The sequence below is a fragment of the Rossellomorea sp. ABR4_004 genome, assembly GCF_056159585.1.
On the sequence record NZ_JBSWVM010000003.1, the window covers coordinates 403,698 to 461,368 of the forward strand.

The 57,671-nt window shown below is 40.6% G+C and carries 53 protein-coding genes (2 of these 53 cut by a window edge); 15 read left to right on the top strand and 38 right to left on the bottom strand.

Features of this window, described 5'->3' with window-relative positions:
- Together ACXAF2_RS19040 and ytvI are read left to right on the top strand one after the other, a co-directional pair.
- A protein-coding gene (locus ACXAF2_RS19040; protein ID WP_148968627.1) for a YugN family protein crosses the window boundary here: on the top strand, window positions 1–35 show its 3' portion. It extends 325 nt beyond the left edge of the window; only the last 35 of its 360 coding nucleotides appear in the window; its start codon lies off the left edge, out of view; its stop codon occupies window positions 33–35.
- A gap of 216 nt (window positions 36–251) precedes the next feature.
- Window positions 252–1,310, top strand: a complete 1,059-nt coding sequence (ytvI, locus tag ACXAF2_RS19045; RefSeq protein ID WP_475141004.1) for a sporulation integral membrane protein YtvI — start codon at window positions 252–254, stop codon at window positions 1,308–1,310.
- Window positions 1,311–1,364: 54 nt separating this feature from the next.
- On the opposite strand, the gene ACXAF2_RS19050 is transcribed toward ytvI, so the two are convergent.
- From ACXAF2_RS19050 to cyoE, 8 genes are all read right to left on the bottom strand, one after another.
- On the bottom strand, window positions 1,365–2,510 hold the full coding sequence (locus ACXAF2_RS19050) for a GNAT family N-acetyltransferase (protein ID WP_475141006.1): 1,146 nt from the start codon (window positions 2,508–2,510) through the stop codon (window positions 1,365–1,367).
- 749 nt (window positions 2,511–3,259) lie between these two features.
- The gene (locus tag ACXAF2_RS19055) at window positions 3,260–3,721 is read right to left on the bottom strand and encodes a DUF420 domain-containing protein (protein WP_475141008.1); all 462 of its coding nucleotides are present in this window, start codon (window positions 3,719–3,721) and stop codon (window positions 3,260–3,262) included.
- A gap of 72 nt (window positions 3,722–3,793) precedes the next feature.
- Window positions 3,794–4,699, bottom strand: coding sequence for a cytochrome c oxidase assembly factor CtaG (ctaG, locus tag ACXAF2_RS19060; RefSeq protein WP_475141009.1), 906 nt, complete (start codon window positions 4,697–4,699; stop codon window positions 3,794–3,796).
- A gap of 550 nt (window positions 4,700–5,249) precedes the next feature.
- On the bottom strand, window positions 5,250–5,582 hold the full coding sequence (gene ctaF, locus ACXAF2_RS19065) for a cytochrome c oxidase subunit IVB (RefSeq protein ID WP_044337517.1): 333 nt from the start codon (window positions 5,580–5,582) through the stop codon (window positions 5,250–5,252).
- Window positions 5,583–5,586: 4 nt separating this feature from the next.
- Window positions 5,587–6,216, bottom strand: coding sequence for a cytochrome (ubi)quinol oxidase subunit III (locus tag ACXAF2_RS19070; protein WP_044337518.1), 630 nt, complete (start codon window positions 6,214–6,216; stop codon window positions 5,587–5,589).
- On the bottom strand, window positions 6,216–8,087 hold the full coding sequence (gene ctaD / locus ACXAF2_RS19075) for a cytochrome c oxidase subunit I (RefSeq protein ID WP_148968622.1): 1,872 nt from the start codon (window positions 8,085–8,087) through the stop codon (window positions 6,216–6,218). The genes ACXAF2_RS19070 and ctaD overlap by 1 nt, the downstream gene beginning before the upstream one ends.
- Window positions 8,088–8,116: 29 nt before the next feature.
- The gene (gene coxB, locus ACXAF2_RS19080) at window positions 8,117–9,193 is read right to left on the bottom strand and encodes a cytochrome c oxidase subunit II (protein WP_148968621.1); all 1,077 of its coding nucleotides are present in this window, start codon (window positions 9,191–9,193) and stop codon (window positions 8,117–8,119) included.
- A 103-nt stretch (window positions 9,194–9,296) separates the two neighbouring features.
- Complete coding sequence (gene cyoE / locus ACXAF2_RS19085) at window positions 9,297–10,208, bottom strand: heme o synthase (protein WP_148993518.1); 912 nt, start codon at window positions 10,206–10,208, stop codon at window positions 9,297–9,299.
- A gap of 482 nt (window positions 10,209–10,690) precedes the next feature.
- Between cyoE and ACXAF2_RS19090 the strand changes: the two genes are divergently transcribed.
- Window positions 10,691–11,611 (top strand): COX15/CtaA family protein, encoded by a 921-nt coding sequence (locus tag ACXAF2_RS19090; protein ID WP_475141012.1) that lies wholly within the window; start codon window positions 10,691–10,693, stop codon window positions 11,609–11,611.
- Between the two features lie 40 nt (window positions 11,612–11,651).
- Here the strand turns inward: ACXAF2_RS19090 and pyc are convergent, their stop codons facing one another.
- The 4 genes from pyc to glsA all read right to left on the bottom strand — a co-directional run bounded on the left by pyc (window position 11,652) and on the right by glsA (window position 17,988).
- Window positions 11,652–15,092, bottom strand: a complete 3,441-nt coding sequence (gene pyc, locus ACXAF2_RS19095) for a pyruvate carboxylase (RefSeq protein WP_475141013.1) — start codon at window positions 15,090–15,092, stop codon at window positions 11,652–11,654.
- Window positions 15,093–15,234: 142 nt separating this feature from the next.
- Window positions 15,235–16,452 carry an FtsW/RodA/SpoVE family cell cycle protein gene (locus tag ACXAF2_RS19100; protein WP_148968618.1) on the bottom strand — a complete coding sequence of 406 codons (1,218 nt, stop codon included), beginning with the start codon at window positions 16,450–16,452 and terminating at the stop codon, window positions 15,235–15,237.
- A gap of 114 nt (window positions 16,453–16,566) precedes the next feature.
- The gene (locus ACXAF2_RS19105; RefSeq protein ID WP_113968349.1) at window positions 16,567–16,848 is read right to left on the bottom strand and encodes an Fpa/YlaN family protein; all 282 of its coding nucleotides are present in this window, start codon (window positions 16,846–16,848) and stop codon (window positions 16,567–16,569) included.
- A 213-nt stretch (window positions 16,849–17,061) separates the two neighbouring features.
- A complete protein-coding gene (glsA, locus tag ACXAF2_RS19110; protein ID WP_475141299.1) occupies window positions 17,062–17,988 on the bottom strand; it encodes a glutaminase A in 927 nt (308 codons plus the stop codon).
- Window positions 17,989–18,123: 135 nt separating this feature from the next.
- On the opposite strand from glsA, the gene ACXAF2_RS19115 reads away from it, so the two are divergent.
- Window positions 18,124–18,621 carry a peptidyl-prolyl cis-trans isomerase gene (locus ACXAF2_RS19115; RefSeq protein WP_475141015.1) on the top strand — a complete coding sequence of 166 codons (498 nt, stop codon included), beginning with the start codon at window positions 18,124–18,126 and terminating at the stop codon, window positions 18,619–18,621.
- Between the two features lie 87 nt (window positions 18,622–18,708).
- Here the strand turns inward: ACXAF2_RS19115 and ACXAF2_RS19120 are convergent, their stop codons facing one another.
- The gene (locus tag ACXAF2_RS19120; protein WP_475141016.1) at window positions 18,709–20,037 is read right to left on the bottom strand and encodes a PhoH family protein; all 1,329 of its coding nucleotides are present in this window, start codon (window positions 20,035–20,037) and stop codon (window positions 18,709–18,711) included.
- 178 nt (window positions 20,038–20,215) lie between these two features.
- Between ACXAF2_RS19120 and ACXAF2_RS19125 the strand changes: the two genes are divergently transcribed.
- Window positions 20,216–20,818: a YhcN/YlaJ family sporulation lipoprotein gene (locus tag ACXAF2_RS19125; RefSeq protein WP_348774867.1), complete on the top strand. Its 603-nt coding sequence runs from the start codon at window positions 20,216–20,218 to the stop codon at window positions 20,816–20,818.
- A gap of 50 nt (window positions 20,819–20,868) precedes the next feature.
- Here the strand turns inward: ACXAF2_RS19125 and ACXAF2_RS19130 are convergent, their stop codons facing one another.
- Window positions 20,869–21,324: a pyridoxamine 5'-phosphate oxidase family protein gene (locus tag ACXAF2_RS19130; protein ID WP_475141018.1), complete on the bottom strand. Its 456-nt coding sequence runs from the start codon at window positions 21,322–21,324 to the stop codon at window positions 20,869–20,871.
- Between the two features lie 189 nt (window positions 21,325–21,513).
- On the opposite strand from ACXAF2_RS19130, the gene ACXAF2_RS19135 reads away from it, so the two are divergent.
- Both ACXAF2_RS19135 and ACXAF2_RS19140 read left to right on the top strand, forming a co-directional pair.
- The gene (locus ACXAF2_RS19135; RefSeq protein WP_475141020.1) at window positions 21,514–21,714 is read left to right on the top strand and encodes a YlaI family protein; all 201 of its coding nucleotides are present in this window, start codon (window positions 21,514–21,516) and stop codon (window positions 21,712–21,714) included.
- Window positions 21,704–22,147 (top strand): hypothetical protein, encoded by a 444-nt coding sequence (locus ACXAF2_RS19140; protein ID WP_475141021.1) that lies wholly within the window; start codon window positions 21,704–21,706, stop codon window positions 22,145–22,147. Before ACXAF2_RS19135 ends, ACXAF2_RS19140 begins: the two co-directional genes overlap by 11 nt.
- Before the next feature lie 57 nt (window positions 22,148–22,204).
- Here the strand turns inward: ACXAF2_RS19140 and ACXAF2_RS19145 are convergent, their stop codons facing one another.
- Window positions 22,205–22,513 (bottom strand): YlaH-like family protein, encoded by a 309-nt coding sequence (locus tag ACXAF2_RS19145; RefSeq protein ID WP_113968356.1) that lies wholly within the window; start codon window positions 22,511–22,513, stop codon window positions 22,205–22,207.
- Between the two features lie 22 nt (window positions 22,514–22,535).
- On the bottom strand, window positions 22,536–24,374 hold the full coding sequence (gene typA, locus ACXAF2_RS19150; protein ID WP_475141023.1) for a translational GTPase TypA: 1,839 nt from the start codon (window positions 24,372–24,374) through the stop codon (window positions 22,536–22,538).
- Window positions 24,375–24,642: 268 nt separating this feature from the next.
- Here typA and ACXAF2_RS19155 point away from each other — a divergent pair, with 268 nt between their 5' ends.
- Entirely contained in the window at window positions 24,643–24,828 is a 186-nt protein-coding gene (locus ACXAF2_RS19155; RefSeq protein WP_475141025.1) for a YlaF family protein, read from the top strand.
- 45 nt (window positions 24,829–24,873) lie between these two features.
- On the opposite strand, the gene ACXAF2_RS19160 is transcribed toward ACXAF2_RS19155, so the two are convergent.
- Together ACXAF2_RS19160 and ACXAF2_RS19165 are read right to left on the bottom strand one after the other, a co-directional pair.
- A complete protein-coding gene (locus tag ACXAF2_RS19160) occupies window positions 24,874–25,671 on the bottom strand; it encodes an inositol monophosphatase family protein (RefSeq protein ID WP_475141026.1) in 798 nt (265 codons plus the stop codon).
- Between the two features lie 310 nt (window positions 25,672–25,981).
- Complete coding sequence (locus ACXAF2_RS19165; RefSeq protein ID WP_113968360.1) at window positions 25,982–26,176, bottom strand: hypothetical protein; 195 nt, start codon at window positions 26,174–26,176, stop codon at window positions 25,982–25,984.
- A 179-nt stretch (window positions 26,177–26,355) separates the two neighbouring features.
- On the opposite strand from ACXAF2_RS19165, the gene ACXAF2_RS19170 reads away from it, so the two are divergent.
- Window positions 26,356–26,976, top strand: a complete 621-nt coding sequence (locus ACXAF2_RS19170) for a YktB family protein (RefSeq protein WP_475141028.1) — start codon at window positions 26,356–26,358, stop codon at window positions 26,974–26,976.
- A 64-nt stretch (window positions 26,977–27,040) separates the two neighbouring features.
- Here the strand turns inward: ACXAF2_RS19170 and ACXAF2_RS19175 are convergent, their stop codons facing one another.
- Together ACXAF2_RS19175 and ACXAF2_RS19180 are read right to left on the bottom strand one after the other, a co-directional pair.
- The gene (locus tag ACXAF2_RS19175; protein ID WP_475141030.1) at window positions 27,041–27,313 is read right to left on the bottom strand and encodes a UPF0223 family protein; all 273 of its coding nucleotides are present in this window, start codon (window positions 27,311–27,313) and stop codon (window positions 27,041–27,043) included.
- Between the two features lie 31 nt (window positions 27,314–27,344).
- On the bottom strand, window positions 27,345–28,301 hold the full coding sequence (locus ACXAF2_RS19180; RefSeq protein ID WP_475141032.1) for an NAD(P)H-dependent flavin oxidoreductase: 957 nt from the start codon (window positions 28,299–28,301) through the stop codon (window positions 27,345–27,347).
- Window positions 28,302–28,596: 295 nt separating this feature from the next.
- Here ACXAF2_RS19180 and ACXAF2_RS19185 point away from each other — a divergent pair, with 295 nt between their 5' ends.
- Window positions 28,597–30,066, top strand: coding sequence for an aminotransferase class I/II-fold pyridoxal phosphate-dependent enzyme (locus ACXAF2_RS19185; RefSeq protein ID WP_475141034.1), 1,470 nt, complete (start codon window positions 28,597–28,599; stop codon window positions 30,064–30,066).
- A gap of 95 nt (window positions 30,067–30,161) precedes the next feature.
- On the opposite strand, the gene ACXAF2_RS19190 is transcribed toward ACXAF2_RS19185, so the two are convergent.
- The 3 genes from ACXAF2_RS19190 to ACXAF2_RS19200 form a co-directional block, all read right to left on the bottom strand.
- On the bottom strand, window positions 30,162–30,281 hold the full coding sequence (locus tag ACXAF2_RS19190; RefSeq protein ID WP_148968604.1) for a GapA-binding peptide SR1P: 120 nt from the start codon (window positions 30,279–30,281) through the stop codon (window positions 30,162–30,164).
- 275 nt (window positions 30,282–30,556) lie between these two features.
- Window positions 30,557–31,396 carry a polysaccharide deacetylase family protein gene (locus tag ACXAF2_RS19195; RefSeq protein WP_475141036.1) on the bottom strand — a complete coding sequence of 280 codons (840 nt, stop codon included), beginning with the start codon at window positions 31,394–31,396 and terminating at the stop codon, window positions 30,557–30,559.
- A 65-nt stretch (window positions 31,397–31,461) separates the two neighbouring features.
- Complete coding sequence (locus tag ACXAF2_RS19200) at window positions 31,462–31,710, bottom strand: hypothetical protein (RefSeq protein WP_149158218.1); 249 nt, start codon at window positions 31,708–31,710, stop codon at window positions 31,462–31,464.
- A gap of 961 nt (window positions 31,711–32,671) precedes the next feature.
- Here ACXAF2_RS19200 and ACXAF2_RS19205 point away from each other — a divergent pair.
- Entirely contained in the window at window positions 32,672–33,067 is a 396-nt protein-coding gene (locus tag ACXAF2_RS19205) for a hypothetical protein (protein WP_475141037.1), read from the top strand.
- A 114-nt stretch (window positions 33,068–33,181) separates the two neighbouring features.
- Here ACXAF2_RS19205 and lpdA read toward each other — a convergent pair whose 3' ends face one another.
- From lpdA to ACXAF2_RS19230, 5 genes are all read right to left on the bottom strand, one after another.
- Window positions 33,182–34,591 carry a dihydrolipoyl dehydrogenase gene (gene lpdA, locus ACXAF2_RS19210; protein ID WP_475141039.1) on the bottom strand — a complete coding sequence of 470 codons (1,410 nt, stop codon included), beginning with the start codon at window positions 34,589–34,591 and terminating at the stop codon, window positions 33,182–33,184.
- A 4-nt stretch (window positions 34,592–34,595) separates the two neighbouring features.
- Window positions 34,596–35,960 (bottom strand): dihydrolipoamide acetyltransferase family protein, encoded by a 1,365-nt coding sequence (locus ACXAF2_RS19215; RefSeq protein ID WP_475141040.1) that lies wholly within the window; start codon window positions 35,958–35,960, stop codon window positions 34,596–34,598.
- A gap of 156 nt (window positions 35,961–36,116) precedes the next feature.
- On the bottom strand, window positions 36,117–37,094 hold the full coding sequence (locus ACXAF2_RS19220) for an alpha-ketoacid dehydrogenase subunit beta (protein ID WP_044337544.1): 978 nt from the start codon (window positions 37,092–37,094) through the stop codon (window positions 36,117–36,119).
- 3 nt (window positions 37,095–37,097) lie between these two features.
- On the bottom strand, window positions 37,098–38,213 hold the full coding sequence (gene pdhA, locus ACXAF2_RS19225; RefSeq protein ID WP_148968598.1) for a pyruvate dehydrogenase (acetyl-transferring) E1 component subunit alpha: 1,116 nt from the start codon (window positions 38,211–38,213) through the stop codon (window positions 37,098–37,100).
- Between the two features lie 519 nt (window positions 38,214–38,732).
- On the bottom strand, window positions 38,733–39,392 hold the full coding sequence (locus ACXAF2_RS19230) for a YkyA family protein (protein WP_475141042.1): 660 nt from the start codon (window positions 39,390–39,392) through the stop codon (window positions 38,733–38,735).
- A 335-nt stretch (window positions 39,393–39,727) separates the two neighbouring features.
- On the opposite strand from ACXAF2_RS19230, the gene def reads away from it, so the two are divergent.
- Complete coding sequence (gene def / locus ACXAF2_RS19235) at window positions 39,728–40,282, top strand: peptide deformylase (RefSeq protein ID WP_475141044.1); 555 nt, start codon at window positions 39,728–39,730, stop codon at window positions 40,280–40,282.
- 49 nt (window positions 40,283–40,331) lie between these two features.
- On the opposite strand, the gene ACXAF2_RS19240 is transcribed toward def, so the two are convergent.
- Window positions 40,332–41,102: a Cof-type HAD-IIB family hydrolase gene (locus tag ACXAF2_RS19240; RefSeq protein WP_475141045.1), complete on the bottom strand. Its 771-nt coding sequence runs from the start codon at window positions 41,100–41,102 to the stop codon at window positions 40,332–40,334.
- Between the two features lie 959 nt (window positions 41,103–42,061).
- On the opposite strand from ACXAF2_RS19240, the gene ACXAF2_RS19245 reads away from it, so the two are divergent.
- Together ACXAF2_RS19245 and rnjA are read left to right on the top strand one after the other, a co-directional pair.
- Window positions 42,062–42,268, top strand: coding sequence for a DNA-dependent RNA polymerase subunit epsilon (locus ACXAF2_RS19245; protein ID WP_475141047.1), 207 nt, complete (start codon window positions 42,062–42,064; stop codon window positions 42,266–42,268).
- 3 nt (window positions 42,269–42,271) lie between these two features.
- Window positions 42,272–43,939, top strand: coding sequence for a ribonuclease J1 (gene rnjA / locus ACXAF2_RS19250; RefSeq protein WP_475141048.1), 1,668 nt, complete (start codon window positions 42,272–42,274; stop codon window positions 43,937–43,939).
- 50 nt (window positions 43,940–43,989) lie between these two features.
- On the opposite strand, the gene ACXAF2_RS19255 is transcribed toward rnjA, so the two are convergent.
- The 7 genes from ACXAF2_RS19255 to ACXAF2_RS19285 all read right to left on the bottom strand — a co-directional run bounded on the left by ACXAF2_RS19255 (window position 43,990) and on the right by ACXAF2_RS19285 (window position 52,340).
- Window positions 43,990–44,646 carry a potassium channel family protein gene (locus ACXAF2_RS19255; protein ID WP_148968818.1) on the bottom strand — a complete coding sequence of 219 codons (657 nt, stop codon included), beginning with the start codon at window positions 44,644–44,646 and terminating at the stop codon, window positions 43,990–43,992.
- Window positions 44,647–44,757: 111 nt separating this feature from the next.
- Entirely contained in the window at window positions 44,758–45,771 is a 1,014-nt protein-coding gene (locus ACXAF2_RS19260) for a cytochrome d ubiquinol oxidase subunit II (RefSeq protein ID WP_475141050.1), read from the bottom strand.
- Between the two features lie 74 nt (window positions 45,772–45,845).
- Window positions 45,846–47,183, bottom strand: coding sequence for a cytochrome ubiquinol oxidase subunit I (locus ACXAF2_RS19265; RefSeq protein WP_475141052.1), 1,338 nt, complete (start codon window positions 47,181–47,183; stop codon window positions 45,846–45,848).
- A gap of 233 nt (window positions 47,184–47,416) precedes the next feature.
- Window positions 47,417–49,246, bottom strand: a complete 1,830-nt coding sequence (locus ACXAF2_RS19270; protein ID WP_475141053.1) for an ABC transporter ATP-binding protein — start codon at window positions 49,244–49,246, stop codon at window positions 47,417–47,419.
- Between the two features lie 4 nt (window positions 49,247–49,250).
- A complete protein-coding gene (locus tag ACXAF2_RS19275) occupies window positions 49,251–51,005 on the bottom strand; it encodes an ABC transporter ATP-binding protein (RefSeq protein WP_475141054.1) in 1,755 nt (584 codons plus the stop codon).
- Between the two features lie 205 nt (window positions 51,006–51,210).
- A complete protein-coding gene (locus tag ACXAF2_RS19280) occupies window positions 51,211–51,666 on the bottom strand; it encodes a TlpA family protein disulfide reductase (RefSeq protein ID WP_475141056.1) in 456 nt (151 codons plus the stop codon).
- Between the two features lie 131 nt (window positions 51,667–51,797).
- Window positions 51,798–52,340, bottom strand: coding sequence for a peroxiredoxin (locus tag ACXAF2_RS19285; RefSeq protein WP_113968382.1), 543 nt, complete (start codon window positions 52,338–52,340; stop codon window positions 51,798–51,800).
- A 359-nt stretch (window positions 52,341–52,699) separates the two neighbouring features.
- Here ACXAF2_RS19285 and ACXAF2_RS19290 point away from each other — a divergent pair, with 359 nt between their 5' ends.
- Entirely contained in the window at window positions 52,700–53,566 is an 867-nt protein-coding gene (locus ACXAF2_RS19290; protein WP_475141058.1) for a mechanosensitive ion channel family protein, read from the top strand.
- 35 nt (window positions 53,567–53,601) lie between these two features.
- On the opposite strand, the gene ACXAF2_RS19295 is transcribed toward ACXAF2_RS19290, so the two are convergent.
- Window positions 53,602–56,373, bottom strand: a complete 2,772-nt coding sequence (locus ACXAF2_RS19295) for a VWA domain-containing protein (protein ID WP_475141059.1) — start codon at window positions 56,371–56,373, stop codon at window positions 53,602–53,604.
- Window positions 56,357–57,671 carry the 3' portion of a vWA domain-containing protein gene (locus ACXAF2_RS19300; RefSeq protein WP_475141060.1) on the bottom strand. It continues 446 nt past the right edge of the window, so the window shows 1,315 of its 1,761 coding nt (coding positions 447–1,761); its start codon lies off the right edge, out of view; its stop codon occupies window positions 56,357–56,359. Before ACXAF2_RS19300 ends, ACXAF2_RS19295 begins: the two co-directional genes overlap by 17 nt.

Below are 57,671 nucleotides of genomic sequence, written 5' to 3' on the forward strand. Positions count from 1 at the left end.
ATGTCAAAAAAGAAGCAACAAACTTTGCCTGGTAATATCAGTTTTGAAAGACTGTCTTTCTTCGGACAGTCTTTTCTGTATTATCCATTCAGGATTAATCCAAACTCCACTATGGGCCCTATTCTATATACGCTTGGACTCTAATATAAATAGATGTAAAACCTTCGAATTTCACTTTCTTCCTACTGTTCATTCTTCTCATTCTCTCATATAATGATAGTATTAGGTTTCTGTTAGAAAGGGGTACACCATTGTCCAAGTTTTTCACGAAAAAAGTTTTAATGATCACACTTATCATCTTAATACTAGCTATAGTTGCTTTTTTTATATTACCTGTTTCAGTCCCCTTGATTACTGCGATTATAACAGCACTTTTCCTGGAGCCTGCCGTTAGCTTTATACAAAATCGTTTCTCTGCAAAACGTCGGATGGCGGTACTTTCTGTTTTCATTCTGTTCCTGCTTCTAATAAGCGTATCTTCGTTCTTCGTTACTACAAAAGTCGTTGGTGAAGGTATCAAACTGATAGAAGATGCCCCGAAGTATGTAAACCAATTAAGCGATATTTGGCTTGATTATGAGGATCGATTGTTGAATGCGACTGAGGATCTTCCTGATGAACTAGTGAGAAGCTTCAGTGAAGATGTACAAAACTTCTTAAATAGCGGAAAGACGAAGATTCTTAACTCTGTCAATATTGAAAAGATAAGTGTGTTTTTATCTTATATTCCCAATTACTTAGTGAGTTTTCTCGTTTACTTAATTGCTCTCTTTCTTTTCATGTTGGACTTACCCCGAATGAAGAGATCCATCTATGGGCACCTGACAGAAAAAACAGCAGAGAAAGTGACGTTTATGACTTCCCGACTCACCTATGTTATATTTGGATTCTTTAAAGCGCAATTCCTGGTGAGTATTATCATCTTTGTCGTTTCCTTAATTGGACTTTTATTCATTGCTCCAGAAGTTGCGATCGTGATGTCGATTATCATATGGGTGATTGATTTTATTCCTTTGATAGGATCCATCGTCGTTTTGGCACCATGGTCTATTTTCCATCTGCTGACAGGAAATATCGCATTAGGAACTCAACTAGCAGTATTGGCAGCCATTCTTCTTATCATACGAAGAACGGTTGAGCCTAAAGTTATGGGAACCCATATTGGTTTATCCCCGCTTGCTACATTAATCGCCATGTACCTAGGCCTAAAACTCTTTGGTGTACTGGGCTTTATTATCGGACCGCTCATCCTTATCGTGTTTAATTCGGCTAAAGAGGCTGGTATTATAAAAACAAATTTCAAGTTATGAAAAAAGACCAATTCCCATACACCTGGGAATTGGTCTTTTATACTTTACTTTCTCTTAAAAGAAATCGTAAAAGAATGGATGATTCCCCTGGGACAAGGATTGGAGCTTATGAAAATCCCCCTTTCCAGCCTGAAGTCTTCCCATTTGGAGCAATTCCTCAGGGGTATGCACTCCAAAGATTAATGCTGTGAAATCTTTGATGTCCAGCGATATCGGTGCCTCAATCTTTTCACCAACCACCACTTCATTTTTATTAAGAACAAAAGTGTTGTTATTCCAAGCCGCTGTCGAATCAGCAATGGAGAATTCAAGTTGATACGGAAAATCGATCTCTTTTACATATCTCTTCAAGAAGGTTTCTACATCGACGATTCTTGCCATGAAGTATGGGTGCTTCTCCACTTTCATTCTTGGGTCCTTCAACATATATGGTAACACTTCACAGGGGTTCAATATTAGTTCAGCTTCCTTCACCATTGAGTCATGCTGACAAATGAAGTTCCATAAACTAATTCTTGCATCACTTGTAAGGGGAACAAACTCTTCAACCTTCATCTTCTCCTTTTTCACTTCATATGTAAGGTAACCGGTTGCATCACCCACATCGTTATAATAAATCGCTATCCACAGATCGGTGATGCTCCTTTCCCTCCACCATTTCTTTGTACGTACCAGCATCCCATTATGCTGCTCCGCATAGCGATCATAAATCGATTCCAATTCATTAGGATATGTATCCTTTTTAAATCTCCTAATTTGTCCATTGTAAGGCTTTAATGGTACAAGATCCTTCTTCTCAAGCTGTACCTTGTGGAAAGATGCGAATACCTCCCATCCAAATTTCCGATAAAAATCAATAGAAAATGGATGGAGCATGGATAGAACTGTGCCATCTTCCTTCATCTTCTGTAATGAATGATTCATTAATTGACGCACATACCCTCTTCTTCTGAACTCCGGATAGGTAGCGACTCCGGCAATACCTCCCATCGGATACACATGTTTACCCAGCTGTACATGGAGCGGGATCAAATGAAGCTTCGCAGCTAAGTTTTCTTCTTCATATATTCCATACACAGTATGTTCTTTAGTCTGTTGAAAGCGTCTCTCTCTGTCTTCACTTGGTACTGAATATTGAAAAGCATATTCGGATAACTGTAAGGATTCTTCAAACTGACCGTGGTTTAATTTTGTAATCATTATATCTGCTCCCTTCTACTATTCCTACATTCGACGGGACTTCTGCCATTCCCTTTAGTTCTCTCAAAGATAGTTGTTTTTAACAACAGGACTGCTTAAGCTCTGTCTATTAGTATGTGCTTGATGGTGAGGGGAACTCCTTCGCTTGCAGCTAGCGTTCGGCCGAGCCTCCTCAGCTTAGCCGAACGGGGTCTCGGCACGACCGTACTTCCGCAGGAGTCTACGCAATTCCCCTCACCATCTTTAAAAGTTTTTTCGTGACAGAGCTAAAGGTATTAAAAAACAAACTAATTAGAAGAAAGAATTCTTCTTTAATAGGACATTAATTCTACTCACCTCAAAAATTGTTTGCTAAAAGCTTTTGATTTTATTTATTTCTTTTAAGAATAAATGCTTAGAAAGTTGATTCTCGCTGCAGGATGATCGACTCCTGCGGGAATAGCTGGACAGTACGAAAAGCGGAGGGGCTTTGCCCAGGGGCGACAAGCATAAGACGAGTCTGCCGGAAAGGCGCTCTTTGCCTTTTTGGCAGACTTGGCTTATGACCTCGAGCCCCTAAGCCCCGTAGCTGGACAGGTGAGACCCCGGAGGCGCAGCCGAGGAGGCTCACCGCCAGCCACGCGGAAAGCGACCATCCTGTAGCGGAAATCAACTACTACTATCTTCTCTGAGATAGTCACAAGCCTTTAGGAAAGAGCCTAATCAAAAGAAAAAACCTATTATGTGATTCTTCACATAATAGGTTTTCTTTAATATCCGAGTATGGCCCGAAAGACCGAGGTTGTTTCTCCGCCTTTATAGAATACATAAAGGAGCAGATACACAGCGACTCCTGTGATAGCCGTAAAGAACCAGATAAAACTCGTAATCGGTCCCAGCTTACGGTGCCTCGCTAAACGATCTTTGTAGCCCGTCCACAAGCTCATCAGGCCAAATACTGCCCCGGTTGTGGCCAAAGTTATATGGAATACAAGAAAAATCGTATAATAAATCTTGATGCTATCGGGACCCCCAAAGGACGTGTTCCCAACAAAGATCGTTCTGCTCATATAAATGATGAAAAAGATAAGCGCAAAAATACCTGCAAGAGTCATGGTTTTCTGATGTTGCTCAATCCTTCTCTGTTTAATCTGCCACCAGCCAATCGCAACTGTGATTGCACTTAACACGATGAAGGTGGTACTAATGGTAGGTAAAATAGGTAAACCCATCTCTGTTCCTCTCTTTTCTAAAGATAATATGCTATGTAATCAGAGGAATGACATTCATCATCCCTTCATACATTACTGTTCTGTCAATTTAGGATCAACGGGATCATAGGAGAGTTTTTCTTGTTTCTCCTGATCTTTGCGATACCATTGAAAAAACAGGTTGAACAGCATAACTCCAAATACAATTTCTTGAACAATCTTCATGATCACTCCGCCGAGCTGTTGATCGTTTTGTGTAGACATATCAGTAAATAACTCCGGCCCAGTCAGCGTCAATCCTTCCAGAGTGTTCACAGGTACGCATAGTGCCAACGCTTTAAGAAACTCCTGTGGATCATAGTAAGGGGCATATAAAGGATTCTCGGCAAAAATGATCAAACCGCATGCAGGAGTCAATAACACTGCACTCCCAAGAATATATCCAATCCGCTTGAGCCCGCTTAAGTCAATATCGTCATCCACTGGATTTAGTAACGGCCACCACATAAATAAAGATAATAAGAATAGGATAACGGTTGCCAAACCGTGAAGAGTGGCATCAGTTCGGACATTATCAAACACTAAAGGGATATGATAAATCGAAAAGATGATATTGAAAGATAATAAAGAGATCAATGGTTTTGTCATAAACTTAAATACTTGCTTAACCACCGGTAAATCAACTGCAGCTTTCCAGACCCATTTAGGAATTCCCAATACGAGTAGTGGAGTGACCACTAAATATAGTAACGCCATTTGTGCCATGTGAGCAGAAAATAAAATTGTGCTCATGATTTCTACCGGCGAACCCTTAATTGCATATAGTAGAACCATCGCTAGAATAAAATAAGAAGCTTCTTTGCTGGTCAATTTTTCACTTTCTTTAAAACTGTCTCTCCATTTGACAGTGATCAAGAAATATACGACCGTTATAAATACTAAAGCCAATATAAAAAACGGGCTCCATAAAGCCATAAAACCAAAAATACCCAAAGGCATTTGCTCACCTCATTTCACGTTTCCTATCCCCATTATACTGACAACCCTCCCCCACTTCAACGGAAGGTAATGACAAGTTCTTGACAATTAGAAAAGCGGAAGCGGCTGGGTAGGCCCGACAAGCATAAGACGATTCTGCCGGAAAGGCGTTTTTTGCCTTTTTGGCAGAATTGGCTTATGACCTCGAGGGCCTAGCCGCTGGAGCTGGACAACGAAAAGCGGAGGGGCTTTGCACAGAGGCGACAAGCATAAGACGGGCATACCGGAAAGGCGCTCTTTGCCTTTTTGGTATGTTTGACTTATGACCTCGAGCCTCTAAGCCCCGTAGCTGGACAGTGAAAAGCGGAAGCGGCTGGGTAGGCCCGACAAGCATAAGACGGGCATACCGGAAAGGCGCTCTTTGCCTTTTTGGTATGCTCGTCTTATGGCCTCGAGCCTCTAAGCCCCTTAGCTGGACAATGAAAAGCGGAAGCGACTGGGTAGGCCCGACAAGCACATAAATAACTCCAACCCAACAAAAAAAGCCAGCCATAAGGCTGACCTTTTTCATTTAGATCCATACAATCGTTACAAATGCTAACACTGTGATAAATGCAACAAGTGCACCAGAATACAGGAATAATGCAGGAGCTTCATGACCTTTATGACTCATATGCATGAAGTAATAAAGTTGAAAAATTAGTTGAACGACTGCAAGTAAGAGGATGAAAGGTACAATAAAGTACTTATCAAAATCTCCAGCCACTGCAATGAACGCCACCAATGTTAAGAAAATCATTAACATGAAGGATGTAACCTGCATTCTCATGTCTTCTGCATTTTTCTTACGACGATATTCGTAATCTACACTTGGGTTACCTGAATTTGATTGTTGATTCGCCATCAGTTTATCCCACCATTCCCATTAAGTATACTACTGTAAAGATAAATACCCATACAACGTCGATAAAGTGCCAGTATAGAGAAGCTAAATAGAACTTTGGAGCATTGTAAAGGTTCAAACCACGTTTAGCATTACGAAGCATTAAACTTACAATCCATAGAAGACCGAAAGCTACGTGTCCTCCGTGGAATCCAACTAGTGTGTAGAAGGCTGACCCAAATGCACTACTAGTAAAAGTATGCCCGTATTCGTGTACGTAATGATTAAACTCATAAATCTCTAATCCAAGGAAAGCAGCACCAAGAAGTACCGTGACTAATAACCAAGCCTGCATGCGTTGGAAGTTATAGTTCTTCATATGATACATTGCATAAACACTTGTAAGAGAACTTGTTAGAAGTAACATAGTTGCAATAAATGCAAGTGGTAAATCAAAGATGTCAGCAGCAAGTGCATGACTGTCACTAGGAACTTTGTCTTTAAGCGCTAAATATGTTGCGAAAAGAGATCCGAAAAGAACCGTTTCTCCACCAAGGAAAAACCAAAAGCCCATAAACTTGTTTTTCCCCTCAAGGGTTGCCTTTTCAGGGGAGGCCGGCCAGGTCTTTGGCGTGAATTTTTCTTCAGCATGCATTATGCCTTACCCCCTTTATCATCATCCATTAAATCTTCTTTATGAACATGATATCCATGGTCATCGATTACAGAACGGAAGAACATTGCACCTAATGTGATAAGCATTCCAATTACCAGAACTGGGATTGCCCATGCTTTATCACCATCCGGATGATACATCGCACCAAATGCTGCTATGAATAACCCGAGTGAAATGATTACCGGTAAAATCGAGTTATTCGGCATATGGATATCACCAATTGGTTCTGCCGGCGTTAGATCTTTTTTACCTTCCATTTTTTCTAACCAATAAGCATCTAAACCACGGATAAGTGGAGTTTGCTTAAAGTTATAGAATGGTGGAGGTGATGGAATCGCCCATTCAATGGTACGTCCGTCTCCCCATGGGTCATTAGAAACTTTAACCCCTTTAACTTGAGTCATGATGACGTTAACAAGAAGTACGATTACCGCAACTCCCATGAAACCTGCTCCAATAGAAGAGATTAAGTTTCCTGTTTCTAATCCTTGACCAGGCAAGAACTTCCAAATACGACGAGGCATACCCATCAAACCAAGGAAATGTTGAATAAAGAATGTTAAGTGGAATCCGATAAAGAATAACCAGAAAGCGATTTTCCCTAAGAAATCGTTTAACATTGTTCCGAACATTTTTGGCCAGTAATAGTGAGTACCTGCCAACAGGGCAAATACTACCCCACCAACAATAACGTAGTGGAAATGGGCAACAACGAAATACGTATCATGGAACTGATAGTCAGCTGTTGCAGCAGCGTTCATGATTCCGGTTACTCCACCTGCTACGAAAGTAGGGATAAACGCTACTGCGTAGAGCATTGGAGTAGTGAAGCTGATACTTCCTCCCCACATCGTAAGGAGCCAGTTAAAGATTTTGATACCCGTCGGAACGGCAATGGCCATTGTCGCAACGGCGAAGATCGCATTTGCGATTGGCCCAAGACCTACTGTAAACATATGGTGAGCCCAAACCATGAATCCTAAGAAACCGATAAGTACGGTTGCAAACACCATGGATGAGTAACCGAATAAACGTTTTCTTGAGAAGTGTGGAATGATCTCAGAGAAAATTCCGAAAGCAGGCAATACAAGGATGTATACTTCAGGGTGACCAAAAATCCAGAAGAAATGCTCCCAAATAATAGTGTTACCGCCATTCGCTACATCAAAGAAATTCGATCCGAACATACGATCAAATAACATTAAGAATAATCCTACCGTTAAAGCAGGGAACGCGAATAATATAAGTGCCGAGGTAACAAATACTGTCCATGTAAATAGAGGCATCCGCATGTATGTCATACCTGGAGCACGCATATTAATGATGGTTACAAGGAAGTTGATCCCACCTATTAATGTACCTGCACCTGAAATCTGTAACCCCAGTACATAGAAATCAATCCCATGTCCTTTAGATGCCATTGAGAGTGAAGCATATGAAGTCCACCCGGCATCCGGTGCCCCGCCTAAGAACCATGAAAGGTTAAGGAATACTCCACCTGCGAAGAATAACCAAAAACCTAATGAATTCAGGAAAGGAAATGCAACGTCACGAGCACCGATTTGTAAAGGTACAACCGCATTCATGAATGCGAATATTAACGGCATGGCCGCTAAGAAAATCATCGTTGTACCGTGCATTGTTAAAACTTCGTTGTATAAGCCAGCACTAACAAAGTCATTGTTAGGAACAGCAAGCTGTATACGAATGATAAGAGCTTCTAATCCTCCGACTAAGAAGAAGAATCCTCCAGCCATAAGGTAAAGGATGGCGATCTTTTTATGGTCTACTGTTGTTAAATAGTCCCAAACAGTCGCGCCGAAGCCTTTTTTCTGTGCATAGCTACTCACGATTAAACCTCCCTTTAACTAATCCCCAATTAATCTTGAACCTTTAATCCCATCAGATATTCTGCAAGGGCATCGAGTTCGTCTTCCTGCAGGTTACCATATGTACCTGTCATTTTGTTACCTGGCTTGTACTGCTCAGGGTCAACCAGCCAATTTTTCAGTTCTTCTTCATTGTGATCCAGAATACCTGCGATTCTTGTACGCTCACCAAAGTTTGCTAAGTTCGGAGCAAGACGAGCTGATTCCGGACGTCCATCCTGAGGTGATACTGCGTGACAACTTAAGCATTTTTGGTTGAAGATTTCTTGTCCTTGTTGAGCTAAATCAGAAGATGGTTTAGGCTCTCCTGCATTTTTCATATCTTCTACCCATGCCGTAAACTCGTCCTTAGGAAGCGCTTTTACTTTAAAGTCCATTAAAGCATGAGAAGGTCCGCATAGCTCAGCACATTTTCCGTAGAATAATCCGCCTGCTTCTTTAGACTTTTCCCCATCAAATTCAAGGAAGAATGTGTTTACGTTGTCAACGTTTGTATCGATCTTTCCTCCAGCAGCTGGAATCCAGAAAGAGTGCTTAACATCAGAAGCTGTGACATTGAAGTAAACCCTTTGATCGGTTGGTACAACTAAATCCTGTGAAGTGATGATTTTTTCATCCTCATACTCAAATTCCCACCAGTAAAGATTAGCGCGAACATTTATGACTAAAGCCTCGCGATTACCATCTGCGTCTTTTTTATCCATAGCTTTTGTATCAGCTAATTCGAAAGTAGACGTTACGGTCGGAACAGCCAGGATAAGAAGAAGGATTATTGGAATTACTGTCCACACGATTTCAAGTGTGTGACTACCTTCAACTTGTTTCGGGATAGTAGTATCTCCCTTTTTTCTACGGAAACGAATAATTGCCACCATGTAGACGATGACTACTACAATGATTACTAATACCATTATTAATGTAGACAGTATCATTAAATCATATTGTGACTGTGCTACTTCACCAGCTGGCTGTAATGTGGAGAGAAATGGCTCTCCACAACCAGAAAGAACTAGCGCTAACATTGCTACAATTGAGAATAAGCGCCACTTAGATAGCCTTGCTTTCATAGCTTAATCAAACCCCTCTTTCATGTAATATACTTTTGAATAAAACAAGGACTCATAAAAAATATCTATTTGGATTTCTTATCAGAAAGAATTCCCACTAATCTTATAGTACGGTAACGATAACCATCGCTACGAACAAGATAGTTAAATAATTTAGTGAATAGACAAACATAAGCTTTGACCACTTAATATCATCTTTCATTTTGTAACCTGCAAGGCCAAGTGCAAGCCAGCCAATATTAAAGGCTGTTGCAAGGATAAAGAAGAACATTCCTAAATCCATCAAGAAGAATGGCAGAGGCAGTAATGCTGCTACCCATGCAACGATATGGTGCTTTGTTGTAGCAAATCCCTTTACTACTGGAAGCATCGGTATATTCGCTGCTCTGTATTCTTCCACTCTCTTCATCGCTAAAGCGTAGAAATGAGGCGGCTGCCAGATAAACATCATTAGGAACAGAACCCATGCGATAATATCCAGATTTGCATCTACAGCTGACCAACCGATTAGTGGCGGAACTGCACCTGAGATACTCCCTACAATTGTGTTGCTTACGTATTTCCTCTTAGACCACATTGTATATAATACAACGTAACTAAATACCCCAATAATTCCTATCACACCTGCAGTGACGGTAGTCATAAATAACATTATGATTCCCACTGCAATCATAATTAATCCCAAAGACAAAGCTTTAGGTGCATTGATCTTACCAGTTACGGTAGGGCGTCCCTTCGTCCTTTCCATCAGAGGATCGATATCTCGATCATACACATTATTTATGGAGCAGGAACCCGCGATGATTAGGGAAGAACCTATCAACGTCAGGAACATCGTATCAAGAGAATTTAGAAAGTGTGTATTAGTAAAGTAAAAAGCTAACCACATACCTGTAAAGGTTGTAATTAAGTTTGAATTAACGATACCAATTTTGATTAGTGCTAAAAAGTCCTTCCAAGCAGTTGAGGTTGTCAAATCTGCTTCTTGAGCGTTAGTCATCATTCGACTAGACATTCTCTTCCTCCTCTCTATAAAAAGCCAGAGGCCACTTACCACCTCTATACTATATAGGAAATGATTCTCTATTTCTATATCCTTCTGTTAATTCATGCACAGATAAGAAATAGTATATATGCTATCAATATTATATTAAACCATATATTTTTTCCTTTTTGGGGGAGAATTAGACAATAATGTGAAGAAATTGTGAAGAAAGAAAAACGCAGACGTTTCTTCATATTTCTACAAACATTTTAAACCCATCATACCATAAAACGAAGCTAAGCGCTTACAGATTTTGTTTTTCTGCAAATTAGTCATTATCTACTAATAGTTATTCTCTTCATATAAATAATTATCATGCTCATAATTCTGTAACATTTTATCGGTTGAGTTTTACTGACCTTTTATGTATTATCGTAGGGGCATATATATTTTTCTACTATATTTATAAATTAGAAAGTGTGTAGAGTCTATTAATTAAGAAGGTGAATAGATTGCATAATAAAGGTGTCCACAAAGGATTAAAGTGGCTTGCCGTTCTCACCACTCTTGGTATGTTATTTGTTCTATTGGGAGGAGCCCTCGTTACAAAGACCGAATCTGGTATGGGCTGCGGACGATCATGGCCATTATGTAACGGACAATTGATTCCAAGCGATATAACATTCGAGCTTGTCATAGAATTGGCACACCGGGTTGTCTCCGGTGGTGTAGGATTATTAGTGTTGGCATTATCGATATGGTCATGGAGAGCGATTGGATATAAGCGTGAAACAAAATTCCTTGCTGCACTCTCTTTCTTTTTCTTAGTATTACAAGGTCTAATCGGAGCTGCCGCTGTACTCTGGGGGCAATCAGACTTCGTCCTTGCACTTCATTTTGGGATTTCCCTAATATCATTTGCTTCAATTCTATTGTTAACACTTTTGATTTTTGAAGTCGATCAGAAATTTGATGCCAACTCATTGGTCATTAATAAACGTATGAGATTCCATACAATAGGAGTCACTTTATATAGTTATATTGTTGTTTATACCGGTGCATTAGTCAGACACACGGATTCGAGCTTGGTGTGTAAAGATTGGCCGTTATGTGTTAACTCGTCTCCGAGTCTCCCATCCAATCTGTATGAGTGGATTCAAATGGGTCATAGAACAGCAGCAGGACTCATTTTCTTATGGATTGCTTATATCACATATATTGCGATCAAAGAGCATAAGCACCAAAAGGTTATCTATTGGGGATGGATCATCGCATTTACGCTGGTATCCCTTCAAGTTATGTCCGGAGCACTTGTAGTGTTCACAAGATTGAACTTAGGTATAGCTCTTTTGCACGCTTTGATCATCTCTTGTCTATTCGGGCTACTCTGTTACTTTATCCTGCTCATCTCTAGAAGTAAGCTGAAAGCATAACAAAAAAAGGATTCCGGTCATAACCGGAATCCTTTTTTGTTTATGCTTTTTGAACTTCTATTAATAGGTCTCCAGGGCTAATGGCATCACCATTTTGCACATAGATGTCTTTCACTACCCCTGCAAACGGAGCTTGAACGGTCGTTTCCATTTTCATGGCTTCGGTGATCATTAAGTGATCCCCCTTCTCTACCGCCTCTCCTTTTTCAGCAATTACCTTAATTACGGTTCCAGGCATGGAAGCACCAATATGAGTCTCATTTTTTGCGTCAGCCTTCATCTTGGCTGCCACTGTTGATTTAATGCTTTCATCTTTTATCACAATTTCACGCGGCTGACCATTCAGTTCAAAGTAGACGATTCGTGTACCATCTGCCTGAGCCTGCCCAATGGAAACAAGCTTGACAATGAGTGTTTTCCCGGTTTCAATTTCAACCTCAATCTCTTCACCAAGTCTCATTCCGAATAAGAAAGTAGGCGTATCGAGAACGGAAATATCACCAAATTGATCCATTGTATGTGCGTATTCCATAAACACTTTAGGATATAGAGCATATCCAAGGGCATCGAAACTCGTGACAGGGCGTTGCAGTTCTTCGAAGAGCTTTTCTTTCAGTGCTGTGAAGTCCACGTCATCAAGGAGCTCCCCAGGTCGAACGGTTAATGGAGTGCGCCCTTTCAGAATCACGCTTTGTAAGTCTTTCGGGAATCCGCCATGAGGCTGCCCCAAATACCCTTCGAATAATTCCACCACTGAATCAGGGAAATCAATCTTTTCCCCTTTTTCGATCACATCTTTCTCAGACAAATCATTCTGCACCATGAACAACGCCATATCCCCGACAACTTTTGATGAAGGAGTAACCTTTACAATATCCCCAAAGAGGTGGTTGACCCTTGCATACATTTCTTTTACTTCTTCCCATCGATGACCGAGTCCTACAGCTTTTGCCTGCTGCTGAAGATTACTATATTGTCCCCCGGGCATTTCGTGCTTGTAAACCTCTGAATGCGGAGACATCATCCCACTTTCAAAGTCTGTATAGTATTTACGAACGTCTTCCCAATAGTGGGAAAGAGTCTCCAATGAGTTAATATCTACATTAGGTTCCCTTTCAGTTCCTTTCAATGCGTAGTAAAGTGTGTTGGCACTTGGTTGAGATGTTAATCCAGACATCGTGCTAAGGGCTGTGTCGACAATATCCACACCTGCTTCAACGGCTCTTGCGTATGTGTAAATACCGTTTCCACTTGTATCATGGGTGTGTAGGTGGATAGGCAGACTTACCGTATCTTTCAGTTCTGAAATAAGCCGGTAGGCTGCTTGTGGTTTTAAGAGCCCCGCCATGTCTTTAATCGCTAAAATATGCGCCCCGCTTGCTTCTAACTCTTTTGCCAGATTCTTATAGTAATCAATACTATATTTGGTCCGGGTAGGATCTTCAATGTCACCAGTATAACAAATGGCTGCCTCGGCGATTTTCCCACTTTGTCTTACCGCATCAATGGCTACTTCCATCCCTTTGACCCAGTTTAAACTGTCAAATATCCGGAAGACGTCAATTCCTGCGAATGCTGATTTCTCAACAAATTCTCTTATGACATTATCAGGATAGTTCTTATATCCAACGGCATTTGATGCCCTTAGCAGCATCTGGAATAGAACATTTGGAATGTCCTCTCTCATGGTTAATAATCGATTCCAAGGATCTTCCTTTAGAAAACGATAGGCTACATCAAACGTTGCCCCTCCCCACATTTCATAGGAGAACATATCAGGAAGCAGGTGAGATGTCGGTTGTGCAATTTGCTTCAGGTCGTTTGTTCTGACACGTGTAGCCAATAATGATTGGTGCGCATCCCGGAAAGTTGTATCAGTCAGGAGCACTGAATTTTGTTCCTTGACCCAATTAACCAAACCTTCAGCACCATGTTGATCTAAAATTTGCTTTGTCCCAGGCTTGAAGTCTTGTTTCAAGTCAATAGCTGGAATCCTGGGCTTAGAGAAAACAGGCTTTTTCTTCTTCTCGATTCCCGGGAATCCATTCACGGTTACATTTCCGATATAAGAAAGCATCTTCGTACCACGGTCTTTTCGTTTCGGAAAAATAAACAGTTCAGGGGTCGTGTCAATAAAGGATGTATCGTACTTACCTGTTATAAAGTTTTCATGCTTAACGACATTTTCAAGGAAAGGAATATTCGTCTTGATTCCACGTATTCTAAATTCTTGAAGATTTCTGACCATTTTGGATGCAGCCTGTTCAAATGTCATAGCCCACGTGGACAGTTTAACAAGAAGGGAATCATAGTATGGAGTAATGACGGCTCCCTGGAACCCGTTACCTGCATCCAATCGAACCCCGAATCCGCCGCCTGAACGGTAGGCCATAATTTTCCCTGTGTCAGGCATAAAGTTGTTCAATGGATCTTCTGTTGTCACACGGGACTGAATGGCAAACCCATTTGTCCTGATTTCTTCTTGAACAGGTATGCCAAGCTTACTACTATGTAGTGCATGACCTTCGGCAATCATTAATTGTGATTGGACAATATCCACTCCGGTTACCATTTCCGTAATCGTATGCTCTACTTGAACACGAGGGTTCACCTCGATGAAATAGAACTGCTCATTTGCAACCAGGAACTCAACTGTCCCTGCATTCACATACTTTACATTATCCATCAAACGGACGGCTGCCTCACAAATATCCTCTCTCAACTGGTCACTCAAGGATACGGACGGTGCTATTTCAACTACTTTCTGGTGGCGTCTCTGGATGGAACAATCTCGTTCATATAAGTGAATGATATTGCCATCTTCGTCCCCCAGAATTTGAACTTCTATATGTTTAGGATTCTCGACAAATTTCTCAACATATATTTCATCATTACCAAATGCAGCCTTCGCTTCAGATTTAGCCCGCTCGTATGCTTCCTTTAAGCTTTCCAGGTTACGGACGATACGCATTCCACGTCCTCCGCCTCCTAATGATGCTTTGATGATAATCGGAAATCCATGGTCCTTCCCGAAGCTAATGACTTCTTCTAGCGTTTCTACAGGTCCATCCGTTCCTGGAATAACCGGGATATTGGCTAATTGTGCCTGATGACGAGCCTTTACTTTGTCACCGAACATATTTAAGTGCTCTGAATGAGGCCCTATGAAAGTAATCCCCTCTTCTTCACAACGTCTGGCAAAATGAATATTTTCGGACAAAAAACCGTAACCGGGGTGGATGGCATCAACATCGGCGTTCTTTGCGATTCGAATGATCCCCTCTATATCTAAATAAGCATCAATTGGTTTCTTTCCTTCTCCTGTCAGGTAGGCCTCATCTGCTTTATATCGATGATATGCTCCCGAATCTTCCTTGCTGTAAATGGCGACGGTTCTAATATTAAGCTCCGTACATGCACGAAACACACGGATGGCAATTTCTCCGCGATTTGCTACTAATACTTTTTTGATTTTCTTCAATACACTCTCTCCTTTAGGCTATTCATGATTGAAAATCTCTGTAAAGCAGTCTATGAAAAAAGGGCTGACCCGAAAGATAATAAAGAAGTATCTTAGGGGGCAGACCCTAGACTTAGAGTTTTAGATACTCTATCAAAGTGACCTACATTTTTACACCATATATTTTTTTGCTATTATCCATATTCTCCGAAGGATAGCCATTTTCCTTCTTTATTTTATATTTTTCTTCATATTTTACAAACATCGACACATTCACGAGGACACCCATCGACAAAGACAGCACTAATAGTGATGATCCTCCATAGCTGATGAATGGAAGTGGGACACCCGTAATCGGAATTAATCCGGATACCCCTCCTAAATTAATGAAGGCTTGAATACCGATCATACTGGATATTCCGATGGCCAGCATCGTTCCAAACGGGTCCTGGCATTTAACTCCCGTATATATCCCCCGAAGCACGATATAAGAGAGGCCGAGTATGACAAAGCTTACACCGAATACACCTAATTCTTCAGCAATGATAGCCATAATGAAATCCGTTTGTGGTTCAGGAAGATAACCCAGCTTTTGAACACTTTGACCCAATCCAAGCCCTTTTACCCCTCCAGAGCCAATGGCAAGGTATGAGTTCACTAAGTGGTAGCCTTCCCCTTGAGCATATTTAAACGGTGATAAATACGCTTCTATCCTGCTAAGTCTTTCTCTCGTAAAAATAAAGCCCCTTGCCAGGTATATGACCGGTGACAGTGCGATCAACAGGCCTACTCCAAGACCTGCCAGCTTGAAGAATGTTTTAAAACTGATCCCTGAACAGGAAATGACGATTGCTCCAATGGCGAAAATGATAGCCGCCGTACCAAAGTCAGGCTCTAAAAAGACTAAAAAACAGATAAAACCTAAAAATAGTAATGGCGGGGCAAGGCCCTTATTAAAATCATCTATGTATGCCTGTTTCTTGGAGTATACAGAGCCAAGGTAAATGATGACTGCAAGCTTGGCGAACTCCGATGGCTGAATGGGCATGAAACCTAAATTAATCCAGCTTTTTGCGTTGTTAACTTCATAACCGAAAATATGTACCCCGATTAATAATCCGATAACGATAAACATGAGTCCCTTGATTATTTTCCCCACTTGGAATGCTTTGTAAGGAAACCACGCTGCTATCGTAAAGGCAAAGAACCCGATGAGAATATTGATCATCTGCCTTTTATAGAAATGGTCACTTTCCCAACCAAATCGTTCTACAGCCATGACCATACTCGCACTATAAATCATTACCAGACCAAAAAGACAAAGGAAGACATATACAGCGATTAACGAATAATCATAGGACTTTGCTATTTTTTTAATCATGACATTTCAATCCTTTTTCTCTTATATCATTTAAATTAATCCCAATCAGTCAGAATCTTTAACAAAAAAACTCAAACAACAGATCTATGCATTGTTTGAGTTGTCATGACTATTTTACTTTTTTGTAGATGCTTCATGAAGGGCAGAAAGTTGTCTTTCCAAAGAATCAATCAGCTCTTTTCCATCTTGATCATCTACTAATCCTAAACGGACCGCAAATTCTATTTCACGAGATAATCCGAACATTTGGGTATCCAATACTTCCTCATAAAGAGGACATTGGGGCATCGTTAAATTATCCATTTGTACTTTAATAAGTTGTAAAATCTTTTCTGCGTCGGCCTTTAGCAATTCATAGGCTTTTTCCCGATGATTAATTGTCATTTCTGACGCCACAGTGATCCCCCCATTCCGAACAAATAGCTTTCCTGTCTTAAAATTTTATCGTTAAATCAGAGAAATTGCAAGAAAAATAAGTGTATTCCCCGGGATTCTATGACAGAAATTCGAATTATTATTTCGGAGGGTTCCTCATGAAAATTCTTTTACAAATGCTTAGCTGGAACTCGCTAAAAAACATCCCCTTATGTGACAGGGCATGATCCTTCGTTAAAAAATACTCCAGGAATATTCATCACTGAGCATTTCAAGGAGCTTTAGTCCTGCACTGCTATTTCCGACATGATCCAGAGCAGGACCAAAGATCCCGATTCCACACTTCCCTGGAACAGCACCCATGATTCCACCTGACACCCCACTTTTCGCCGGAATACCCACCTTAATGGCAAATTCTCCAGAAGTATTATACATCCCGCACGTAACCATGAACGTTTTACAAATTCTCGCAACATCTCTCGTAATTATTTCGCGCCCGCTTTCAGGGTCAACGCCATCATTGGCAAAAACTGCCCCCATCTTAGCAAGGTCGACACAGCTCATCTCCACCGCACATTGTTTTGTATAGAGAACAAGTAAATCTTCGACATTTCCGGTAATCACACCGTGCTGCTTCATATAATAACAAAGCGACCTGTTTAAATTGGCTGTTTGAAGTTCTGAATAAGCCACATCTTCATTATACGATACTGTTTCCCCGGTCATATGATTGATGAACTCTATTAATCGTCCCCACTTTTCCATTCCTGTGTTTCCTTTAATCATATTCGTGACTGCGAGTGCACCTGCGTTGATCATCGGATTTAGGGGTTTGGAGGGCTTATGTGTTTCGAGTTTCGCTATGGAATTAAAAGGATCACCAGTAGGCTCCATGCCCACCTTCGTGAAGACCTGATCCTCCCCGTAGTCCATCAAGACAAGAGCAAGAGTGATGACTTTCGATATACTTTGCAATGTGAACTTCTTTAAATGATCTCCTGCATAACAAGAATGATTTTCCAAAGTATATATACTTATGGCCAAATCACTTGGATTTTGATCTTTTAGTGCAGGTATATAATCTGCAACCTTTCCTTCAGATGCAAAAGGTCTTGCTTTCTCCACTAATTCTTCCAACAGTTCCTGAGTTCTAATCACTATAGAATCAACTCCTTTAGTCCTACCTTTAGTTTCCCTACTTTCACCGATTGAAAACGTTGAAAATGCTTTCAGCTTGTGTGACAAACGTTTAAATAACAGATATACTGAATCTATCAGCGAGAGGAGGAGTCTCAATTGGAAAGCATAGTACCAATAAAAGGAAAAGTAAAATTCACGATAACTCTGGATTCCGGGGTTTGGATATTCGATGATCGAAAAGTGGATTTAACTACATATTTTGATGAAAAGAATGAGACGATTGATGAATTGGAAGAATACACAAAAGCCGTATCCAAGCATTGGTCACGGGAAATTCAGGAAGGTGCAACCTATCCCCCTACACTTAAGACAGAGAAAAAGTATGAAAAGGAAAAGATATTAAACGGATCTTTCGCTATTCCGTTTAAACCTTTTCTTACAAATGCGGAACCTCTTGAGAATGCTGCATCTCTTGTGATTGAAACAGAAACGGATGATTATCGCATGGATCTTGCACAAGCAGATCAAATACTCATCGGGTTCTCAAAAGACGGTAAGCCACTAAAAGAAAATGGCCCTGTTCATATCTACTACAAAGATGGATCAAATAGAGAAACCCCCATTACCGATGTTAGAGCCTTTCGGGTGGAATAAGTTCTTCAAGAAAGAGCAACATCAAAAAACCGGTTCAGGAACCCCTGAACCGGTTTTTTCATACGTTAGTATTGAGTTTCGACAGTGTTAAAGAAGGTCAGCAGCAAGTTGAGCAAGACCCGATCTTTCACCTTTCATGAGTTTAACATGTCCGGCAAGTTTTTGGTCTTTAAATTTTTCTACCACATACGTTAAGCCATTATTGTATTCATCCAGGTATGGATGATCAATCTGAGCTGGATCTCCCATCAAAACGATTTTACTTCGCTCTCCCACCCTGGTTAAGATCGTTTTCACTTCATGTTTCGTTAAGTTCTGGGCTTCATCGATGATGATATATTGATCTGGAATGCTTCTACCTCTTATATAAGTCAAAGCTTCCACTTCAATTGAACCCATTCCCGCGAGAATATCATCCAGCTCACCAGGCTTTTTCGTATTGAATAAGTATTCGAGGTTATCGTAAATAGGCTGCATCCAAGGTCTGAGCTTTTCTTGTTTTTCCCCTGGGAGATAGCCTATATCCTTACCTACCGGGACAATTGGACGAGCAACGAGCAATTTATTGAATTTATTGAAGTCCTCTGTCTGAAGAAGACCTGCCGCCAGTGCAAGCAGGGTTTTTCCTGTCCCGGCTTTTCCTATCATGGTAACCAACGAAATATCATCTCTTAGTAACAGTTCAGTTGCCATTGTTTGCTGAACATTCCTGGCCTTGATTCCCCACATATGTTCTTGATCATATACCAGCTTCTTCACTTTCAGTCCGGCTGCATCCACCATTCCCAGTGCAGAGGCAGAGCTTCCAAGAGCGTCCTTCATTATGAGAAATTGATGAGAATAAAATCGTTGTTTCGTTATATCTGTAAGGGTCAGTTCCCCTTTATCATAAAATTTATCGAGTAACTCTCTCTCGGTGTACAGTTCAATAAATCCTGTGTAAATATCGTTTACCTCTATGACCCGGTCACTCAGGAAATCCTCTGCCTGTAATCCCAACGCATCAGCCTTTACCCGTACGAGGGTGTCTTTACTAACCAGTATGACCGATTTTCCATCCTTTTTCGCTTCTTCTTCGAGAGATAAGTTTTTTGCCACGGCAATGATCCTGTTATCATTTGTTTTCTCTAAAAAAATTTCCTGAAGTTGCTGAAATGAGCGGTGATTTAGTTCAATTCTTAGTGATCCTCCATTATATAGGGGGATTTTTTCATGAAGTTTTCCTTGTTGCCGTAAATTATCTATCAGCTTCGATACATGTCTTGCGTTTCTTCCGATTTCATCCATATAACGCTTTTTGGAGTCCACTTCTTCTAAAACGACTGCAGGTATAACCACCTCATTATCTTGAAACGAAAAGATGGCTTGTGGATCTTGTAATAAGACATTGGTATCTAATACATAAATTTTATTCAAATCGATGCCTCCTGCTCCTGATTTCTTATTACTATTGTATGTAGCCAATGTTGATCCGGTTATTCCCAGCTACTTAAATAGGACGGCCCGTTTCTTAAAATATATGAATAAACGTATAAAGATAGAAGAAAATTACACAATAAGAAAAGATATTGATTCTAAATCGGGAGGTATTCACATGTTTAAGCTCATCTCTCTACTTATGGTAACCATCATTCTTGGTGCTTGCGCCAACAAGGATGAGGTCGGGTATGATAATGATTCGAACAGTAACAACAATAAACCGATCACTGTTCAGGATAGTAACATCCAGCATGTTGAACGAAAATCAGGACAGCAAATTTCAAGACATTTAGTTGACCTGACGACGAGTGTACCAGATGTAAAAGACGCAACAGCAGTAGTCTTTGGAAAGTATGCATTTGTTGGAATCGATATCGATTCCGACATTGAGCGTTCACAAGTCGGTTCAATCAAATATTCTGTAGCAGAAGCTCTTCAAAAAGACCCATATGGTGCAGAAGCCATCGTCATCGCTGACCCGGATCTTTATGCACGTTTGAACGAAATCAGCAAAGACATTCAACGGGGAGAGCCGGTTCAGGGAATCATGAATGAATTGGCTGACATATCCGGCAGACTCATGCCTGAAATCCCTCGATCGTTAAAGCAAGCAGACCCTGAAAATGCTCCGAATGAACCAAAAAAGAAAATGAATAACACGAAAGAGAAACAACTAAAGGAAAAACAAGAAAATCAAACGTATGATAAGATTGAATAATGCTGTGATGAATTAAAAGATGAGAAAAAGCCATGAAAAAGCTTAGGATACTAAGCTTTTTTCATGGCTTCAATTACTTGACGATCCAAACGGTCTGCGGCCGTCTTATCATATGTCTTTTCATAGGCAGGTTCTGTCGATATTTTCGATCCATAGAACATGACATCTCTAACTTCATCAATAGCAAGTTGAACAAGCGTCAGCTTTAAAGGCACTCCTACGAGCTTTTCCTCTCGCACCCCTGCTTTTCCGCCTATAGAATAGGTTGATTCATTTGCTATTAGATTCACAACGGCAAGTGGATTGTTCTTAATGTTTTCTACAATCCTGGAGCGTTGATCAACAGCAAATAACAATGTGTGTTCATCCTTTGCATAAATCCAAGAGATCGCACTTACATTAGGTCCATGCGTTTGGTGATCGATTGTCGCGAGTGTAACAAATCTTTCTGATTGAAGTTCTTCAAAAAGTGCAGGAATCAAGCTGGGTTCCACTTGGTTAGCCATACAATCCCCCCTTATGCAGACTCATTTTTTCTCTGTCAGTGCTTCATTTCAATCGTGATTCATCTTGATTATACTATACCAAATTCTATTGTTAAAAGCATACAGGAAAGTTAAATAAAGCGTTTGACTTTACTACATGATATACTAAAAAGACTAAACTTATGATTAGAACAAATTGAGGTGTAATGTATGAGAGTAAAATGTGCTCTATGTGAAGTGATAGAAAATATTGATGATTATTCCTTACAAGCGAAGAAATTGCGTAACCGGCCCATTCATACGTATATGTGTGAAAAGTGTCATGATCGTATTAAAGAAAAGACGGAAGAACGTGTGTCGGGTGGGAATTTCAGATTTTACCGGTCTCCTCAAGTAGAAGATGACTTTTAAACAAATCTGCTCAGGAACTATTATTGGTCTTGCTTCCGGTACTTTATTAGGTTTCTTTCTAAAATGGATGCAAATACTAACAGGCATCAAGGTATACGTCCTGTTATTGAATGTCGATTTCATCCCTGTGTTCGGTGAAACAAACTTTTCTGAATGGATCGAGTTTTTGTTCCACCTGGTTATTTCATGTGTGATCGGGGTCTTGTTCGTGTACTTGATGGAAAGGCTGAACGTTTCTGGTAAGGGCTCCTGGGTTCTCTCCCTTGCTCTGACAATCCCGACTGTGTTCCTTTATTTCCCTCTTTCACACCTGGCTATTAAAGAAGTGCCCGGTTTAATGTATGGTGAGGCCATTTTCTTATGGACAGCAGGACATCTACTATACGCTCTGTCCTTACCCCCGCTATATATTCTATCTTCTGTACGGGGATAATCCACATAACTAAAAAAGCTGCAGTCTCATTTATAAGAGACTGCAGCTTTTTTCAGCTTAAAACGTGCCTTTTTTCTTTTCGTTCGTTAGACGAATCTTATATATCACTAAGATAAGAGCTGCAACGACTAACCCTTCTGCTACTGGTAAAAAGATACCGAGAAAGGTTAATACGGTACATCCCAGAATAAGAAAAGAATAAATCAATATTGATTTCATTACCGGCAGCTTCTTCGCAAAACCGAGCTTATACACTAAGATTGAGAGCCCTACTATGGTTATATAAAGCAGCCACATACCCATTTCCGCGTTCTGGTCAACACGATAAAGGGATGCGAAAAAGGACAAACGCTCAGTTACATCCATTTCCTACTCCCCCTCACTTAGTTTATTGAGACACCTTGCTCTTCTTTTCTGCTCTTTCACGTTCATTCTTATCAAGAATCTTTTTACGAAGACGGATCGATTCAGGAGTAACCTCACAATATTCATCATCGTTTAGATATTCAAGAGATTCTTCTAAAGTCATGATTCTTGCCTTTTTAATGGTTACGGTTTGATCTTTGTTAGCTGAACGAACATTTGTCGCTTGTTTAAGCTTTGTAATATTAACGGTAATATCATTTTCTCTTGTATGTTCCCCAACGATCATTCCACCATAAATTTCTGTTCCGGATTCAACGAAGATAATACCGCGATCTTCCACTTGCATGATTCCGTATTGAGAAGCTTTCCCTGTTTCCATTGAAACAAGTACACCTTGACGACGTCCGCCAACGCGTCCTTTTTGCAGGGGCTGATAGCTGTCGAATGTGTGGTTGATGATTCCATATCCACGAGTAAGAGTCATAAACTCCGTTGAATAACCGATTAATCCACGTGCAGGTACCATAAACATTAAACGGACCTGTCCGTTACCGTTGTTTACCATATCCAGCATTTCGCCTTTACGTTGACCAAGTGATTCAATGACTCCACCCATATATTCTTCAGGAATATCAATTTGAACACGTTCTACAGGCTCACTCTTCACGCCATCGACTTCTTTTATGATGACCTGTGGTTTAGATACCTGTAATTCGTAACCTTCACGACGCATGTTTTCAATCAGGATGGAAAGGTGAAGCTCTCCACGGCCTGAAACCGTCCATGCATCGGGTGAATCTGTTGGTTCAACACGTAAACTTACATCCGTTTGAAGCTGAGCCAATAAACGTTCTTCAATTTTTCTTGAAGTAACAAATTTACCTTCTCTACCTGCAAATGGACTGTTGTTCACTAGGAAAGTCATTTGAAGTGTAGGCTCGTCAATACGAAGAACGGGAAGTTGATCCTGATGTTCAACAGGACAAACCGTTTCACCGACATTAATATCTTCCATTCCGGAAACAGCGATTAAATCACCCGCTTTTGCTTCTTGGATTTCTTCACGTTTTAAACCGAAGAAACCGAAGATTTTTGTAACACGGAATTGTTTAACTGAACCGTCTAGCTTCATTAATGCTACCTGTTGGCCAACCTTCATTGTCCCTCTGAACACACGTCCGATTCCAATTCGACCAACGTAATCGTTGTAATCGAGCAATGCAACTTGGAATTGCAGTGGATCTTCAGAGTTGTCTACTGGTGCAGGAATATGTTCAATGATTGAGTCATATAAACACTGCATGTTTTCGTCTTGTTTTTCAGGATCCGGATCTGTGCTTGCTGTACCGTTGATAGCTGAAGCATAGACAACCGGGAATTCAAGCTGTTCATCATTTGCATCCAGTTCGATGAATAATTCCAATACTTCATCGATGACTTCTTCCGGACGTGCTGAAGGCTTGTCAATTTTATTTACAACGACGATAGGTGTAAGGTTTTGCTCAAGTGCTTTCTTAAGAACGAAACGAGTCTGAGGCATACAGCCTTCATACGCATCTACTACTAGTAAAACACCATCTACCATTTTCATGATACGTTCAACTTCTCCACCAAAGTCAGCATGTCCTGGTGTATCAAGAATGTTGATACGAGAATCTTTATATTGAATCGCCGTATTTTTCGCTAAGATCGTAATACCGCGTTCTCTTTCCAAATCATTTGAATCCATCGCGCGTTCAGAAACTGTTTCATTTTCGCGGAAGATTCCAGATTGCTTTAAAAGCTCGTCTACTAATGTCGTTTTCCCGTGGTCAACGTGAGCGATAATAGCAATATTTCTAAGGTCATTTCTTAATTTCATATTTCCACTCCTGAATATTGGATTTCTTTATACAATTAAAGATAATATATTTCAGTTCAACTAGACCATTATATCACAGCATTTAAAAAAGCCCTAATAAATATTTCATAAAGCCTTTTCTTCCCACTAAAAGTTTCCATAATATCTTCAATCACATCGTTATGCTACTTTGTATGCTCCAGCCATTGCACAATAGCAAATTGATAGGTAAAATTTAATTGGAAGAGCTATCATAGTTTTTTCTAATGATTTTTTGGGAGGTTTTATCTTGGGGAATATTAAATGGATTTTTGTATTATTTTCTATATTAGCTGCTGTTTCTCTTATGGGAATCGCAGTTTCGATCAGTTTACAAAGCATCCTGCTTGCTATGTTAAGCTTTATTTTTCTATTTATTGTGATGGGGTTCGGTTTCACGACAAAGAAGAAATATCGTGATGAAGGGCGATTGTAGATTAAAAAGGGGAGACGAAGCAATGAAATTGCCCGCCTCCCTTCTTTATTTCTTTCGTTCAAGATAGTCAGTCAAGATGGTTTGGTGCAGTCCGGGTTTTCCTACAAACAGCGAGCTTTTATTCAACGGATTCAGTGGATCCCCATTCAGGTCAGATACAATCCCCCCTACCTCTTCAATCATAATTTTCCCAGCTGCGAAATCCCATGGAGCCAGGCGCATTGTTAAGTAAGCATCCAATCTACCTGAAGCGACATAAGCTAATTCAATGGCAGCTGATCCATAGGAACGTGTTCCCCTTACATCTTTCACGAGTGGTGCAAGGATTGTTCGGTCAATCCGTTTATTCTCAGTCACCCAAAGTGCATTTAAAGCGACAATGGCATCCTGAACCGGTACTGGTTCTAGCTCCGGCAGCTTCACATCATTCATATAAGCTCCGTGTCCTTTATTCGCAAAATACAGCTCATCATGGACGACATCATATATGTACCCTAATTTACCTTCTGCTCCATCATAGATGCCGATAGAGATGGCAAAATTCCGTTGTTGATGAACAAAATTCATCGTTCCATCGATCGGGTCGATTATCCACGTGATACCTGATAGCTCCTTAAAGTCATCGCCATATCCTTCTTCACCGAGGATTTGATGATCCGGGTACGTATTACGAATATTTTCAGTAAAGAAATGCTCTGTTGCTTCATCCATATCGGTTACCAAATCATTTCGATTCGACTTCGTTTTAATATTCAACTCTGTCTTGAATGATTGACGAATTCTTTCTCCGGCTTCCTGTATCCACGTTCTTACATTTTGATCTAGTTCCGTCCAATTTGTCATTGATTATTAGCCTCCAATTTGCGTAACAGAATCTTGTTAAAAAGTACGAATATGGTCGTTTTCAATATATCCCACTCAAACTCCCTCAATAAACAAGAGCCGCAATGAACTTCTTCTATAGCTAAATAGCTTAATGGAAATTAGAGGCAGTTTCAAGTTATTAACCTTGTCGTTCATCTGAAAATTAGATTGTTTAAAAAAGGGATTTTTTTCAACCACAAAAAAGCGAACTCTCTATGCCTATGAGCTCGCCGTCCAATAGTAGAATATTTGACAGTATACTTTATACCCACCTGAAAGGATTAAAGTTTTATAAGGCCTTCATTTTCATTAGTTCTTCCCGAATACTCATGAGTTTCTGTTTGGACTTGGTCTGGGTTTCTTTATTCTTCATTTGAATTGCTTCGAACAATACAGCTAGTTCATAATCCATTTCAAGTCTTAATACATTCATTCTTTGCTGTTGGACATCACGTTTTTTAGAAGTGTTCATTACTTGTTTCATGGCCATACACCCCTTCCGAGTTTTCGATTTATCTGATTGTTCTGATAATATTTACTACATGTTATGAAGTATCATCCAATCTTGTAACTAAAATGTGCAGTCACCCATAGATAAATCAATTCACTACAAGCTTGTACCTCATTATGGTAAGATATTGGTGGTTATAAGGAGGATACAACATGAAATTTAATGGTTTTACACAAGAAGATTTTCAAGTTTTCACGATTAACGGGTTAGAAGATCGAATGACTGCCATTCAAGAACAGATCAGACCTAAGCTCGATTATCTAGGCGATCATTTTGCACCCACTTTAAGCGCATTAACAGGAACGGAGATGTTTCACCATGTGGCTAAACATGCACGTCGCTCGGTTAACCCTCCTGATGATACATGGGTTGCGTTCGCGAACAACAAACGGGGTTATAAAAAACATCCACATTTTCAGATAGGGTTATGGGAAACCCATGTTTTTGTCTGGTTCGCTATGATCTATGAAGCTCCAAATAAAGTTGAATTCGGTAAAAAAGTTGAAGAAAATGCAGATAAGATTAGATCATTAATTCCTGGTCACTTTGTTTGGTCTGGTGATCATACAAAGCCAGAAGCTACCCCTTTTTCTTCGATGTCACAAGATGAATTCATCGCTTTAAGTGAAAGAGTACAGAATGTTAAAAAAGCTGAGCTTCTTTGCGGACTTCATCTGGACAGGGATACAGCTGTTAAGCTGAATGGTGATGAATTCATTCAAGAAGTTAACAGTGCCTTTGAAACACTTTTACCCCTTTATAAAATGAACTAAACCATATAACGGTTAGGAATAATGCAGAAAAACGACTGCCCAAAATGGCAGTCGTTCTTTTAGTTTAGTTCATTGAAATTCTGTCAGCGTCCTGATGCTCCTTCATCTTCTTTACGACACGATAGGATGAATAGCCACTGGATTCTTCAAATTCATTACATATTCTCTTTTCATCTGCTTTACCAGGGACGATTTCTTTAAATCGCTTGTAACGATTCATAAGGTCATCTCTAGAGACACCTTTTTCATAAGCTTTCTCGATTGCTTCGAAAAAGGCGACAACATCGATGACTTCCTCTGTTGACCAGTCTATATCAAAAGGATATTGATATTCCATTGTTTACAACAACTCCTTGAATGATGATGTATTAATTCCATTTCTTACGGATGCCCTCTGCTTGTGAGATCATTCGTTGAATGAGATCTTTAACTGATGGGATGTCATTGATCAATCCCATCACTTGTCCTGCCCACGCAAACCCTGAGTCTACTTTTCCATCATAAATGTAACGTTTATTGGCTTCACCGCTTATGTATGCTTTTAATCCTTCGTAGCCAGCGTTCGATGATTCAGCATCCAGTATCTGTTTGGTCCACGAGTTTGAAATGGCCCTTGCCGGTGCCCCTAAAGATCGTTTGATGACTACTGTACCATTCTCGTCCCCTTCAATCAAGGTACGCTTATAAACTTCAGATGCATGTACACATTCCTTTGTAGCAATAAATCTCGTACCCATTTCAACTCCCTCTGCACCGAAGCTGAGAGCAGCCATCAATCCCCTTCCGTCCCCGACGCCTCCGGAAGCAATGACCGGAATGGAAACGGAATCCACCACTCCGGGAATCAGGACGAATGTACCAATATCATCTTTCCCCAGATGACCTCCTCCTTCTTGTCCAACAACCATCACTGCATCCGCACCGAGCTCTTCCGCTTTGATTGCCTGTCTTTTCGAGGCGACCAACACAAGCTTAACAATGTCTTTTCCCTGGAGTTGTTGAAACAGGGGAGTCGGGTTCCCTCCTGTCACGGAAACGACTGGCACTTTTTCTTCAATGGCAACGTCAACAAACTCGCTAAAGGGGCGTCCGTGTTGACCGATGGCAAAGTTCACCCCGAACGGTTTATCTGTTAAAGACCTTACCTTCAGAATTTCTTCTCGTAACTGATCAGGATTGTCCAAAGACATGGCAGTGATCTGGCCAAGACCACCCGCATTCGACACAGCCGCAGCCAGTTCTGCATATGCCAGATGGGCAAGCCCCCCTTGTATAATTGGGTATTGAATGTTTAATAGCTCTGTTACTCTCGTTTTCCAATTCAATTAAATCCCTCCATTCACTGAACTATTCTTGATAAAGCAGGGAAAATCCTTTTCTTGATAGGACCATAATAAAAAAGAGTTACTGAAAGACAGTAATGTATGATCAATGGTGGCAAAATATTAAAATGGATGGGCATATGCCACTATGCAAAGATTTTCTTAAGTGCTATAATTCATTTGTTTGTTGAAAATATAGTAAGAAAAATTATGAAATCATGTGCAAAATCCTATATAATAATAACTTTAGCATGGCTATTATATATGCGATAAAGAATATAAAGAGGTGTTGAATGAATTGTCTCAGAATGAAACGCCGTTATTTTCCGGCTTAATTGAACATAGTAAAAAAAATCCCGTCCAATTTCACATTCCCGGTCATAAAAAAGGTGCAGGTATGGATCCTGTATTTAAGGATTTTATCGGAGAAAATGCCCTTTCCATTGATTTGATTAACATCGGCCCTTTAGATGATTTACATCAGCCTAAGGGGATGATAAAAGAAGCTCATGACCTTGCAGCCGAAGCGTTTGGTGCCGATCATACTTTCTTCTCTGTTCAAGGAACGAGTGGTGCCATCATGACAATGGTCATGAGTGTATGTGGGCCCGGAGACAAAATCATCGTTCCCAGGAACGTCCATAAATCCGTTATGTCTGCCATTGTTTTCTCAGGGGCAACACCGATCTTTATCCATCCGGATATTGATGAAGACCTGGGTATCTCTCACGGAATCACAACAGATGCCGTAGCAAAAGCATTGGAACAAAATCCGGATGCCAAAGGTGTGCTGGTCATCAATCCAACTTATTTCGGGATTTCTGCAGATCTCAAAAAAATTGTAGAAATCGCTCACTCGTATAATGTTCCAGTACTTGTGGATGAAGCTCATGGCGTTCATATACATTTCCATGACGAACTCCCCCTTTCAGCAATGCAGGCAGGTGCTGATCTGGCGGCTACCAGTGTTCACAAACTAGGCGGTTCTATGACTCAGAGCTCTGTCCTTAATATGAAAGAAGGACTTGTTTCACCGAAACGGGTGCAAACCATTTTAAGTATGTTGACGACTACCTCGACTTCCTACTTATTACTCGCTTCCCTCGATGTTGCAAGAAAACGGCTGGCCACTGAAGGTCGCGAGCTCATCACCAAGACGATAGAACTGTCACAGGAGATCAGAAGGCAGATCAACGAAATTGACGGTTTATACTGTGTAGGCGAAGAGATCCTTGGGACGAAAGCCACTTATGCCTACGATCCAACAAAGTTGATTGTGTCGGTGAAAGACTTAGGAATAAGTGGATTTGATGCCGAAAAGTGGCTGCGGGAAGCTCATAACATTGAGGTTGAAATGTCTGACCTTTATAATATCCTTTGCATCATCACTCCTGGTGACACTCATGTGGAGGGGGATCAATTGGTCATGGCTTTACAGGAGCTGGTGATAAGCCTTAAAAAACATGGAGATATGACACCAGTTAAGGTTATGCTGCCTGACATACCTGTTCTTTCCATTACACCCAGAGATGCTTTTTACGCAGATACCGAGGTTATTCCGATTGATGAGTCTGTCGGAAGAACAATCGCTGAATTCATTATGGTTTATCCCCCAGGAATTCCGATTTTCATCCCCGGTGAAATCATCACTCTGGAAAACATCAACTATATTAAAACCAATATAGAAGCAGGTCTGCCAGTACAGGGACCTGAAGATTATGATTTACGTCACTTGAGAGTCATTAAAGAGCATAGAGCGATAAGATGAACAAAAAAGGATGAAGAAGGCCCCACCCTTCTTCATCCTTTTATTTATAAGAACCCCTTTAAGACATTTTCACTCCCTGCACCCCTTAGCAGGTTTCAGTCGTCTAATTCTTTGTCGTCGTTGCAATCACAGCAGTTAGAGAATAAAACAGAAACCTTCTCATCCTCATAGTGATCGATAGTGTTAAGGCATGATTGACATACAATTGTTCCCATCTTTTTTCCTCTCCTTCACGATGTTTTTTTGTAAACGCTTTATCTTATCTGCTTCTATAATAATATAACACATTTAAAATATCAAGCCTATTTGTATAACATATTTAACTTTTTATTCTCTTAATCAATCATACTATTAATTAATAAATTATATGTAAGTGTTTTCATTGACATACCTGATTATTATGTGAGTTTATACAATGAACTTTGTATGGGGAAGAATAAATAAATAAAAGCTGCGCGAAAGAAGGCTTCTTTCACGCAGCTTATTAGCATTATTCAACGGTCTTTATTCTATTTGGATCCAAGGTTTCATATCCCTTATCCCGCAGGCCCTTTACGATATCGGGTAACCCCTCGCTTGTCCATGTGCGATCATGCATGAGCAGGTTTGCCCCGTCATTCAGGTAGGGGCTGTTAACCATAATATCGGTGATTGCTTCTTTGTTCTGATATTGCTTTTCCCAATCATATCCGTATGTCCAGTTCATTAGTGACATCTTTTCTTCTGCTGCAATTTGTCGGCTATAGTCAGTATTTTGACCAAATGGAGCCCTGAAGAATTTAGGTCGTTCTCCAATGATGGATTCAATGAGATCATTTAATGACACAATTTCTTCTTTTTGCTTTTCAGGAGAGATTTCTTTCAGACTGCTGTGACTATAAGTGTGATTGCCAATCGCAAACCCCATATCATGAATCTTTTTTAACGTCTCTTTTTCTTCTGGTGTATCAAGAAAATGACCATTAACAAAGAAGATAGCCGGAGCATTCAGTGCTTTGAGATCATTTGCCATTTGTAGTGCATGTTGATCCGGTGCATCATCGATCGTAAGGAGAACCACTTTTGGATTCGCATCACCAATAGGATTAATGCTCCAGTTATTTTCATTGATCGTATAGTCCTTTGATTGAACCGCCTCTTCTGATGGCTCAGTTTTTTCTTCTTGTTCATTTTCGCTTTTTTGTGAAGCGTCCCCCTCACTTGTCTTATCGCTCTCTTTGTCCACTTCAGACTGATCAGGCTTATTGGCTTCTTCATGGGTGGTTGTTGGTTCACTCGAGCACGCTGTTAATAGTAGTAGAGTTAAGCCAGATGCTATAATCTTTTTCATGTCTATCACCTTTCCGTATTCACTTTGAATATTTTAACATATTCTTAAGTAAACTTGGGAAAGAATTAAAATATTTCCATTATATTTTCAAATACTACTTTGAAGGCAAAAAAGCACGTTAAACTGAATGACGTTATAAATAAGGTCAGCTTCCTTGACTGAACGATTTTCTTCGCAGCAATAAACGCCAAGTAAAAAAATATAACAAACATGATCCACTTATATTCTAAATGATCCTTATCAGACATCCATTCAGCTATATAAAAAACACTCCATAAAATCATTTGAACCAAAAAAGCAATATACGATTTCATGTTCATTACATCCTTTAAATGATTTATTTTAAACTTCTTCTTTTTATTTACCCCTATTCATGGATTGAAACCTTTTGCTTATTTAATAAGGCTCTTTTCGTAGAGATTGTTGTTTTCTAGCATAGAATCTGCCAGGGCTCTGTCAACCAGGTTTATGCCAGATGGTGAGGGGAACTGCTCCGCTTGCAGCTAGCGTTCGGCCGAGCCTCCTCAGCTTAGCCGAACGGGGTCTCGGCACGACCAAAATCCGCCGGAGTCTGCGCAGTTCCCCTCACCATCTTTAACAGTTTTTTCATGACAGAGCTTCAAGGTGTGCAAGAAAACAATGTAATTAGAAAAAAATAATTCTTCTTCCTTAAAAGGAAATTCAATCTTTACTTACCTTTAATAAGTTTGTTTGCTAAAAAGCTCGTTTAAATTGTTTTCGATTTAGGATTCATGCTCAGAAAGTTGATTGTAGCGGAAGGAGGCTCGACTCCTGCGGGAATAGCTGGACAGTACGAAAAGCGGAGGGGCTTGCCCAGGGGCGACAAGCATAAGACGAGTCTGCCGGAAAGGCGCTCTTTGCCTTTTTGGCAGACTTGGCTTATGACCTCGAGCCCCTAAGCCCCGTAGCTGGACAGGTGAGACCCCGGAGGCGCAGCCGAGGAGGCTCACCGCCAGCCCCGCGGAAAGCGAGCATCCTGGAGCGGAAATCAACTATTATCTCCTCTACAATAGCAACAAACTATACGAAAAGAGCCCTTAATAAAGACGATGAGTAGCCTTCAATCATCGTATTAATATAGTATATTCTTTTATGATTACTTTCATTATGTATGTCTTTTCAATTATGTAACATTTCAATGACTTGACCCTTTTATGATTTTTCATATGATAAAATGTGACTGAAGATCAGTAAAAAAGTCATTAATTTACAAATTAAAAGTTCATAGCATCGTTTAAGAAAAGAGGATGATGTATGAAACATATACTCGCTTTAGCAATACTAATCATTTCCACGATGTTGCTTTTGACTTCATGTGATTATATTTCTTCCAACAAAGTTGTTTTAGCAGAAGATCAGTTTATAGAAAAACAGGTTATCTTTTTTACCGATGAACGAAACGTCTCCAAAGAAATACCCTACTATGATGCAATCATTGAACTAAAAAAACAGTACCCTGATAGCCTTAAACGATTAAAGGTAGTGAGCCTTAATACCGAAGTACCTAATAAAATAGCAGATTCTCCCCCGACTTCACCAGCAATCGTTGTTGTAGAAAACAATCAGGTCATATGTAAAGTGGAAGGCGATATTACTAAAGAAGACATAATAAGGCCCGTTTCAAGTGCAATCCAAAGTTGGGATCAATAATTTTCGTGAAAAATAAAAAGGGATTGAAGCCAAAACGCTTCAATCCCTTTTTATTAGTACCAAATAGTAAAAGGAGTATCCCCGATTTCCGGGATACTCCTTTATTAATTTACATTATTTTACGATGTGAATCGGGCTACCCATAGCAACTTCTGCTGCTTCCATGGAAATCTCACCTAATGTTGGGTGAGCATGAATAGTCATTGCAACATCTTCAGCCGTCATACCGGATTCAATAGCCAGTCCAAGTTCAGCAATCATGTCTGATGCTCCTGCACCAACGATTTGTGCTCCGATAATTAAACCGTCTTCTTTACGAGTTACAAGCTTCATGAAACCATCTGTAGCATTCAGTGCCAATGCACGGCCATTAGCGGCAAATGGGAATTTAGCAGCGATTACTTCGATGCCTTCTTCTTTCGCTTGAGCTTCAGAATAACCTACTGTAGCTAATTCCGGATCTGTGAAGCACACAGCTGGAATACCAAGGTAGTCGATTTCTGCTGGTTCACCAGAGATGACTTCCGCAGCAATTTTACCTTCGTAAGAAGCTTTGTGAGCAAGTGGTGGTCCATCTACGATGTCACCGATCGCGAAAATGTTCGGGATGTTCGTGCGGCATTGCTTATCAATTTTGACAACTCCGCGGTCTGTCATCTCGATACCAGCCTCTTCAAGACCGATTTCATCCGTATTCGGGCGACGGCCTACCGTTACTAGAACATAATCAGCTTCAACAGATTTCTCTTCGCCTTTTACTTCATACTTAACGACAACGCCGCTGTCACTTTCTTCAACGCCTTTAGCCATGGCTTTGGTAACGACCTCTACGCCTTTTTTCTTAAGATCTTTTTTCACAATTGCTGTCATTTGCTTTTCGAATCCGCTAAGAATATCGTCAGCACCTTCTAAGATTGTTACTTGAGATCCAAGATTTGCATACGCAGTACCAAGCTCAGTTCCGATGTAACCTCCACCGATAACTACAAGCTTGCTTGGGATTTCTTCCAATGCAAGGGCACCTGTAGAATCAAGTACGCGTTTTGAGAACTTGAAGCTAGGGATTTCAATCGGGCGCGAACCGGTTGCAAGAATCAAGTTTTTGAACTTGTATGTTTGGGCAGAGTTATCGTCCATCACACGAAGTGTATTAGCATCTACAAGGTAAGCTTCACCGCGAACGATTTCTGCTTTGTTTCCTTTAAGGAGACCTTCAACACCACCAGTTAATTTCTTAACAACACCAGCTTTCCACTCTTGAACCTTATCAAAGTTCACTTTTACGTTTTCAGCAACAATACCCATGTCATCAGAGTGTTGAGCATTGTGAAAACGGTGACCCGCTGTGATCAAAGCTTTAGATGGGATACAACCAACGTTTAAGCATACTCCACCTAAATTTTCTTTTTCGATGATCGTTACTTTTTGTCCAAGTTGTGCTGCACGGATTGCAGCTACATATCCTCCAGGACCTGATCCGACTACTATCGTATCTGTTTCAATTGGGAAATCTCCTACTACCATTGTATTACGCCTCCATTAATAATAATTCTGGATCGTTCAACAAACGCTTGATATGGTTAAGTGCATGTTGAGCAGTAGCTCCGTCGATCATACGGTGATCGAAGCTCAATGATAATGCTAACACAGGTGCTGCTACAATTTCACCATTTTTAACTACAGGTTTTTCTGCAATGCGTCCAACTCCAAGGATTGCAACCTCTGGGTGGTTGATTACCGGAGTAAACCATTGTCCACCGGCAGAACCAATATTCGTGATTGTGCATGAAGCACCTTTCATTTCATCACCAGAAAGTTTACCATCACGAGCTTTTCCAGCTAGTTCGTTAATTTCATTTGAAATTGAGAACATAGATTTACGATCAGCATTTTTCACAACAGGTACTAATAGACCTTTGTCAGTATCTGCAGCGATACCAATGTTGTAATAATGTTTTTGAACGATTTCGCTCGTTGAATCATCAATGGATGTATTTAGTGCCGGATATTCACGTAAGGCACTTGTTAATGCTTTAACGATATAAGGTAAGAATGTTAATTTAATACCTTTTTCAGCTGCAACTTCTTTGAACTTCTTGCGGTGAGCCCAAAGTTTCGTTACATCGATTTCGTCCATTAATGTTACGTGAGGTGCTGTATGTTTAGAGTTTACCATTGCTTTCGCAATTGCTTTACGCATACCACTCATTTTCTCGCGAGTTTCAGGGTATTCACCTTCTGGGGCTTTAGGTGCTGCCGCTTTAGAATCAGCTTCTGGGGCTTTTTCTTCTGCTTTCGCTTCTTCAGCAGTTTCAGCCGGCTTAGAATCTCCGTTTAAGAAAGCATCGATATCTTCTTTAACGACACGTCCGTTTTTACCCGAACCGGATACTTGGCGAATCTCCACACCGTTTTCTCTCGCATACTTACGAACGGAAGGCATAGCGATGACACGCTTATTAGGATCAACCTCTGCGTCAGCAGCACTTTGATTCACACCTTCAGATTTCTCTTCAGCAGCTTCTGGTGATGCATCTTTCTTGACATCTTGACCTTGTTCTGCTGTTCCTTGAACTTGACCTTCTGTTTTCTCGTCAGCTTTAGGAGCTTCTTTCTTCTCGCCATCGTCACCTTTGAACTGAAGATCTTCGTAACCAGGTGCATCGAACTTAATCAGTGTATCACCTACAACTGCTACAGTACCTTCGTCAACAAGAAGCTCTTCAACTGTTCCTGCTACCGGAGATGGAATTTCTACTACTGCTTTATCATTTTGGACTTCACATAGTACATCGTCTTCTTCAACTTTATCGCCAGGCTTAACAAACCATTTTACGATTTCACCTTCATGAATACCTTCACCAATGTCTGGTAATTTGAATTCGAATGACATGGACTCTACCTCCTGTATTGAATAATGATTAAAAATAGATGAATGTAAAACTTATATCTGTCTAATTTTCTTATATCTATAATTGGAAAAGAGAAGGGTGGAATGCCCTTCTGTTTTCACTTGAATATTAAGGGGGGCATGAATGCTCCTCACCCATTAAAAGTTAAGTACTTTTTTCGCCGTTTCAAGAACATCTTTGTGGTTCGGTAACCAGATTGGCTCCGCTTGGGAGAATGAGTACACTGTATCTGGCGCCGCTACTCGAAGCACCGGAGCTTCAAGGCTAAGAATTGCACGGTCATTGATCTCAGCTACAACGTTCGCTGCAATACCGGCTTGTTTTTGAGCCTCTTGAACAACAATGGCACGGTTCGTTTTTTCAACAGATGCCATGATTGTGTCGATATCCAATGGGCTTACTGTACGTAAATCGATTACTTCAACAGAGTGGCCTTCTTTTTCAAGCTCTTCAGCCGCTTTTAAGGATTCGTGTACCATAGCTCCGTAAGTGATGATGGAAAGGTCTGTACCTTCACGTTTCACATCCGCTTTACCAAGTTCGATCGTGTATTCCTCTTCAGGAACCTCTTGACGGAATGAACGGTATAATTTCATGTGCTCCAAGAAAATGACAGGGTCATTATCACGGATAGATGAAATTAATAAACCTTTTGCGTCATAAGGTGTTGATGGAATAACAACTTTCAGACCAGGTTGCTGAGCCATCAATCCTTCTAAGCTGTCCGCATGAAGTTCTGGAGTATGTACTCCACCACCGAATGGGGAACGGATTGTGATTGGAGAAGTATACGTTCCACCTGAACGGTAACGCATACGCGCCATTTGTCCACTTACCGAGTCCATTACTTCATAAACGAAACCGAAGAACTGGATTTCAGGTACTGGACGGTAACCTTCTAATGCTAAACCGATTGCTAAACCACCGATTCCTGATTCTGCTAGTGGCGTATCGAATACACGGTCTTCACCGAATTCTTTCTGAAGTCCTTCCGTTGCACGGAATACACCACCGTTTAGACCTACGTCCTCACCAAAAACTAAAACGTCTTCGTTGTTGCGTAGTTCTGTGCGCAGTGCATCAGTGATCGCTTGAATCATTGTCATTTGCGCCATGGCTTATTTCGACTCCTTTTCTTTGTAGATTTCTAATTGTTCTTTCAAGTTGTACGGAAGCTCTTCATACATGTTGTTAATGAAATCAGTAACTTTCTGTTTAGGAGTTCCATCTGCTTCTTTAATCGCTTGTTTGATATCTTCTTTCGCTTCTTCGATCACTTCGTTTTCTTTCTCTTCACTCCATAATCCTTTAGCCTCTAAGAATTTACGGAAGCGCACCAATGGATCTTTCTTTTCCCAGTCAGTATCCATTTCTGAAGTACGATAGCGAGTTGGATCATCACCAGCCATTGTATGTGGTCCATAACGATAGCAAAGTGTTTCAATCAGTGAAGGACCTTCACCATTTACAGCACGGTTACGAGCCTCTAATGTAGCTGAATACACTGCTAATGGATCCATTCCATCCACTAAGATACCAGGGATACCAGCAGCAACTGCTTTTTGAGCGATTGTACGGCCCGCTGTTTGCTTATCACGTGGTGTTGAGATGGCGAACTGGTTGTTTTGAACAACGAAAATCGCTGGAGCTGCGTACGCACCTGCAAAGTTAATTCCTTCGTAGAAATCACCTTGTGAAGAACCACCGTCACCTGTATATGTAACGGCAACAGCTTTCTTACCACGTTTCTTAAGACCTAATGCCACCCCGGCAGTTTGGATGTATTGAGCACCGATGATGATCTGTGGTGATAATACATTCACTCCTTCTGGAGGCTGGTTTCCTTTAAAGTGTCCACGTGAGAATAAGAATGCTTGAGCTAACGGAAGTCCGTGCCAAACGATTTGTGGAACATCACGATATCCAGGCAGGATCCAATCTTCCTTCTCTAAAGCAAAGTGAGAAGCAATTTGTGAAGCCTCCTGTCCAGCTGTTGGTGCATAGAAACCTAAACGTCCTTGACGGTTCAGGGAGATTGATCTCTGATCAAGAATACGAGTATAAACCATGCGACGCATTAATTCCTGAAGATCCTCATCAGAGATCTCCGGCATTGCGTCTTCGTTTACTACTTCGCCTTCTTCGTTCAAAATTTGGAACATTTCAAACTTGTCTTCAATTTGTTCGAGCGTCTTAACTGCATCGAATTGTGCCTTCTTTGATTTAGAAGCCATCGAAGTCACCTATCCTTTCTTTATACATTTATTTTGGTTTTTTTACATACAAAGTTTAGATTACCCAAATTCAGTATGACCTACCACAATACTTGCGGATACACACACTATTACTAGTTTTCCACAAATACCAAGAAAGAAAACCCGAAATTACATTCGAGCTTATCTGTATCAGTCATAATGTCACATTGACTAATACAATCCATGAATACCTTTACTAGTTTACAATATAGAAATTCAGGAAGTCAACGACAAAGTATTATAAATTCTTGTTTCCAAGTGATCCCGAAAAATATTTCTACCAATTCTTTTCAAAACTGTATCAATACTCATTTAAAATCTGTTATATATAAACACCTGTAACAACTTTATCTGTTATAGAGTAAGGATGCCACCAATCTCCTATACTCCGTTATGATCTTGTGCACTACAAAGGATTTGGATAATTATTACTGCGTACAAAGACAAAAAAAGTGATAGTCGAGTAAGTTTTTCTCGTCTATCACTTTTTATGCTTCTTTATTCTGATTCTTTTACATCAAGACCGGCACTCGAATAAAATGTTTGTTTCAGATTATTGAATTCTTCTGTCTTTTTATTATAGTCCTCATTATAATTCACTATTTTTTCATATTGGTCATTAATAGAGGAGATTTGTTTCTCGAGCTCTTCCATTGTGAGCTCTTTCTTTTTGAACATATTATAAAGTTCTTTATCCAGAGATAGCGCATCCAGATAAGAAGATGTTAGCTTTTCATGAAGCTGATAACGCTCTTCCATCGTTTGTTTCAGCTTTTTTGCTTCCTTTTTAAGATCCTGGCTTTCTAACTTATCAACAAATTCGTCTGCTTTCGCAAACTCTTCCTCGGCTTCGCTCATGGACGTACGTTCTTTTTCGATATAGTCTTTTCTTTTTTTGATGTTGTCCAGAGCTTCATCGGAAAGCTTTACAATTTGGTCAAACTCTTTCATCCCAAGATCCATTATCTTAGTGTATATCTCTTTTTCTTTTTCTTCTAATTCTTGAAGAGGTTTTTGAACGTCAACATATTGACCTTCTTTAGATACTGTTTCTTCAAGAACATTGTACATATTCTCTTCGGGTGAAGAACCACCGACACAGCCCATTAATGCAAAGATTGCGGCTCCTAAAATGAAAGCAAAACGAAATTTCGACACAACTAGATCCCCCTTAACTATTTACCACCTTCTACTATATCTATGTCTACAACATTTGACAATAGGGATTTACAACTGTGGAAAAAAATGTCGATTAGACTATTCTTCCTAGTAGAATAAATATGTCATTTACCCAGTGAGTATTCCACTTTATAATAAATCTCATTCATTAACTTTTCCGGAGTAAAATGATAGACTATTATCATACATAATAGATAATTTTAATGAATAAAGTAGAGAAACAATTGATCAAAAGGCCTTGTCTGTAAGTGTCCTGTAAAAGTCATGTTACGACTTCATATTCTTATCTCTACCGTATCTGAGGAGGAAAATCAATGATTACGATGAATGACATCATCCGTGAGGGTCACCCTACATTAACAATGGTGGCAAAGGAAGTGGCTATACCGCCATCAAAAGAAGACCAGGAAACATTAAGAAGCCTATTGGAGTATGTAATAAACAGCCAAAATCCTGAAACTGCAAATAAGTATGGGCTCAGACCCGGGATTGGCCTTGCTGCACCCCAAATCAATATTTCCAAACGGATGTTAGCTGTCAATGTGACAGACAATCAAGGAAAACTATACAGCTATGCTTTATTCAACCCGAAAATTATCAGTCACTCAATCGAGAAAGCTTATTTAACATCCGGTGAAGGATGCTTGTCGGTAGACAGAAATGTACCCGGGTTTGTTCCCCGCTATGCCAGAGTGACAGTAAAGGGCTGGGATATGGATGGAAACGAAGTGAAGCTGCGTTTAAAGGGACTGCCATCCATTGTGTTTCAACACGAAATCGATCATTTGAATGGGATTATGTTCTACGACCATATCAATCCAAAGAACCCATTTGAGCCGATTCCTGATGCGATTGCCATTGAAAGATAATAGAAAAAGACTTCTTCCCGTTATCAGAAGAAGTCTTTTTCGTTATACATTATATTAATTCAAGTTTCTTCAAACCATGATATATTCCATCGTCATCGACGTGTTTCGTGATCAAATCTGCATGTCTTTGTACTTCTTGTACAGCATTCCCCATGGCAACTCCAGTACCAACGGATTGAATCATTTCAATATCATTTAATCCGTCCCCAAACGCATAAACATCTTCCATTTTAAAACCGAGCTTCGCGATCATCTTTTTGATGCCTTCTGCTTTGGATCCACCCCTTGGCAGGATATCCATGGAAAATTGATGCCAACGTATGAACGTGAAGTCACTGTATTTCTCCCGGTAAAAGCTCTCATCTTCCTTTGTACAAAATAACAAGGATTGATAAATATCTCTATCCTTATAGAAATCCGGGGCATAATCTGGATGTGGAAATTTTAAACTCCCCATACTCTCTTCAATATATTTATGGTGCTTCTGGTTTGACTTCATCGTTTGATGATTTAAGTGAACCACCGGATGTTCCTTCGTATACGCATCCTCAAGCAACTCTTCTAGCGTCTTGATTTGTAATGGATTTGTGTAGATTACCTCATTTTCAAAAACCACATACTGCCCATTAAAGGAAACAAAGGACTCGATTCCTAATTCCTCCCTCAGGCTCTCATACATGAATGGAGCCCTGCCAGTTGCAATTGCTACATAAGTACCTCTGGATTGTAATGTTTGGATGGCTTCTTTCGTTGCTTGTGGCAGCTTCTTATCATGGTCAAGCAGTGTACCATCTATATCGAAGAAAACTATTTTAGACATATCTGTTCTCCTTTTCATTCGTAATCGATCATCAGTTTTACACGTTGTTTAAAGTAATGCTTTGTGGCATAAATGTCAATGAATGAGTATACCTGCTTTCTATTACCAAACTTAACCATGTAAGAGATTCAATAAATTCCGTACAATATAAGTAAGACAACAGAGACTTCGGTATTATCTTTCCTTTACTTCAAAGGAAAATCTCGGTAAACTATTGATAAGGAGTGATCCACCATGTTAAAAAAGCTTAGAAAGAAGCTTTTAAAACAGTGGAAAGAATTGCTTAGAAAAAAAACGATTGCATAATATTTCATGCTGCCGAACGAACTTATGCAGCTACACTACTAAAAAACATGCAATTCGGCTATACTGTCATACGTTTACACAAATAATAAGGGACTGATGCCACTAGTGAGCTTTTTCGTCTCCATTGGTTCAGTCCCTCTTCTCTATTTTGTAATGATTTAATGAAGGATTCTCTCAAAAACTTTATTTACACGAAAGAATCCTTTATAATTTATAGCATACATAAACAAGATGATTCATCCCTACTTAAATGATAGGTTCATTTAGAAGAGTTAGAGTGAGGACCGTCCACTATGGTAAATTCTCGTGAAAGATTTATTTCACTCGCCTTTCGTCCTTATCGAAAGGTCGCCCTGTGTTAAGGAAATGATTCCTTGATTAATCGTTTTTTTACCACAGGGCGTAAATGAGCCATAAATGAACATAGTAACTGTTCAGACCATAATGGTATATCTATACCTATTAGCAGGGAAGCTAGCCCTCTAATGTCCAGCTCCAGCGTCAAGCCCTATTCGTCATACCATATCCATCAACCGGAGACTGGTTTTATGCCAATAGGTGCATAGGCGCCGCTTATGTTATGTTAGTTGATAACTTTTTTATCATAGATGAAAGTTAGATTTTTTGAAAACGGATAAGGAGAGAGAAAAGACATGATTTTTAAAGTATTTTATCAAGAAAGTAAAGCAGAAGTGCCTGTTCGCGAATGCACTCAATCTCTTTACATGAAAGCAGATTCAGAACGTGAAGTACGCCTGAATTTAAAAGACAAACCGTATAATATTGAATTCGTACAAAAGCTAGAGGGCGCTTTTTTAGAGTATGAAGAAAACCATCATTCTTTCGAGTTGGAGCAATAATCAATGAAATTTGTCAAGAATGACCAAACCGCAGTATTTGCCCTTGGCGGTTTAGGTGAAATCGGTAAAAACACATACGGCGTACAATTCCAAGACGAAATCATCCTGATCGATGCAGGAATCAAGTTCCCTGAAGACGAACTCCTCGGTATCGATTACGTAATCCCTGACTATACGTATCTGGTGAAGAATGCGGATAAAATCAAAGGCCTTTTCGTGACACACGGACACGAAGACCATATTGGTGGAATCCCCTATCTACTGCGTGAATTAAACATCCCGATATACGGCGGGAAGCTCGCATTGGGACTTATTAAAAACAAGCTTGAAGAGCACGGTCTATTAAGAAATGCGAAACTCAATGTCATCCAGGAAGATGACATCATTAAATTCCGCAAGACGTCCGTAACCTTCTTCAGAACGACTCACAGTATTCCGGATTCATACGGGATTGTTGTGAAAACACCACCTGGTAATGTTGTACACACAGGTGACTTTAAATTTGATTTCACGCCGGTCGGTGAGCCCGCGAACTTAACCAAAATGGCTGAAATCGGAAAAGAAGGCGTTCTTTGTCTTCTATCTGATAGTACGAACGCTGAAGTTCCAAATTTCACAATGTCGGAACGTAAAGTCGGAGAAAGCATCAATGACATTTTCCGCAAAGTGGACGGTCGTGTTATATTCGCTACTTTTGCTTCTAATATTCACCGTCTTCAACAAGTGGTGGAAGCAGCTGTCTTTCATAATAGAAAAGTCGCTGTTTTCGGAAGAAGCATGGAAGCGGCCATTACAATCGGTCAAGAATTAGGGTATATTAACGCCCCTAAAGATACATTCATTGAGCATAACCAGATTAATCGATTACCCGCGAATGAAGTCGCGATATTATGTACAGGTTCCCAAGGTGAACCAATGGCTGCATTATCAAGAATCGCAAACGGTACTCACCGTCAAATTCAGATCCAGCCTGGCGATACCGTTGTATTCTCTTCTTCACCGATTCCTGGAAATACGATCAGTGTAAACCGCACAATCAACCTATTATATCGTGCTGGAGCAGAAGTCATTCATGGACCATTAAGTGATATCCATACATCTGGTCATGGTGGACAACAAGAAATGAAGTTAATGCTCCGCCTGATGAATCCAACCTTCTTTATGCCGATACATGGTGAATTCCGCATGCAGAAGATGCACGCCGAGCTTGGTGTAGATTGTGGGGTACAGCCTGAAAACTGCTTCATAATGGACAATGGTGAAGTCCTTGCATTGAGCAATGACTCCGCGCAAGTAGCTGGGAAAATCCCTTCTGGAAACGTCTATATCGATGGAAGCGGTATTGGTGATATCGGAAATATCGTCCTTCGCGATCGCCGTATCCTTTCAGAAGAAGGATTGGTCATTGTCGTTGTAAGCATCGACATGAAGGATTTCAAGATTGCTTCCGGCCCGGACCTTATCTCAAGAGGTTTCGTATACATGCGTGAATCAGGTGACCTTATTAATGAAGCACAAACGCTTATTTCTAAACATCTGAACAAGGTTCTTGAAAGAAGAACATCACAATGGTCAGAAATCAAGAATGAAATCACAGACACACTGGCTCCATTCCTATATGAAAAAACAAAACGACGTCCGATGATTTTACCAATCATCATGGAAGTCTGATCAATCAAAAGAAGAGGCTGACCCGATTTGGGGCAGCCTCTTTTGTATTATTATAATACCTTTTTTTCAAAACGGTTAATATCCGTATCTGCACCGATTACAATCAGGATATCGCCTTCACGAATTTGTTCATCTGCTTGGGGAGACACAATAATATCTTTTTGTCTCTTAATCGCCACGATATTGATTCCAAATTGAGCACGGATATCCAGATCGATTAATGAATTCCCACTCAGATTTTCATTCGCCACAATCTCTACGATGGAGTGTTCATCCGACAGCTCCAGATAATCCAATACATTATTCGAAACGATATTATGAGCGATCCTTCTTCCCATATCACGTTCTGGATGAACGACTTGGTTCGCACCTATTTTCCGCAATACTTTTTCATGATAATCATTTTGAGCCTTAACGGTAATTTTTTTAACCCCGATTTCTTTCATCATCAAGGTGGTTAAGATACTCGATTGGATATCGTCTCCAATAGCCACAATGACGTGATCGAAATTTCTGATTCCCAGGCTTTTTAAAACGGATTCGTCCGTTGCATCTGCCACTACCGCATGAGAAGCAATGGAAGAGAATTCATTAACTTTGTCTTCATCCTGATCAATCGCCATAACCTCCATGCCTTGATCTGACAATGAACGGACAATACTGCCCCCAAATCGTCCCAAACCAACAACCACAAACTCTTTTTTCACCATACATCCCCCCGCACTTTCTATATCCTTTATTTTAGCATAAAAAAAAGGAGAAAATGAAATTTCTCCCTGTAGTCCTCAGTATTAAATTTTGAAGGCTTAGTAGATCGATCATTTATTGCCTTTTACATAATCAGCATCAAATAAAAACAGTCTCATTAACAGATATAAAGATGGGATCAATAATAGCAAGCCTGCTATAAAGACGATGACCAGGGCCATTCCCATCGTTGGATTCGTCACACTGGTTTCTATCGTAATAAATGGTTTTAGTATATAAGGTAAATGCGAAGCACCATAGCCAAAAAAGGCAAAGAAGAACTGCAGCATAACCAAAATGAATGCCGTTCCAAAATTTTTCCGCATATAAATCATTAGAGATGCACCAAAGAAGCAAAGAAGTGACAACCCAAACATCCACCAAATATCAATCGCCTTCTCAAAATGCTCTGCATTATGCTCTCTCAACGATACAAACACTACTAAACTCGCCAGAATCGTAGGAGGACTCCAAAATAGGGAAAACGTCCTTAATTCCTCCCTGGAAGCCATATCTCCTGCACGGTTGGCATAATAGGTTAGAAATGTCGCACTGATAAACAACACTGATACAATGGAAAGGGCCACTACACTCCACGAATAGGGGCTGGTAAAAAGCTCCTTGGCGAGGAAGATGACCTTATCTCCCTTCTCTTCCAGGAATCCACCTTCTGAAATCGTTAATGCCGTGGATAAGGAAGCAGGTATTAATAACCCGGTCGCCCCATATAAAAACAGGTACACGATATTGTCCTTTGACCCGTAATTACCGAAAGCATAGAAACTTCCTCTTATGGCTAATAAAATGATGGCGATACTTCCCGGAAGTAATAATGCCGTTCCATAATAGTAGGCTGTGTCAGGAAAGAATCCGACAAGGCCCACAAAGAAGAAGACAAAAAAGACGTTTGTTACTTCCCATACCGGAGAAAGGTATCTGCTAATCAAAACGTTCAAGGTATGCTCCTTGCCCTTCATTCTTCCATAAAAGGCGAAGAAGCCGGCTCCAAAATCAATCGAAGCTACTATCAGATAACCATAAAGGAAAATCCACAATACGGTAATCCCCACAACTTCCAAACTCATACCCATTCCTCCCTTAAAGCTTCAAGCCCCTTCTTCTCAGGCTGCCTGAAAAGAAGGAGTACTTCTATATCTGCTTAACTCGCTTTCTTTGGAAAACGTTGTTCTAATTCCGCCTCTGCAGGCTTGTTTTTAAACATTTTAATCAGTACAACCACACATATCACGCCAAGAAGGATATAGAGGCCTACAAACAATGCAAACGTCAAGCCTACTCCATCGGCTTTCGTTGCCGCATCCGCCACTTTCATATACCCTCTCATAATCCATGGCTGTCGACCCACTTCGGCATAGATCCAACCAAATTCAATCGCCAGCATCGCAAGTGGTCCACTTGCAACAATTCCCCATAGAAGCGGCTTATTCCATTCATTCCGCTTCTTCCACTTCCAGAATAGAATAAATGCCGCTGAAATAAAGATACTGTAAAACCCAATGGATACCATCAGGTCAAACATATAGTGAACCCATAAAGGAGGCCGCTCATCTTCAGGAAATTCATTCAGACCTATAACCTCTGTCTCAAAAGAACTCCCGGCAAGAAAGCTTAAGAATCCAGGTAAGCGGATCTCATTATGGACCTCATTATTTTCATCCAGAGTTCCGAATACGATCAAGTCAGCATTCTCTTCGGTTTCAAAATGCCACTCCGCAGCAGCGAGCTTTTCAGGCTGATACTCGGCAAGAAATTTCGCAGATAAATCCCCTGCCAGAGCTGTGGCAAAAGCGAAGATCAAAGCAGAAACCATCGTTAAACGCAGGGCTTTCTTATGATATTCCCCGCCTTTCTTACGAAGAATCGCGAATGCCGTAATCGCCGCCAACACTAATGCCGATGTTAAATAGGCAGTCGTCAATACGTGAAACACTTTCGTAGGCGTGGCCGGATTCAGCATCGCAGCAATCGGGTCGATATTAATCGCTTTCCCATTTTCTAATTCAAATCCTTGAGGAGTGTTCATGAACGCATTCACCGTTGTAATGAACAGTGCAGAGGCCGAAGAACCAATCATAACCGGAATCGTCAACAGCCAGTGAATCCACTTATTCTTAAAACGGTCCCAAGTATAAAGATAGATTCCTAAAAAGATAGCCTCAAAGAAAAACGCAAAAGTTTCCATAAATAATGGCAGTGCAATCACTTGTCCGGCAACCTGCATAAATGAAGGCCACAATAAGGACAGCTGCAACCCTATCGCTGTACCCGTTACAACCCCCACCGCAACCGTAATCGTAAAACCTCTTGCCCACCTTCTTGCAAGCAAAAGATAATGGGGATCATTTCGTTTGATTCCCATAAACTCCGCAATGGAAATCATAATCGGCACCCCTACCCCAATCGTCGCAAAAATAATATGGAATGCAAGGGTTGTCGAAGTGAGCATTCTACTCAAAATCACACCATCTAAAACCATTCTATACTCCCCCTACTGATCTACTTACTATCGTAAATAACTCTTTTCTACTGTTTATCACTTATTGTTCATTATAAAACCTGAAATTGAGTTTGTGATATGTTGAACATGAATATTTTGTGACGTTTTTCACAAACACCGCCTTAAACCACCAATAACACCTCACACCACCACTCCCCTACCACAACCGCAACAAAAAACCCCGCACACACCAGTGCGGGGCTCCTCCAAACTTACATCGCATCCAACATCCTGAACTGCGATTTAACCAGCTCATAATAATCACCCTGCTGCTCCATCAGCTCATCGTGGTTGCCGGATTCTTTGATTCTTCCATTTTCCAGAACAAAGATATTGTCCGATTCACGGATCGTAGATAGGCGGTGGGCGATGATGATCGCGGTCCGACCGTTCAGTAGTCGTTTCAATGCTTTTTGAATTTTGACTTCTGTTTCTGTATCGATGGATGCTGTCGCTTCATCCAATATGATGATTCGAGGGTTTGCCAAGAGTGCTCGGGCGAATGACAGTAATTGTCTTTCACCAACGGATAAGACATTACCCCGTTCTTCCACTTCGGTCTCGTATCCACCGGAAAGCTTCTCGATGAACTCATTGGCTCCGATTGCTTCCGCGGCATTCTTAACCTCTTCGTCCGTTGCATCAGGGCGCCCGAATCGGATGTTATCCATGATCGTTCCCGAAAAGATGAAAGTATCCTGCAGGACGATGCTGATTTGACTTCGTAAGCTTGAAACCGATGCATCCCTCAGGTTTACCCCATCGATTTTCACTTCACCATTCGTTGGATCGTAAAAACGGCTGATCAGGTTGGCAATCGTTGTTTTTCCAGAACCAGTATGACCGACTAATGCGACGGTCTGGCCGGCTTTCATTTCAAGATTGATGTTTTGGAGTGCTTTTCGTTTGTCATCGTAGGAGAATTCTACATTCTCAAACTGTATTCTTCCTTTGATGTCAGTCAGGTTCACTGCATTCGTTTTTTCATTTACAATCGGTTGTTCATCGAGAAATTCGAAGATACGCTCGGATGAAGCCATTCCGATCAGTAGTTGATTGTAAACTTGGCCGAGCCTTGAAATGGGTTCCCAGAACATCCCCAGGTAGAAGGCGAATGAAACAAACTCTCCCAGTTCCAGTGAGCCGCCTTGGATGAGATGGGCACCGTACCATATGAGGACCGCTGTCCCGATGGCGTTTGTCAGTTCTACCAGCGGGCGGAACATGGCATTTTTCTTTGTGGCTGTTCTCCAGCTATCGAAGTTTTCCGTGTTTACCCCATCGAAAAAGGCCATGTTTTCTTTTTCTTGAGTGAATGATTGGGTGACACGGATCCCCTGAATGCTTTCATTCAGATGGGAATTCAGCTTCGATTGCTTGAGTCGTACCATTTGCCAGGATCTGCGGATGTTTTTTCGTAAGCTGGTTGAGATAAAAAACATGATTGGCAGTATGACCATGACGGCAAGTGTTAATTCAGGACTTAATGTAAAGAGTATGACGATAATTCCAATGAGTAGAATGATATCCATTAAGAGGTTAATAACTCCGTTTGTGAAGAGCTCCTGAAGGGAGTTAATATCATTCATGATTCGAACCAGGATGGAACCGGCTGATCTCTGATCAAAGAAGCGATGGGATAGCCATTGAACATGGCTGAATAAGTGCTTTCTTAAATCATAAATAACTCCTTGCCCCAGCTGATTCATCCACCTGATCCTGAGCACATTTGCAACGTAATTCAATACATAGAGTCCTGCGATAATTCCAACCAGGGTAAATAGTAAATTGGAATCCTTCTGCCTGATTGCTTTGTCTAATGTGTATACCCCGATCAGAATAGGTACGATCAATCGTACTGCTGTTGTGATCAGAACGGTAATGATGGATAAGGGCAGAAGTTTTTTAGAATAGGGCTTTAAATACGTTAATAACCGGTAGAGTTGTTCCCAGTTAAACGGCTTATCGATCACTTGATCTGTAGAGTAATGGAATCTGCTTAGTACGCTTTTGTTGACTTTGTTTTTCTGACTCAAATCCACTCACCTACCCTTCCTGAGTTTGTAATATTTTTTTCTGATCTTTGTATTGGATATCATAGATTCGTTGATACGGTCCATTGTTTTTCAGTAGGAAGTCATGAACTCCCCTCTCGACGACTTTCCCGTTTTCCAGAACAAGTATTTCATCTGCATGCTTGAGGGATGATATCCGATGGGCAATAATAAAGGTCGTTTGATCCGACATGACTTCTTTTAGCGCTTTTTGAATCCTGAATTCAGTTTCCATGTCTACGGCGCTTGTTGCGTCATCTAGGATCAGGATCGATGGGTCTGTACAAATCGCACGGGCTATGGCAATCCGCTGCTTTTGACCTCCTGAAAGTCCTAAACCTCTTTCACCAAGCCTTGTGTCGTAGCCATCAGGTAATTCTGAAATAAATTCATGGGCTTGTGCCCGTTTTGCTGCTTCTATGATATCTTCCATTGTTGCTTCCGGTCGTCCATACGATATATTCGCTTTGATGGTCGAAGAAAATAAGAAAGATTCCTGAAGTACGAAACCGATATTTTTACGAAGTGATTTTAATGAATAATCTTTTAGATCCCGTCCATCGATGAGGATTTCTCCCTCTTCAGGTTCATAGAAGCGAGTGATAAGCTGGGTGATACTTGTTTTACCAGAACCGGTACCACCGATCAGACCGATGACTTTTCCGGGTTCAGCCTTAAAGGAAATATCCTCGAGGGCTGCTTCATCATGAACGTTATAATTCAGGGACACGTGCTTAAACTCTACTTCACCATTCATCCGATCGACGTGAATAACACCTTGATGATCTTTTATCTCTTCGTCCACTTCAAGAATTTCGAGCAAACGTTCCCCTGATGCTTTCGATTGGGAAAACAGGTTAATCGTAAATCCAAGATTCATGATCGGCCAGATGATGTACCACACTAAACTGTAAAACGCGACAAGCTCTCCTGGTTGAAGGTTGCCATTCATCACTAGATACCCACCGTATGCAAGGAGTGTCACTACACTTACATTCCCCAGAAACTCCATTAAAGGAAAGTACTTTGCCCAGATGTCCGAGGTGAAAAGGTATTTATCTTTGTAATCACCATTTGATTGGTTGAATTTGTTGATTTGATGATCTTCTCTTGATAATGATTTTACTGTATTAATTCCTGAAATATTTTCTTGCACATTCGTATTCAGTTTTCCGAACGATTTACGGATACCCCTGAAAGCTGGGTGAACCGCTTTATCGAATTTGTATACGGCAATTGCCAGGAACGGTAATGAAACGAGGGTGACGAATGTCAGTTGAGGCGAATAATAAAACATAACACCAAAGCTTACCGTTACTAAAAGGAAAAAGCGAAGCAGTTCCGAAAAACCAAAGGATAGAAAGAAACGAAATGCTTCTACGTCTGCCGTCAACCGGGACATCAGATCCCCTGTTTTAGCGTTATCGTAGTAACTGAATGGAAGGAATTGAAGCTTTTCATACAGTTCATTTCTCAGCCGGTAAACCGAGGTTATCCCGAATAGATCCCCATGGTATTGTTGAATAAATGTGGCAACTCCTTTCACGATCATAATGCCGATAAAGCCAAATGCTAAGTACGGGATCCACTGATAGTTCCCTTGCAGAATCACATCATCAATCGTGATTTGCAGGATCATTGGATAGACTACAGTGATCACTGTAACAAAAATCAAGAAAATCATTGAAATGATAAAATGCCTTTTATAGGGCCAATAAAAGGCTTTCAATTTTTTAAATGTATCCATAATTTCTCCCCCTTTAACGTTACATAAAAAAAGAACGTACTAATAAATATATCGGCTTTCGAAATATTTATCTACCCTTTTTTAGAATTTTTTACTTTTTTATGAATTATCCTTCTAGTCTTATTATTCATATTAATTGTAAAAATAAATTCAAAAAAATAGATCGGTCTTTTGACCGATCTATTCCCACATATTTCGTTTGAACTTATTCGCTTTTTTCCATTTCATCCAGTACACGATTGACGCGCTTTTCAAGCATTTTCATTCCGCTTCCGCCCGCTTGGAAGTGACGAAGGTTCCCGTCTTTATCAAATACATAGTAAGCCGGGACATATTGATTTTCGAATGCATCGGTCAGTTTATGCTCACTGTCTACGAAGATTGGCTGAGTAATATCGTGCTCAGCTGCTACCTTCTTTATTTCGTCCAGGTTCAGGTCATCCTCGGAGCGTGGCATATGGACAGCCATAACATTCAGTTTATCGCTGTATTGATCTCGAAATTCATTTACTTGTGGCATCGCTTCTTTACAAAGGTGACATGAGATGGACCAGAAGTGAATAAGTGTCGGCTTTTCTCCTACCAGCTCTCCCTTTGTTACTTCTCCATTTAACCATTCTGTAGCACCGTTTAATTCCGGCATCGGTTCTCGAAGCTTCATTAATATGGCCTCCCTTAATTTAGATCGATATTATTTCTATTGTTCACAGGATGGATTTGTACTACTCCTGAAAAAATCAACATGATAAGAAAATGGCCTACCAAACGGTTAGGCCATTATTCATTTGAAGATTATAAAGTTTTTTGACCTGGCTTCCAGTTTGCCGGGCAAAGTCCGCCAGTTTGAAGTGCTTGAAGAACACGTAGAGTTTCTTCAACGTCACGGCCGATATTGTTATGGAATACTACTTGATATTGTAGTTCTCCTTCTGGGTTGATGATGTATAGTCCGCGAAGAGCAATACCTTCATCTTCGATTAGAACTCCGTATTCGCTGGATACGCTGTGGTTTGTATCTGCAGCTAATGGGTATCTTAACTCACCAAGACCATTTTCTTTACGGTCAGTGTTAATCCAAGCTAAGTGTGTATGAATAGTGTCTGTAGAGACACCGATAACTTCTGCATCTAAATCTTCGAACTCATCGTAACGGTCTGACATTGCTGTAATTTCAGTTGGACAAACGAAAGTGAAGTCCATTGGGTAGAAGAACAATACTGTCCACTTACCGTTTTTCATATTTTCTTCCAGTGATACTTTACCGAATTCTTTGTTTGGCAATACAGCGTCCATTTCAAAACGTGGAGCTTGTTTGCCTACCATGCGTTCTGCCATGAGTGAATCCCTCCAATGAGTTTTTAATGAAATATTTCACCTGAGAAAGGAAGACGTGACGGCCTGTCCTTTCTAAAATCACAATTTTCATTATATAGGATTGGTTTTTTTTAGTCAATGTTAAATTATAATAAATTTAATATTGAAATGATTATAATTTATTGACAATATCCCTTACTTGGTTTTCCCTATTATATAGAAGTTTACTCACTTTTCTGCTTGAATAAACATCTATATAAAGTTTACCATTTCTCAACTGGGGAATAAAACAATATGCTTTTTTATATACTCTTTGACATGGCCTAAGGTGAATTGTGTATACTAGAATGGTCATTATTTAAAAGGAAGGATGTTTTGGATTGAATTACATACTTGGTCTTAGTGCTTTAAGTGACCGACTTTCCAATTTTAATTGGGGCGGTCTATTGGTGACGATCGGAATTGGCGCCTTACAGATAATAGCGATTTGGATCGCTTTCATTATCGTGAAAGGTGCAGCTAACAAAGTGGTTGAGAGAGTCTTTGATAAGTACAGAAAGAGAAATGATGTTTCTGAAGGTCGCGCGCAAACACTACAAAGTCTTTCAAAAAATATAATCGGGTACATCCTGATTTTTGTTTTCTTTGTCACGATTTTACAAATCTTCGGCATCCAGGTGACGGCTATTCTCGCTGGAGCAGGAATTGTTGGCCTTGCAGTCGGCTTTGGAGCTCAAGGGTTAGTAAGTGATGTAGTGACTGGATTCTTTATTCTATTGGAAAAGCAAGTGGATGTAGGGGATTACGTGTCCACTGGAAATTTCTCAGGGATTGTAGAAGAGGTTGGTTTACGAACGACACATATTCGTGGGTTCGATGGTACTCTGCATTATGTGCCAAATAGAGAAATTACGAGTGTCAGCAATCATTCCCGTGGAAATATGAGAGCACTTGTTGATATCGGTATCTCATATGATGATGACATTGACAAAGCGATGGTCGTGCTTCAGCAGGTTTGTGATACGATCGCTCAAGAAGATGACAATATTGTAGATGGCCCGAATGTGTTAGGTGTTCAAACACTTGGCGCTTCAGATGTAGTACTGAGAGTGCTATGCAAAACGAAAAACATGGAGCAATGGGGAGTGGAACGGAAGCTTCGTAAAGCTCTAAAAGAAGCTCTTGACCAAAATGGAATTGAAATTCCTTACCCTCATCAGGTGTATATTGAGAAGAAAGAAGGCTAATGTAAGTGAAAAGAGAAGGCACCGGCCTTCTCTTTTTATTTGTCTCTTCTCCTTTTAGCATTCAGTAGACGCTGAAGGCGATCATCATCCCTAGCTTCTTGAGGATCCTGTTTAACCTTGGATTTGTTTATCGGCCCCTTTTTATCTCTAAATTCAGACATATACTGCTTGCTTCTTATAGGTTTCTCCCGCTCATTCCGCTCGCGGTTCTGTTTCACTTTGCTGCCAAGTTGTCCTAATGTAGGTTGTTCTTTAGGAACGGAAACGTGGATCTTCCTTTTAAGCTTATCAAAAACTCCAAATATAGGACCTAATCCAAACCTTCTTATAGCAATTTCACTAAAGAATAGTAGAAAGCCAATACTAATAAGGAGTATACGGATTGATTGCTCTCTGGATGATTTGTTTTTGAATTCGCGAAAGACTTCTTTAGGGGATGAATACTTCTTCCCTTCCGTTGCTTCTACTATCTCTTCCAGTGTTCGGGTTCCCCCCTTGTAGGAGTGTTCTTTCGAATATGGAATCGAAAAGCCTGTTTGGTATGAGCTTCCACTCTCTTCACCTACCTTGGCGATGTTCATATGGTATAGTCCAGGTGATAACCTGCTCTCAAATTCGACTTCATAGTCTCCCGGAGCCTTGATTCTCGTCGTTGCAGGAATCTCTGTTCCACTTTCATCAAGTGCCGTTACCTCAAGTTGTGAGACATCTCCCTTTGATGCCGAAAGCTTTAACTGAGTATGTCCCCGATCGTCTTCCACATCAATGGTGTACGGATCGGATTGAATATCAGGAAACGAACGTGTAACAAGCTGATTGACGAACGACGGCCATCCTTTCCACCTGACGAAATCCCCTGTCCATTTTCCAGTTGTATCAGACGTAAATGCAAATGTCCTTCCCAGACCATATCTCCAGGTTGCCAAAATTGGATCATTCTTTTCACTCTGCATCTCAACTTGAGAAGTGCCTTTTGGACTAGTGGCAATATAAGCATTCATTTGCGGAATGCCTTCTGTAAATAACGTTTCCCATTTAGACGAAGAAATCGCTGGATAAAATGGATTATCTTCAATATAGGTCCTTGTAGTAATGACTGTTTCCCTTGTTAAGATACTAGGTATTACACTGGCATCGACAACATCATAAAATCGACCTTTTCCCCATTGGGACAAATCATTTAATAGACCTCGATCTGCTCCATCACCTATTGAGACAGTGGATAATGTGATTTGCTTATCGTGACCATTCTCTACAAGTGATTGGTAACTGCCTGACGTCGCAGATTGTCCATCCGTTAAAAGAATGATATGTTTTCTTTTTAAAGGCAAATCTTCTAAACTCTTATATGCTTGCTGTAAGGAGGAAAAGATTTCTGTTCCGCCACCAGGTGAAATGGAACGTATTTGCTCTTCTGCCTTTTTACGATCAGAAAGTGGTTTCGTCTCGACGATTTCCCATGGTCGATCGTCAAATGCGATGACTCCCAGCGTATCTTTATCTCTAAGTAAAGAGACGGTTCGCGCAGCAGCTTCTTTTGCAAGAGCAATCTTCTGACCATTCATACTGCCTGAGCGGTCGAGCACGATGACAAGACCAAGAGACGGAAGCTCCTTTTTTCCTTTTACATCCATATCGACAGGCAGTAATTTTTCGATTGGCGTTTTAAAATATCCTCCAAGAGCAAAACTTTCGCTTCCGCCAAACATAATAAATCCCCGTCCAAATTCTTTCACGCTTTTCTCCATAAGGATCATTTTATTCTCAGGAATGCTTGTCGCAGATACATTATCAAAAAGAATCGTCTGATATTCCAGATAGGAAGTCAGCTTTCCCGGTAACTGCTCAGGTTTGTATGAATCAACGCTAAACCCTGCTGACTTCAATAATGGGGTCAATGGACTTTCTCCAGAAGGGCTTTCCACCAGGAGGACTTTGGCTTGACCTTCTGAACGGGCAAGATTGTATAAGGTATTATTTTCTTTGCTTCCATCCCCTTCAGTAAACACCTCTGCCTTATATACCAATAAACCCGAATCACCTACGACATGCTTGAATTGAAATACATTGTCGCCTTCTTGCACTTGTACATTTTCTTTAATGATTGACTGATCATTTAAGGATAAGCGCATCTCTACCTCTTTTTTAGTTGTGCTGTATACATTAACCGTTATGATCGTTTCTTCTCCTTCAAATTGAATGGAGGGCGACGTAACATTCGTTACAGCCACGTCTTCTTTCGTATCCTGTGAAAGTGGAATCCAATCCACTTCAATCCCTCTAGCCTTTAATAATGGTATGACATTTCCCCCAGACCCCATCGTTTCCTTACCGTCTGTGATGGCGACAATTCTTCCTCCGCGGGTAAGGAGATTCGATGCATATCCCAGTCCTTCTTCGAGGTTTGTTTCTCCCTCTTTGATTTCTCCTGAAAACTGATTGATGTCATTTCTTTCCGGTGAAATTGTTCGTTCAATTTCAGAGTTTTCTCCAAAGGCTACGATTCCGTATCCATCATGTTCCACCTTGGTTCGGGATGCTTGATTGATCAGATGCAGGATGTGATTCTCTTGTTCCGACACAGATGCAGAACGGTCAGCTAAAATGAGTACCGACCGCCCTTTATCAGGCAACAAAATTAACGGGTTGGCAAGGGCAATGATCAATAGACCCATCCCACATCCCCTTAATAGGAAGACGAGCTTTTCTTCCTTCCTCTTCAATCCCCGTTTGGCAAATAGGAAGAGTACAAATCCAAGGGGAATCATCAACCATAACCAATGGATTTCTTTAAATTCGATTCCCACGTCTGTACACCTCCCATTCGATAAATAATAAAAGGATTGCCAAGATTAGAAACCACTCAGTAAGGGCTTGGGGAATGCTCTTAGATTCCTCATTTTTCATTCCTCTAGTGGGTTCAAGAGAAAAGGAAGACCCAGCTGATAATTGTTTTTCCCGTTCATCAAGTACGACACTGAAATATTTCGTGTCACCATCTCGTATAGCCTGATATACACCAGGGGCATCGGGTGCCTTGAACACTCCCTCTCCATTCCATTCTTTTACAAACTTACCTTCAGTGGAGTATATATCCCATTTATCTCCCGAAAGAGGTAATGTCCTCTCTTCACCCGGTTGATAATAGCCTAAAAACCCGTGATTCTCTGATAAAAATTGATAAGAATGATAAAGAAAGATCGGAAATCCCGGGTGTAATGGGAAATCTGATTCGTTAAGATGCAAATTTAACAGGACAAGCTTCTGACCATTCACTTCTCCCTTCTGTATGAGAGGAATGGAATCACCTGTGGCAACTGATTCGAGATTCTTCATTTGGATGGAACTCACTTTATCCACATATACTTTTTGCAGATCAACATGTTTTAATAGGGGATCTTCATTCGTAGCTTTTATTCCATGTGTAAGGGGAGTGGATTCTTTTGACCGCTCCGGAACGATCATGGCAGGGCCCTCGACCGATAACCGCTGCCAATTCTCCTTAGTGGTCAAGAGAATTTCATCCCCCGACTTCATTTGATCCTCTTCAATGGTTTTCACTTCTACCCCGATGGATTGAAACCCTTTTAATAAGAAAGGGTTGATTTCCCCTATGACATGAATGGTCGGCTTTGAAGAGGCCTGAATACTTGAAAGGCTGTTATCTTCCATGTAATCATCATCAAAATCAATTAACGCCTTATAAATCGGGCTATGGGAAAGGTCAGATAGCGGAACAACGGTTTCCTCCCCTGGATCCAATGTCAGTTCCACTGAAGAGATCTCATTCTTTTCATCGTAAATGGCGAGGTGACCCCTTCGTGATACTTTACTTTGATTTTCGATTACAGCGACTCCTTTATAAGAAGATCCCAGTCGTTCAACCCCGAAACTTGTAAGGGAAACATTTACAGGATTAGTCAAAAGGTTATGTACCTGAACAGGACTTGTAAGTTTTTCTGTAAAATCATCTTTTCCCATTGAATCTGAGAAGATATGTATCATTGATTCCGACCCGATTGCCAATGCCTCTCCAAGGTGTATCGCTTTTTTCATATCTTCGTTGTCATTAGATAATGGTAGGTTCTTTAAACCATTGAGAACG

Excerpts from the sequence above, each read along its gene's own strand:
- ACXAF2_RS19050 (WP_475141006.1), bottom strand. The coding sequence starts at position 2,510 with ATGATTACAAAATTAAACCACGGTCAGTTTGAAGAATCCTTACAGTTA.
- ACXAF2_RS19055 (WP_475141008.1), bottom strand. The coding sequence starts at position 3,721 with ATGGGTTTACCTATTTTACCTACCATTAGTACCACCTTCATCGTGTTA.
- ctaG (WP_475141009.1), bottom strand. The coding sequence starts at position 4,699 with ATGCCTTTGGGTATTTTTGGTTTTATGGCTTTATGGAGCCCGTTTTTT.
- ctaF (WP_044337517.1), bottom strand. The coding sequence starts at position 5,582 with ATGGCGAATCAACAATCAAATTCAGGTAACCCAAGTGTAGATTACGAA.
- ACXAF2_RS19070 (WP_044337518.1), bottom strand. The coding sequence starts at position 6,216 with ATGCATGCTGAAGAAAAATTCACGCCAAAGACCTGGCCGGCCTCCCCT.
- coxB (WP_148968621.1), bottom strand. The coding sequence starts at position 9,193 with ATGAAAGCAAGGCTATCTAAGTGGCGCTTATTCTCAATTGTAGCAATG.
- cyoE (WP_148993518.1), bottom strand. The coding sequence starts at position 10,208 with ATGTCTAGTCGAATGATGACTAACGCTCAAGAAGCAGATTTGACAACC.
- ACXAF2_RS19100 (WP_148968618.1), bottom strand. The coding sequence starts at position 16,452 with ATGATTAAAAAAATAGCAAAGTCCTATGATTATTCGTTAATCGCTGTA.
- ACXAF2_RS19125 (WP_348774867.1), top strand. The coding sequence starts at position 20,216 with ATGTTTAAGCTCATCTCTCTACTTATGGTAACCATCATTCTTGGTGCT.
- ACXAF2_RS19130 (WP_475141018.1), bottom strand. The coding sequence starts at position 21,324 with ATGGCTAACCAAGTGGAACCCAGCTTGATTCCTGCACTTTTTGAAGAA.
- ACXAF2_RS19135 (WP_475141020.1), top strand. The coding sequence starts at position 21,514 with ATGAGAGTAAAATGTGCTCTATGTGAAGTGATAGAAAATATTGATGAT.
- ACXAF2_RS19140 (WP_475141021.1), top strand. The coding sequence starts at position 21,704 with ATGACTTTTAAACAAATCTGCTCAGGAACTATTATTGGTCTTGCTTCC.
- ACXAF2_RS19145 (WP_113968356.1), bottom strand. The coding sequence starts at position 22,513 with ATGGATGTAACTGAGCGTTTGTCCTTTTTCGCATCCCTTTATCGTGTT.
- typA (WP_475141023.1), bottom strand. The coding sequence starts at position 24,374 with ATGAAATTAAGAAATGACCTTAGAAATATTGCTATTATCGCTCACGTT.
- ACXAF2_RS19160 (WP_475141026.1), bottom strand. The coding sequence starts at position 25,671 with ATGACAAATTGGACGGAACTAGATCAAAATGTAAGAACGTGGATACAG.
- ACXAF2_RS19165 (WP_113968360.1), bottom strand. The coding sequence starts at position 26,176 with ATGAAACAAGTAATGAACACTTCTAAAAAACGTGATGTCCAACAGCAA.
- ACXAF2_RS19170 (WP_475141028.1), top strand. The coding sequence starts at position 26,356 with ATGAAATTTAATGGTTTTACACAAGAAGATTTTCAAGTTTTCACGATT.
- ACXAF2_RS19175 (WP_475141030.1), bottom strand. The coding sequence starts at position 27,313 with ATGGAATATCAATATCCTTTTGATATAGACTGGTCAACAGAGGAAGTC.
- ACXAF2_RS19190 (WP_148968604.1), bottom strand. The coding sequence starts at position 30,281 with ATGGGAACAATTGTATGTCAATCATGCCTTAACACTATCGATCACTAT.
- ACXAF2_RS19195 (WP_475141036.1), bottom strand. The coding sequence starts at position 31,396 with ATGAAAAAGATTATAGCATCTGGCTTAACTCTACTACTATTAACAGCG.
- ACXAF2_RS19200 (WP_149158218.1), bottom strand. The coding sequence starts at position 31,710 with ATGAAATCGTATATTGCTTTTTTGGTTCAAATGATTTTATGGAGTGTT.
- ACXAF2_RS19205 (WP_475141037.1), top strand. The coding sequence starts at position 32,672 with ATGAAACATATACTCGCTTTAGCAATACTAATCATTTCCACGATGTTG.
- lpdA (WP_475141039.1), bottom strand. The coding sequence starts at position 34,591 with ATGGTAGTAGGAGATTTCCCAATTGAAACAGATACGATAGTAGTCGGA.
- ACXAF2_RS19215 (WP_475141040.1), bottom strand. The coding sequence starts at position 35,960 with ATGTCATTCGAATTCAAATTACCAGACATTGGTGAAGGTATTCATGAA.
- ACXAF2_RS19220 (WP_044337544.1), bottom strand. The coding sequence starts at position 37,094 with ATGGCGCAAATGACAATGATTCAAGCGATCACTGATGCACTGCGCACA.
- pdhA (WP_148968598.1), bottom strand. The coding sequence starts at position 38,213 with ATGGCTTCTAAATCAAAGAAGGCACAATTCGATGCAGTTAAGACGCTC.
- def (WP_475141044.1), top strand. The coding sequence starts at position 39,728 with ATGATTACGATGAATGACATCATCCGTGAGGGTCACCCTACATTAACA.
- ACXAF2_RS19240 (WP_475141045.1), bottom strand. The coding sequence starts at position 41,102 with ATGTCTAAAATAGTTTTCTTCGATATAGATGGTACACTGCTTGACCAT.
- ACXAF2_RS19245 (WP_475141047.1), top strand. The coding sequence starts at position 42,062 with ATGATTTTTAAAGTATTTTATCAAGAAAGTAAAGCAGAAGTGCCTGTT.
- rnjA (WP_475141048.1), top strand. The coding sequence starts at position 42,272 with ATGAAATTTGTCAAGAATGACCAAACCGCAGTATTTGCCCTTGGCGGT.
- ACXAF2_RS19260 (WP_475141050.1), bottom strand. The coding sequence starts at position 45,771 with ATGAGTTTGGAAGTTGTGGGGATTACCGTATTGTGGATTTTCCTTTAT.
- ACXAF2_RS19265 (WP_475141052.1), bottom strand. The coding sequence starts at position 47,183 with ATGGTTTTAGATGGTGTGATTTTGAGTAGAATGCTCACTTCGACAACC.
- ACXAF2_RS19275 (WP_475141054.1), bottom strand. The coding sequence starts at position 51,005 with ATGGATACATTTAAAAAATTGAAAGCCTTTTATTGGCCCTATAAAAGG.
- ACXAF2_RS19280 (WP_475141056.1), bottom strand. The coding sequence starts at position 51,666 with ATGAAGCTTCGAGAACCGATGCCGGAATTAAACGGTGCTACAGAATGG.
- ACXAF2_RS19285 (WP_113968382.1), bottom strand. The coding sequence starts at position 52,340 with ATGGCAGAACGCATGGTAGGCAAACAAGCTCCACGTTTTGAAATGGAC.